At 38.7% G+C, this 57671-nt stretch carries 52 protein-coding genes, 1 pseudogene and 1 other annotated feature (1 of these 54 running past the window's edge); of the genes and pseudogenes, 11 read left to right on the forward strand and 42 right to left on the reverse strand.

Features of this window, described 5'->3' with window-relative positions:
- Positions 1-592: 592 nt before the first annotated feature.
- From V7077_RS12030 to V7077_RS12050, 5 genes are all read right to left on the reverse strand, one after another.
- Entirely contained in the window at positions 593-991 is a 399-nt protein-coding gene (locus V7077_RS12030) for a hypothetical protein (RefSeq protein WP_335501768.1), read from the reverse strand.
- A gap of 101 nt (positions 992-1092) precedes the next feature.
- Positions 1093-5730: a hypothetical protein gene (locus V7077_RS12035; RefSeq protein WP_335501770.1), complete on the reverse strand. Its 4638-nt coding sequence runs from the start codon at positions 5728-5730 to the stop codon at positions 1093-1095.
- Between the two features lie 242 nt (positions 5731-5972).
- Entirely contained in the window at positions 5973-8234 is a 2262-nt protein-coding gene (locus V7077_RS12040) for a hypothetical protein (protein ID WP_335501772.1), read from the reverse strand.
- Between the two features lie 259 nt (positions 8235-8493).
- Positions 8494-8667 carry a VOC family protein gene (locus tag V7077_RS12045; protein WP_335501773.1) on the reverse strand — a complete coding sequence of 58 codons (174 nt, stop codon included), beginning with the start codon at positions 8665-8667 and terminating at the stop codon, positions 8494-8496.
- 497 nt (positions 8668-9164) lie between these two features.
- Positions 9165-9788: a site-specific integrase gene (locus V7077_RS12050; RefSeq protein ID WP_335501775.1), complete on the reverse strand. Its 624-nt coding sequence runs from the start codon at positions 9786-9788 to the stop codon at positions 9165-9167.
- 852 nt (positions 9789-10640) lie between these two features.
- Here V7077_RS12050 and V7077_RS12055 point away from each other — a divergent pair.
- Entirely contained in the window at positions 10641-10829 is a 189-nt protein-coding gene (locus V7077_RS12055) for a hypothetical protein (RefSeq protein WP_335501777.1), read from the forward strand.
- 205 nt (positions 10830-11034) lie between these two features.
- Here V7077_RS12055 and V7077_RS12060 read toward each other — a convergent pair whose 3' ends face one another.
- The 23 genes and pseudogenes from V7077_RS12060 to V7077_RS12170 form a co-directional block, all read right to left on the reverse strand.
- Entirely contained in the window at positions 11035-12480 is a 1446-nt protein-coding gene (locus tag V7077_RS12060; protein ID WP_335501779.1) for a DEAD/DEAH box helicase, read from the reverse strand.
- A gap of 377 nt (positions 12481-12857) precedes the next feature.
- Positions 12858-14351: an amino acid permease gene (locus V7077_RS12065; RefSeq protein WP_335501781.1), complete on the reverse strand. Its 1494-nt coding sequence runs from the start codon at positions 14349-14351 to the stop codon at positions 12858-12860.
- Positions 14326-15588, reverse strand: coding sequence for an NAD(P)/FAD-dependent oxidoreductase (locus V7077_RS12070; protein WP_335501783.1), 1263 nt, complete (start codon positions 15586-15588; stop codon positions 14326-14328). The genes V7077_RS12065 and V7077_RS12070 overlap by 26 nt, the downstream gene beginning before the upstream one ends.
- Positions 15589-15607: 19 nt before the next feature.
- Positions 15608-15910 carry a (2Fe-2S)-binding protein gene (locus V7077_RS12075; protein WP_335501785.1) on the reverse strand — a complete coding sequence of 101 codons (303 nt, stop codon included), beginning with the start codon at positions 15908-15910 and terminating at the stop codon, positions 15608-15610.
- On the reverse strand, positions 15907-16185 hold the full coding sequence (locus tag V7077_RS12080) for a (2Fe-2S)-binding protein (RefSeq protein ID WP_335501788.1): 279 nt from the start codon (positions 16183-16185) through the stop codon (positions 15907-15909). The genes V7077_RS12075 and V7077_RS12080 overlap by 4 nt, the downstream gene beginning before the upstream one ends.
- Positions 16178-17449, reverse strand: coding sequence for an NAD(P)/FAD-dependent oxidoreductase (locus V7077_RS12085; protein ID WP_335501790.1), 1272 nt, complete (start codon positions 17447-17449; stop codon positions 16178-16180). Before V7077_RS12085 ends, V7077_RS12080 begins: the two co-directional genes overlap by 8 nt.
- A gap of 43 nt (positions 17450-17492) precedes the next feature.
- Positions 17493-18215, reverse strand: coding sequence for an amino acid ABC transporter ATP-binding protein (locus tag V7077_RS12090; protein ID WP_335501986.1), 723 nt, complete (start codon positions 18213-18215; stop codon positions 17493-17495).
- Between the two features lie 53 nt (positions 18216-18268).
- Complete coding sequence (locus V7077_RS12095; RefSeq protein ID WP_335501792.1) at positions 18269-18925, reverse strand: amino acid ABC transporter permease; 657 nt, start codon at positions 18923-18925, stop codon at positions 18269-18271.
- 11 nt (positions 18926-18936) lie between these two features.
- Positions 18937-19749, reverse strand: coding sequence for a transporter substrate-binding domain-containing protein (locus V7077_RS12100; protein WP_335501793.1), 813 nt, complete (start codon positions 19747-19749; stop codon positions 18937-18939).
- A 153-nt stretch (positions 19750-19902) separates the two neighbouring features.
- Complete coding sequence (locus V7077_RS12105; protein WP_335501795.1) at positions 19903-20181, reverse strand: YokU family protein; 279 nt, start codon at positions 20179-20181, stop codon at positions 19903-19905.
- Positions 20182-20183: 2 nt separating this feature from the next.
- A complete protein-coding gene (ablA, locus tag V7077_RS12110; protein ID WP_335501797.1) occupies positions 20184-21593 on the reverse strand; it encodes a lysine 2,3-aminomutase in 1410 nt (469 codons plus the stop codon).
- A 60-nt stretch (positions 21594-21653) separates the two neighbouring features.
- The gene (locus tag V7077_RS12115) at positions 21654-22133 is read right to left on the reverse strand and encodes a GNAT family N-acetyltransferase (protein ID WP_335501799.1); all 480 of its coding nucleotides are present in this window, start codon (positions 22131-22133) and stop codon (positions 21654-21656) included.
- Positions 22130-23641, reverse strand: a complete 1512-nt coding sequence (locus V7077_RS12120) for a M81 family metallopeptidase (protein WP_335501802.1) — start codon at positions 23639-23641, stop codon at positions 22130-22132. Before V7077_RS12120 ends, V7077_RS12115 begins: the two co-directional genes overlap by 4 nt.
- Positions 23642-23675: 34 nt before the next feature.
- A complete protein-coding gene (locus V7077_RS12125) occupies positions 23676-25136 on the reverse strand; it encodes an aldehyde dehydrogenase family protein (RefSeq protein WP_335501804.1) in 1461 nt (486 codons plus the stop codon).
- A 40-nt stretch (positions 25137-25176) separates the two neighbouring features.
- On the reverse strand, positions 25177-26472 hold the full coding sequence (locus V7077_RS12130; RefSeq protein WP_335501806.1) for an aspartate aminotransferase family protein: 1296 nt from the start codon (positions 26470-26472) through the stop codon (positions 25177-25179).
- On the reverse strand, positions 26456-27841 hold the full coding sequence (locus tag V7077_RS12135) for an aspartate aminotransferase family protein (RefSeq protein ID WP_335501808.1): 1386 nt from the start codon (positions 27839-27841) through the stop codon (positions 26456-26458). The genes V7077_RS12130 and V7077_RS12135 overlap by 17 nt, the downstream gene beginning before the upstream one ends.
- Complete coding sequence (locus tag V7077_RS12140; protein WP_335501810.1) at positions 27829-29019, reverse strand: thiolase family protein; 1191 nt, start codon at positions 29017-29019, stop codon at positions 27829-27831. The genes V7077_RS12135 and V7077_RS12140 overlap by 13 nt, the downstream gene beginning before the upstream one ends.
- On the reverse strand, positions 29019-29681 hold the full coding sequence (locus V7077_RS12145) for a 3-oxoacid CoA-transferase subunit B (protein WP_335501813.1): 663 nt from the start codon (positions 29679-29681) through the stop codon (positions 29019-29021). Before V7077_RS12145 ends, V7077_RS12140 begins: the two co-directional genes overlap by 1 nt.
- Position 29682: 1 nt before the next feature.
- On the reverse strand, positions 29683-30339 hold the full coding sequence (locus V7077_RS12150) for a CoA transferase subunit A (protein ID WP_335501815.1): 657 nt from the start codon (positions 30337-30339) through the stop codon (positions 29683-29685).
- A gap of 187 nt (positions 30340-30526) precedes the next feature.
- Positions 30527-30856: a DUF3870 domain-containing protein gene (locus V7077_RS12155; RefSeq protein ID WP_335501817.1), complete on the reverse strand. Its 330-nt coding sequence runs from the start codon at positions 30854-30856 to the stop codon at positions 30527-30529.
- 152 nt (positions 30857-31008) lie between these two features.
- A pseudogene (locus tag V7077_RS12160) lies at positions 31009-31171 on the reverse strand (pyridoxal 5'-phosphate synthase lyase subunit PdxS); the annotation flags it as partial.
- Between the two features lie 721 nt (positions 31172-31892).
- Positions 31893-32189 (reverse strand): putative quinol monooxygenase, encoded by a 297-nt coding sequence (locus tag V7077_RS12165; protein WP_335501819.1) that lies wholly within the window; start codon positions 32187-32189, stop codon positions 31893-31895.
- A 31-nt stretch (positions 32190-32220) separates the two neighbouring features.
- Positions 32221-32868, reverse strand: coding sequence for a nitroreductase family protein (locus V7077_RS12170; protein ID WP_335501822.1), 648 nt, complete (start codon positions 32866-32868; stop codon positions 32221-32223).
- 216 nt (positions 32869-33084) lie between these two features.
- Between V7077_RS12170 and V7077_RS12175 the strand changes: the two genes are divergently transcribed.
- The 4 genes from V7077_RS12175 to V7077_RS12190 all read left to right on the forward strand — a co-directional run bounded on the left by V7077_RS12175 (position 33085) and on the right by V7077_RS12190 (position 36084).
- On the forward strand, positions 33085-33747 hold the full coding sequence (locus V7077_RS12175) for a TetR/AcrR family transcriptional regulator (protein WP_335501824.1): 663 nt from the start codon (positions 33085-33087) through the stop codon (positions 33745-33747).
- 563 nt (positions 33748-34310) lie between these two features.
- On the forward strand, positions 34311-34475 hold the full coding sequence (locus V7077_RS12180; protein WP_335501826.1) for a hypothetical protein: 165 nt from the start codon (positions 34311-34313) through the stop codon (positions 34473-34475).
- A 112-nt stretch (positions 34476-34587) separates the two neighbouring features.
- On the forward strand, positions 34588-34953 hold the full coding sequence (locus tag V7077_RS12185) for a DoxX family protein (RefSeq protein ID WP_335501828.1): 366 nt from the start codon (positions 34588-34590) through the stop codon (positions 34951-34953).
- A gap of 54 nt (positions 34954-35007) precedes the next feature.
- Entirely contained in the window at positions 35008-36084 is a 1077-nt protein-coding gene (locus tag V7077_RS12190) for a GIY-YIG nuclease family protein (RefSeq protein WP_335501830.1), read from the forward strand.
- Between the two features lie 170 nt (positions 36085-36254).
- Here V7077_RS12190 and V7077_RS12195 read toward each other — a convergent pair whose 3' ends face one another.
- The 3 genes from V7077_RS12195 to V7077_RS12205 all read right to left on the reverse strand — a co-directional run bounded on the left by V7077_RS12195 (position 36255) and on the right by V7077_RS12205 (position 40482).
- The gene (locus tag V7077_RS12195) at positions 36255-37160 is read right to left on the reverse strand and encodes an ROK family protein (protein ID WP_335501833.1); all 906 of its coding nucleotides are present in this window, start codon (positions 37158-37160) and stop codon (positions 36255-36257) included.
- Positions 37161-37186: 26 nt separating this feature from the next.
- Entirely contained in the window at positions 37187-38980 is a 1794-nt protein-coding gene (uidA, locus tag V7077_RS12200; protein ID WP_335501835.1) for a beta-glucuronidase, read from the reverse strand.
- A gap of 128 nt (positions 38981-39108) precedes the next feature.
- On the reverse strand, positions 39109-40482 hold the full coding sequence (locus V7077_RS12205) for an MFS transporter (RefSeq protein WP_335501837.1): 1374 nt from the start codon (positions 40480-40482) through the stop codon (positions 39109-39111).
- Between the two features lie 273 nt (positions 40483-40755).
- Between V7077_RS12205 and V7077_RS12210 the strand changes: the two genes are divergently transcribed.
- Together V7077_RS12210 and V7077_RS12215 are read left to right on the forward strand one after the other, a co-directional pair.
- Positions 40756-41994 (forward strand): helix-turn-helix domain-containing protein, encoded by a 1239-nt coding sequence (locus V7077_RS12210; protein ID WP_335501839.1) that lies wholly within the window; start codon positions 40756-40758, stop codon positions 41992-41994.
- A gap of 70 nt (positions 41995-42064) precedes the next feature.
- Entirely contained in the window at positions 42065-42892 is an 828-nt protein-coding gene (locus V7077_RS12215; RefSeq protein WP_335501841.1) for a GNAT family N-acetyltransferase, read from the forward strand.
- Positions 42893-43058: 166 nt separating this feature from the next.
- Here the strand turns inward: V7077_RS12215 and V7077_RS12220 are convergent, their stop codons facing one another.
- Complete coding sequence (locus tag V7077_RS12220) at positions 43059-43814, reverse strand: IclR family transcriptional regulator (RefSeq protein ID WP_335501844.1); 756 nt, start codon at positions 43812-43814, stop codon at positions 43059-43061.
- 11 nt (positions 43815-43825) lie between these two features.
- On the reverse strand, positions 43826-44641 hold the full coding sequence (locus tag V7077_RS12225) for an IclR family transcriptional regulator (protein WP_335501846.1): 816 nt from the start codon (positions 44639-44641) through the stop codon (positions 43826-43828).
- 102 nt (positions 44642-44743) lie between these two features.
- Here V7077_RS12225 and V7077_RS12230 point away from each other — a divergent pair, with 102 nt between their 5' ends.
- Entirely contained in the window at positions 44744-45952 is a 1209-nt protein-coding gene (locus V7077_RS12230) for a 4-hydroxybenzoate 3-monooxygenase (protein ID WP_335501849.1), read from the forward strand.
- 585 nt (positions 45953-46537) lie between these two features.
- On the opposite strand, the gene V7077_RS12235 is transcribed toward V7077_RS12230, so the two are convergent.
- Positions 46538-46750: a DUF1540 domain-containing protein gene (locus V7077_RS12235; RefSeq protein WP_335501851.1), complete on the reverse strand. Its 213-nt coding sequence runs from the start codon at positions 46748-46750 to the stop codon at positions 46538-46540.
- 161 nt (positions 46751-46911) lie between these two features.
- Between V7077_RS12235 and V7077_RS12240 the strand changes: the two genes are divergently transcribed.
- Entirely contained in the window at positions 46912-47808 is an 897-nt protein-coding gene (locus tag V7077_RS12240) for a DMT family transporter (RefSeq protein ID WP_335501853.1), read from the forward strand.
- Positions 47809-47987: 179 nt separating this feature from the next.
- Here the strand turns inward: V7077_RS12240 and V7077_RS12245 are convergent, their stop codons facing one another.
- The 4 genes from V7077_RS12245 to V7077_RS12260 all read right to left on the reverse strand — a co-directional run bounded on the left by V7077_RS12245 (position 47988) and on the right by V7077_RS12260 (position 51533).
- Entirely contained in the window at positions 47988-48926 is a 939-nt protein-coding gene (locus tag V7077_RS12245; protein ID WP_335501855.1) for a ring-cleaving dioxygenase, read from the reverse strand.
- A 119-nt stretch (positions 48927-49045) separates the two neighbouring features.
- The gene (locus V7077_RS12250; RefSeq protein ID WP_335501857.1) at positions 49046-49444 is read right to left on the reverse strand and encodes a DoxX family protein; all 399 of its coding nucleotides are present in this window, start codon (positions 49442-49444) and stop codon (positions 49046-49048) included.
- Between the two features lie 54 nt (positions 49445-49498).
- Positions 49499-49921 carry a MarR family winged helix-turn-helix transcriptional regulator gene (locus V7077_RS12255; RefSeq protein WP_335501858.1) on the reverse strand — a complete coding sequence of 141 codons (423 nt, stop codon included), beginning with the start codon at positions 49919-49921 and terminating at the stop codon, positions 49499-49501.
- Between the two features lie 331 nt (positions 49922-50252).
- A complete protein-coding gene (locus V7077_RS12260; RefSeq protein WP_335501861.1) occupies positions 50253-51533 on the reverse strand; it encodes an MFS transporter in 1281 nt (426 codons plus the stop codon).
- Positions 51534-51802: 269 nt separating this feature from the next.
- Here V7077_RS12260 and V7077_RS12265 point away from each other — a divergent pair, with 269 nt between their 5' ends.
- Both V7077_RS12265 and V7077_RS12270 read left to right on the forward strand, forming a co-directional pair.
- Positions 51803-52138 (forward strand): hypothetical protein, encoded by a 336-nt coding sequence (locus V7077_RS12265; protein ID WP_335501863.1) that lies wholly within the window; start codon positions 51803-51805, stop codon positions 52136-52138.
- Between the two features lie 143 nt (positions 52139-52281).
- Positions 52282-53274 (forward strand): LLM class flavin-dependent oxidoreductase, encoded by a 993-nt coding sequence (locus V7077_RS12270; RefSeq protein ID WP_335501865.1) that lies wholly within the window; start codon positions 52282-52284, stop codon positions 53272-53274.
- Positions 53275-53297: 23 nt separating this feature from the next.
- On the opposite strand, the gene V7077_RS12275 is transcribed toward V7077_RS12270, so the two are convergent.
- The 4 genes from V7077_RS12275 to V7077_RS12290 form a co-directional block, all read right to left on the reverse strand.
- Positions 53298-54068: a TatD family hydrolase gene (locus V7077_RS12275; protein ID WP_335501866.1), complete on the reverse strand. Its 771-nt coding sequence runs from the start codon at positions 54066-54068 to the stop codon at positions 53298-53300.
- A 125-nt stretch (positions 54069-54193) separates the two neighbouring features.
- Complete coding sequence (locus V7077_RS12280; protein ID WP_335501868.1) at positions 54194-55897, reverse strand: 2-isopropylmalate synthase; 1704 nt, start codon at positions 55895-55897, stop codon at positions 54194-54196.
- A gap of 63 nt (positions 55898-55960) precedes the next feature.
- Positions 55961-56180: a binding site (T-box leader), on the reverse strand.
- Between the two features lie 89 nt (positions 56181-56269).
- Entirely contained in the window at positions 56270-56824 is a 555-nt protein-coding gene (locus V7077_RS12285; protein ID WP_335501870.1) for a YitT family protein, read from the reverse strand.
- Between the two features lie 144 nt (positions 56825-56968).
- Positions 56969-57671, reverse strand: partial view of a DUF3231 family protein gene (locus tag V7077_RS12290; RefSeq protein WP_335501872.1) — the 3' portion only. 332 nt of this gene lie beyond the right edge of the window; 703 of the gene's 1035 nt are visible here — the last part of the coding sequence; the start codon falls outside the window, past its right edge; it ends in the stop codon at positions 56969-56971.

Here is a 57671-nt window from a genome sequence, read left to right on the forward strand (position 1 = left end):
TATAAAAGAATAAAACCTTTTGTAGTGAAAATTGTAAATAGCTGTCTTATATTCATAAATTTAAAACGTAAAAATATACAAGTACTTCCAAATGAGTATGTTTATAACGAAAAAGAGTGCGATGGAATTCCCGTAGAAATCAATATTTTCATATACTAAAAATATTGCATTTAAAAAAAGACACTGGGTAATTCCAGTGTCTACAAGCTTTCCAATGCTCGACTTTATATTTATCAGTTTAAATATGGCATAATCTCTAATTTATTAGTTTTATAGTAAGTCAATCCAAATCTACTAACTATATTATCTATTACCTCCTTATCACATAACCATCTGCACAATAATGGTTGTCTAAAGTAATTTTCATGAATGGCCTCTCTACTCGGAAAAACAAAGCGCTCAAATTCTAAAATGCTTTGGTTTTCTTTATTTACCCATCTTAATGGATTTTCCCTTGAAGGAGTTATATTCAATAAATCTATAATATAGGCGAAGGATACATCATAGTATTCCCATATACAAACACACTAGTACCTACAAAGTTCATTCGTCAAACAAACTCCTGTACTTTCCAAGAATTCTTCTTCAATAATTAGTAATTCTTCATCCCCTGAAAGATATTGAGAGACAATCCCCCCATATTTAGTGATTTAGTTATTGATAAATCCTTTACCAATACGTTATTTTTAACAAACTTTGCAGTTTCCATATAAATTATTCCATCTCTACTACCAATCGGGTTCCAAATTACCCCACCTATAACATACATATCATCAGGCACATTTTTTTCTAATAATCCCTTCAAATATGGTTTACCTTTCGACAAAGAGTTTTCTCCAAGATATTTTTTTAGTTCATTCTCTATATCCCATTCTTCCTCATAAGTAACCTTTGGAATTTTTGTAATTACCCAAGCATCATCTGTATTTAATAAAGCTTGAGCTTTTATAGATAAAGGGACACTTCTCCACCGTTTTTTTCTCTTCACCATACAGAATCTTCATATCTAATTTAGTATATGACCGTGGGAAAAGCATAGAGTCTCCCGGTCTAGATGCCTCCTGAAGGCACTATTTATTTGATTATAGAGCACTAACTCTCCTCATCCTTCACCAATAATTCCCGAAGTACTCCACCATCTTCATACACAATCCAGGCTGTATCTCTTTGTGGGAAAAATTTATCGTGCTTGTCTCTAGCTTTCATAGATGGCTCTCTTAAAATACGTACTCCCCAAATCATCTTGTAACCATGTTTATCAAGTGCCTGCTCTAACAAATCCAGATTAACATACAACAAGGACTGACTGTTTCGATAAGCCTCCCCTGCAAGGGAGTGAAATGCTACCAATTGTTTGTCCTTATTATAGTAACGCCAACCGTCACCTTCCGTTATATATAAGAGTTCGCGTAATAACTTAGACGGTAATTGAAACGTGTACTCTACATCAGCATTCCTCATACGATGTGTCGTCTCAGCAACTGTTTTATATAGAGGATAATCCACTAGCTTGTTATTCTCAACCGAATGAATCTGGAAAACCTGATAATCTTCCTTCATCCAAGTCATCCAAGCAAGCGAGGATGGATCCATATACGTATCGGACCTGGGTGATGAAAAGAACTCTACATCCATTTGCTTAAAATGAGACAACAAGCTTGGATTTCCTTCCCTACAGTCGAATAGAAATTGGTCATAGTCATCTTTCTTTACGACACAACTCTTGATCCACATGATGGAATCAGAAAGTGTCTGCGGTTCCGCAAGAACGGAAAAGTTATATAAGCTCACCCAGTTTCCTTTCGCGCTAACCTTTTCTAACACAGGCTTCAGTTTTGCTTCATCTGCTTTGATCCATTCACTTAAATCCGGGAATGGTGCCGTTCGGAGCCATTGTGTAATATCCCGCTTTTTGTGCGATTTTAAGTGTGGAACGGTAGGTGAAAGATCATTCGGAACGAACCAAGCCATCTGGTCTCGTCGTTCATCAAGTGACACATCTGACAACTCCTGTAATGGATTTGGAATGTCTAATAACAATGAATAGTCGTCAATCATTTCCTCTTCTCGCCCATGATCGCCATACACATATAGTGGAATTCGATCAGCAAAATAACCAAGCATGTCATGCACCGCGCACCATGTATATTTTTCGGCAAATTGCATGACGGTACTCTGGCTTCCATGAGTTGCTGGATGATATTCTCTCATGATCGCAACATCCACACCGATAACTTCTCCCGGTTGATCTCCATTAGGTTGACCGCGGAAAACTTTATCTTTCCATCCCATTCGATAGATAAATGATATCACAAATCCTAACGCCAATTGATGAGGGTTCAGACTATCTAGACCATTCTCTAGAGCATGCCCTACCAATAAACCATGTGCATCGTCTTCATATCTCGCTGGGGTGAAAGTCGACTTACGCCATTCTTCTAGCGATTCTTCATTGATATCCATCTCATTGATCGACTCTAGATCATCCTCATATTCATCTGTTTCAACACCAACCATGAGGTGATCCTTCCACGATCCAACGATTGATTGATACTGCTCTCGTCTTTCACTCATTTCCTTTTCACGTTGCTGCACAAACGTTTCTATCGAATCCTTCTCTTGTCCTTCCTCGATCTTCTCAGCTACCCAATCTAACTCCTCATTGGTTAACGCTGCCCACAGATTTGCCTCAATCGGTTCATCATCAGGACGTTTGGATTGTTTGGTAACAAAAAAATCAGTATAACCTCTTTTGATGACATACCAGCCTAAATCCATCGAAATAGGGCCAAAAATATCTGAATCTGCTAGAGCAGCTTTTACATCGATTGGCAAATATGCGGAAGAAGCAGGAAATGGTGGACGTACATTTTCAACGTCTTGCTTTCCTACAAACCCATACAGATAGGCACGTTCAACAATCGCTCTCCCCGCATATCGTATGACAGCATTATAAAGCTTCTTAATTTTCGGTTCAGCAAATACTTCGGCCAAAGCCCAGTCTGCTAAAGCTTTAAGTTCCGGTTGATTCGTCCATGTACTTGCAACAGCAAAGGCACAACACATTACGTCTTCTTTCATTTGTGGATCATTTGTTGAATAGGTTAGGGTGATTAATTGTATAAACTCCGTCGGGTTTTCTTTCCCCCATTTTGTCAGTTCCTTCCGACACGTTTGACGAACTCGGTTATCTACATTAGTTAACTGCCAAGCATATAAAAGAGGTAAACCATCATGTGTGTCGGAAGCAAGCAAGCCATTGTTTGCATTGTTCACAAAAATCGTGCCACTACCTTCCCAAACGTCATTGTTCTTTATAGGTACATATTCTGGGACCGACCAGAATAAATCACGCTCTGCCACAGTTTCGATTTCATCCAATGTTTCGTGTAGTAGAAGCGGGCCCAGTGGGTGATTCTTGATACGTGCTACTTTCACCATTAGCTGATTTACTAATTTACGACTTGCTGGCATAGAATGTGTAATGATTTTTTTCACTGCATCCGCATAGGGCTCCGTGCGGTCAGGTGTTACGTTAGCTAGTGTAAACAACTGTAGATCGAATCGGTTCATATATGTCGAATTGTTCCATAACCCGTCCTTACCAACCAGCCGTTTATGATCTTGGAGGAGGATAATGGCAGCCATTTGAATCGTACCTTGACGATAACTAAGTTCCTTTGGCAGGTCATTATCGTTTTCTTTTATTACTTTATCGACCAATTGAATTGCTAGTAAATAATCCATGATTGGCTGTAAGGCAATTTCATATTTCCTAGCAGGTGGAATTAAAGGGTTCTGCTCACTCGTTACAAATTCAGACAGTAAACCATAACCGACCATATAATCCACCAGCCGTAAAGCAACGCGTTCATCAATCATGGCTACAGACTGTGCATCCATGATCATGTTACATAATTCAGGACGATCAAATGTCCTTTGTGACACTGCACGATTAGCGATGGTAATTAATGCACGCAGAACTACATGATCTTTTGGACCCCACAAGTCTCCTAGTCTTGTCGTTATTTCCTTATCAACAGCATCAATCTTATCTCTTAGCAAGTGGGCAATTGTAAAGGATATTTCTTCCATATTTGATAACTCTTTTCCTTTATGTTGCTCACAAAACAATCGTAAAGCGAAGGGAGTCTTGATACTCCAACGTAGCCAGTTAACGTCACCTTGGTTTGTGAAAGTAATGTTGTAGGACTCTATATAAGCCGGAAATAACTGATCTACGGACGTATCCCCTTCCGTTGGTAGCCTTAATGTTTTAGGTGGTGAATCTCCGATAAAAACATACGGTCTACTAGTAACCGCAAACTTTAGTCGACGATAGTTTCGTTGTATAGCCTCTAATTCTCCAATCCTTTCCTTCCACCTGTCCCAAGGTATCGATTCATCAAGGCCATCGACACAAACGAGCACTTGGGTTAAGCCTGAAGCTACCTTACCGTCTTGATCATCGTCTTCTGCATCACGGATGTCGCATCTAGCTGCACATGCTTCTAAACCGCGCCAAATTTCATCTTCACTCCAATTAGATGATATGCCGAGAGCGTCAATCAATATATCACGCCATGATTTTTCGGATCCATACCGCTTCGCTTGGATCATCAATGCCGGTTTCTGCTCCACGTCCAAATACTGTTGAACGCCATTCGCCAGCCCATGTGTTTTTCCCGTACCAGGTTCACCTAATATTAAAACCTGATCGTTTGAAAAATTATCGTGTATTTGATCAATCTCATACTCTATGCCCATTTGATTAATAGTTTGAAGCGATTGTTTTAAGTCGGATTGATTAATGGAATAAACAGATTGAATTGGTTGATCCTTTACATAGGTGAGACACTTGTTTATATCAGGATAATCATAAGATAATAGATCAATGGATTCTCCGTTGTATTGAATCATAATCCGGAGGCAGTACAAATTGGTTTTCATTTGAAGTAGAAAGCTTTCCACCTTTTTCAATTCGTCATTAAGATTTTTATATTTATAAATGGTTTGACCAAACTGAATCTCACTAATCATTCTGTCCAGCTTTCGATCACACTGCTGCAAGACTTCCATCGCTTCTACCCTCTTGCCCTTTGCTCCTACTAGTTGATGGAGAGCAGATTGCATAACACCTTGTCCATGTAAGGAAGGGATATACCTTTGATTAAGCCAACCTGACCTCGCTTTTGCAAATTGTTGCTTCAACGTCTCAAGCGAGATCTCCTCTTTTTCAAACCAATACCGATAGATGTTGCCTGTTTGGTCCTTTTGCACTTCGTCTCTTAGTCTTGATTCATTCCATAGTTCAATGGTTAATTCCGGAAAAGTTGTATTCATCTCCAACTTAAGTTTATACCAGCGGTCTTGCTCCGTTGTTTGTGCTTTACCTTTTTTGGATGCTAAGTCCCGAGGAATACAAACGATATAGTGTTTCATGTTTGGTCTAATTTTCATCGCTGTTTTAATCGAATTTCTGATTTGATTTATTTCGCCAGCACCAATGGCATGTAAAAACCACTTTGATTGCATGCCAACGAAGGTATCATTCAAAAGCTTAGCATAAGCCTCGACACCTCCATCACCACCAGCTCCGTTCACTACAGTGAAATAGGAGATGCTGTCTCTATAGGTTCTTCTACACCACAATTCAAACAACTGATTCGCAAAAGCTTCAAATGCCTTCGTAGGTGCCTCCCCACGCTTATGAAACATTGTCCAGTCCATGATGATCAGCTCCTTATGGAGAATTTATGTCCTAGCAACCATATAGTCGACTATAGGTTGACTATTAACTTAATCTACATTATACTCTTCCTTAATTTTACCTATTTCCTGCCAAAGAGATCATATTGATGAAAGCTATTTTTAATTAACAATTTTTAATACAAAAAAGCTTCAAAAACAAGAATGGTTATTAATTAACCACCCTTGTTAAATTTACTAAAAATTCTAATNNATTTTTTTATTTAAGTTCTTACAATTTCTCTATCTTGTATACTTTTGCATATTTCATATAAATCTATAAGTGAATCGATAGATGTATCAATTAAAGGCTCAAACATGAACGAATTTAAATGCAGATGTTCAGGTGTGATGATCATAACCCTTTCAAACATTTCTTTTTCTTCATCGGATAATAAATATCCACTCTCTTTTACATCTCTATATAGTTCGTATGTTTGGCTTCCTTTTTTATCTCCATAAGGTAAACCTAATATTTTCAATGCTCTTTGTTCTGATTTTAATCTTAGTGCCATAGCTAATACTACTTTATTTTCAAGGTTAGATTGTGAACTCGAAGAATCTTTAACTGCTTTGTCAGCACATTCAAATATAGAGTCTATCACCACTTTGTTACCAAAAGATTCAATACGTGCTTCATTTGGTAATTCTGGTACAAGATCCTTTACTATTGGGAAAATATCATTCCAAGTAATTTGGTTTGTTTTTTCTTTAATGTGAAGCAGCGAGGTAAGTAAATTGTATTGTGTTTTATCTTTAGTATATCTATATTCAAGTAGATTTCTAAAAAAAGTAATAGAAGCAGTCATAATCATTTCATTCTTATGACTAGAAAATGCTTTTATCCACAACTGAAAAATGTTCCCTAAGTAAAGCGTTTCAGTGCCTTTATCTTGATTGTTAAAAGTAACCGTGTTATCTTTATTTATTCGAGCTATGAATGCATTCTCTCTATTTATAGGTATACGGCTATAGAGTGTTCTATAAAAATCATAATTATGGGTAAGAATTAAAACATCAAAATTCGGTTCATTTGAGATTTCTTTTATGTACTGGATAATTGCGTATTTGTTCTTATAATCAAAAGAATCTGCAATATCATCAAAGATTAACAATTTCTGACCACTTTCTTTTTTTAGAGATTCAATTTTAAATATAATATTTAAAAAGTATAGTGCTCTTTTTTCACCATTACTTAATACATTTTGTAAACTATCGTAATTTTTTATTGTTTCTTCTCCAGTTATATTATCTATATACTTAAAAACTACTATTGGAAGATCTAAGTTTAATATAACATCATCTTTATTACTAATGACGAGTTCAAAAGGGACATGGAAACGATTATTATATTCTTCAACAACTTTTTGCCATTCAGTTGCGCCGCTTAGCGCTTCTTTTCTTATTTCATTGAGTGCTTCATCATTTTCTAAAATGACTTTATTTATAACAGATATTTCTTCATGTAAATCGCTTAATTTATACAACCAAAAATCTCTTTCAAGAGTATCCCTACTCACTAGTAAGGGTATATATTCAGGGTTTACTTTTATAATATCCCTAAATTTTCTAGTATTAGCGTTAGAAAGCATTTTCTCAATAACGTTAAACTTATCAATTAATGATTCCTCACTCAAGATTTTCCTTTTTTCTTCAGTTAGTATTTTTTTTAATTCCTTTTCATTTTGAATAATTATATTTTCATCATTATTTAAAATAACTTTATGCTTTGCTTTAAAGAAGTTTGTTTTCCTTAATTGTACTAATATATTATCCGCATTTTGAGGGTCAAATCCATTTTCAGAAAAAACTTTTGATTCACTAAGTAACTTTTTATATAAAGTCGTATATTCATTTACATTGTTAAGGAAATCAACATTGTTAAATAATTTATCAGTATGATCATTGAATAAATCTTTATATATCCACTTCTCGTAATTGTTTAAATGTTTTTTTTCAATAAAGCTATGTAGTACTCTTACCATTGACTCATCATTCTTTGTTTCGGCAATATCTCTATCGATAAAAGCCTTTAATTGCATCCAACAATCATTTCCAAGTCTTTTCTTTAATGTAGCTTTAAAAGTATTAATTACTTCGTAAATCTGTTCGTGAATAGTAATAAATTTATTTCTTGCTTTTTCGTTAACTAATAAACTTGATGAAGCTTTTGCAAAGTCATTAGTATTGTCTAGTGAATGGATTACAATTACATTTTCTAAACTACCTATATTTGACAAATTCACATCATCAATTACGTTTGAATATGAAACAATGAAATTTGTTTGCTTGTTGAATACTTCATCTTTTGGTGATTCTCCCTTAGATAAATTGTCTAAAGTTTTTGATAAAGATGTTTTCATGACACCATTAGAAGCATAGATCATACTACTGTTATTTCCGTTTCCAAATTCTATTGTTTCCTGCATTTTTTTAATACCATAACAATTGATTAAATTTAAAGATAAAATCCTTTTATCACTCATATTATTCCCCTTTGCTAAATAGCTCCTAATAATTAATAAGCACAATATTAATATCTTTTAATTTACTGCTGCTAATATTAACTGGTGATATTTAATACTAGTTCAATTATACTAACCTACTTATTCTACCATTTTCTTCTTATAATGTAATTAACTATCATTAAGAACTATCGGTAAAATCCACAAGATCCTTTTACAATGTACATAGCATCTAAAACTAATTACAATTTATACTCACCTATAGGATCAATATCTCGAATCATCCTATTAAATATTGTAGTAATTCACCATTAGGTCCATAAAATAAAATCATAAGACCGCCTTCATGTGTTGATTTAGAATATCCTCGAAGGCGAACCTTAAATCCAAACATATCTGAGTAGTATTGAATAGCATGGTCCATATTGGTAACAATGATGGCTTTATGTTCCATTTTTATAATCATTTAGATTCCTACTTTCATCATAAATAACAAATTTAAATAGAAGTTTCCACACCCACACTAGGCTTCTCTTATTCCTGAAAAATATGAAATATGAAGCATTCATTAACTTGGACACTGGTTTCTTCATTCCTTTTAACTCTTTCACTCCACTCTTGAAATTTCGGTGCCTTTCTCTCCTTGACACACATTCCTTGTCATCTTCCAACTTAAGCCATCAACCGAGGAGACTTGGACCAATTTCGTACAAATACAAAAAACCTCCAAATTTATAATTTGAAGGCTCTTAACACACAGATTTAGCTTCTCGGTCATAGGACAGTGTCGTTCAAAATGGAAAAAAGACTGTGTAAGTAACACCCAACTTACGCCTCCCTGAATCTTTCTGACAATTTATATAGATCGAAATTAGATAAGTAGTTAGTTGTAGGTCAAAGGAAAGATAATTTAGTTTATATTCGAATCCTCAACACATTATAAATTGTAAATCATAAATTCTTTAAAATGCTACTTGCATTATTCTTATAACGTAAGCCTGCCTGAACGTAACGATCGACCATTTCCCTTGTTTTATGACCTGTTTGTTTCATAATAGCAATTTCTGTAATTCCCATCATGGCAGCACTTGAGGAAAGTCCGCTTCTTAAACTATGTGCTGCAAAGTCGTTTGCATCCATCCCAAGTTCCCCGATATATTTCTTTATAATGAGTGCTACTGATTTATCACTCAACCGTTCCTTGATATTTCCATGCCGGTCAATTGACCGAAACAACGCTCCAGTAGTAATTTTACTTATTTTAATCCATTCTTTAGTTGCCTTAACTGGACAAAATTCATTGTACGTATATACAACACCTTTTATAAGATCATTTTTAGTTTCGCGAACCCTTACGCCCATCCCAAAGTCGTTTATTTCTAAATCTTCTATATTAATAGATACCAATTCTGAACGACGGTTTGCCAGTGCAAATCCTAATAAAAGGATGGTTTTATCTCGCACACCAATAAGAGTCAAGGTGTCAATCTTACCCATTAGGGCCGGAAGGACCTGCAGCATCAACGCCTTTTTCCTTTCTTGCCGTGTACCGATTTCACTTTTTATTCCTTCCAATAAGGCTTGAACCTCAACTTCCTTTGAAGGAGGAAGATGAGGTTTGAATTTATGAGCCATATAATAGAAGAAATTCGTCTTTGTATAGTCGAATATTTATGTGTCGTTGCTAATTCCGATAAATAAAGGCAGAGCGTGCTTGCAGATGCCGGAAGAGGTTCCCTTCCATTCAACTCACACCACTATGTAAAATGCTTCCAATCCGACGCGTAACTTAACTGGGTATTTTTACTTTTGGAATTTTGTATGTAGAATTTTATTTTTTTCCAGTTTCTCATGATTATTCTGAAGAAATTTTTCTCTTTCAGTTAACATAATATCGAACCCCTTAACGGCTGGTTTTTCGATACTAAGTTCCGATAGCTATCTATTATCGGAACTTTGAATTCTCGTACCCTAGCTGTATTTGGCAATTAAAAATGCTGTTTATGGAAATGTTCTATAAATATAAAAAGCCCAAAAATATGCAAGTAGTGTATAAAAACCTGCATATTTATAGGATGTTTAATTTTATTCATTATTATGGTAAAGCCAACGATAGCTCAACAAAACAGCATTGAACTTCTTTAGTTTTTATAATAATAATAAACTACTTGAAATATATTGATTGCACATAATTCGCAACAAAATAGATGATTAAAAAGATAACTAACATAGCCAAAGGTGAGGTAGGACCTACTTTTTATATTTTTTGAGAATATGCTAAGAAGGAAACTACAAAACTAAACAGCTCATTTACCCTGTTCAATATATACAAACATTAATAGATAGAACCGCTCCTTCTTAGCGATGGTATAAAATATGTTGCAAAGTGGTTTGCTACAATAGAAGGAAGATTAGAAGAAGTGGTCAATGAATATCGAATTGGCAAACTGGCGCAGCTTTTTTCACTACCCCTTGATTTCTTTTAATCTTGTAAATATTCCAGAAGATTTTATCAAGCGAACTCCGCAGTTAAAATCAACTTCATACAATTACACTGAAGGAATTCGTCATGGATGTGAGTTTATAGATAGCATCACGGTATTGGGGATCTTATAGAAAATCCTCCTAATAAGAAGGAGGATAAGAACAGCAATATGCTTGCTGGCAGAATAGTATTCAACCATTGGGTCAACAACTCTATTCGTGGTAAATGGACTTTCTTTTCCTTGTCCGTACCTTGAACCCTGCAACATGGAAAGTTTGGTACATTCCTGAATAACTTAAAGGACGATATGTGGCATATCGTCCTTGCTCGAGTACATTATTTAAGTGCTTTACTAACTTTTAACTTCTTTCCTTTTATAGTTGTATTCTCCATCGCTTGTAAAACGAGCGAGCCTTTCCCATTTAGAATATCAACATAGGACATTTGATCTTGGATTGTAATAATCCCAATATCATCTGCAGATACTCCAGGAATTTTCGCTATCGTTCCAACAAAATCCACCGCTCGAAGCTTCTTCTTTTTTCCACCGTTAAAATATAGTTTCATGATATCTTGGTTAATTCTTGCGGTTTTATTATTTCTTACGACTCTCCGGCCGCTTATTTTTTCTTCGAAAGCAGCCTTATTTCTAGCAACTTCCTGTGGCTTTGGTGCAACCATTATAGGAAGTTCAAAGCCAATATACCTTTCAATATCTTTAACGAATTTTCCTTCATACGGTGTCGCAAACGTAATTGCCTTTCCTTCATTACCTGCGCGACCGGTTCGACCTGTACGGTGGACATAACTCTCTTTTTCCATTGGAACATCATAGTTGATCACAAGTGTCACATTATCAATATCAATTCCTCGTGCAGCTACATCGGTGGCAACTAAATAACGAAAATTACCCATTTTGAAACCATCCATTACAGCAAAGCGATCTTGTTGTTCTAATCCGCCATGGAGTCTTTCACAGGAATAATTGGCTTCTTCCAATTCGGCATAGACCGTCTCGACGTGTTCTTTCGTGCGGCAAAAAATAAGGCAGCTATCTGGACTTTCAACGACAGTAACGTCTTTCAAGAGTGGAATTTTTTCTTCTTCCTTCACTTCGATTAGACGATGTTCTATCGTATTCGTCGTGATCCCACTAGCCTCAATCTCGACATTGATAGGATTTTTCATGTACTTATGGCAGAGATTTTCAACATCTTTCGGTAATGTTGCCGAAAATACCATTGTTACTCTGTTTAAAGGGAGTTCATTAATAATGGCTTCCACTTCATCGATAAACCCCATATTAAGCATTTCATCTGCTTCATCTATAATGAGATATTTAATTTTATCTAAAACCAAGGTTTCTCTGTCAATATGATCGATAACACGTCCTGGTGTTCCAACAACGACATGAGTTTTTTGTTTCAATTCTTCTTTTTGTTTCGTAAACGGTTCTTTACCGTATACGGCCATTGCTTTGATCCGTTTAAATCTTCCAATATTCGTCATGTCTTCACGGACTTGAACAGCAAGCTCCCTGGTTGGTGTCAGGATTAAGGCCTGTGGCAATTTTTCTTCCCATTCCATCATTTCGCATATAGGAATTCCGAAGGACGCAGTTTTACCGCTGCCTGTTTGCGATTTTACGACAAGATCATGATTTGCCAATGCTAAGGGAATGACTTTACGCTGAACCTCTGTTGGAGTTTCGTATTTTAATAATGCTAAAGACCTTTTTAGTTCATCGCTTAAATTATAATCCTCAAATTTTGTTTCACTCATGTATTTACCTCGTTTTTTTTTATTATCCGGCTTATCGATAGGATTTCTCTCTAAGAAATATCATATGCATAATCTGAATATGGTTCATTATACTTGAAACATTCGAGCATATAAACGTTTCAGACGTTTTTTTAACTTTATCCCCTTTTTTTGAACTTATCCTCTTCTTCAAGGAATATCCAGGATGGTACTGGTTTTCCGCTTGTCCTTATATTTCGCTATCATGAAAATTGCCTCTATTGCATTATTGGTTTCCCAATATAGCAAAAGAGGCTCTACAGTCTGTTTGATAGTACCCTTCTTCTTAGGAAGGCCTAAAATAATTCCAGGCTATAATTAGTTGCAGAGTGGAAGGAGTATTGTATGGTCTATTACTACTATTTCTCTTCAAAAGAACATTCCTTTAGTGGAACGACCTTCGTTTTATGAACGAGTTTATACCCGAGCCATAATGCCAAAAAGATCGGTAAACCAATATAAGACACGGCCACTCCATACCAATCAATCTCACTAGTTAAAAAAGCTTGATAATTTTGGCCGAAAATGACAATGACACACATCGCCAAAGCGAGAATTGGACCAAACGGGAACCATTTCGCTTTAAATTTCAAATCGTTCAAGTCCCTGCCCTGGGCCATATATGCTTTTCTAAAACGGTAGTGGCTGACTGCAATTCCGATCCATGCAATAAATCCAGTTAAGCCTGACGCATTTAATAACCATGTATACACTTGATCTCCAAAAATAGACGTTAAAAAGGCCAAGCCTCCGATAATCGTTGTCATGACAAGGGCATTCATCGGAATCCCGCGATCATTTATATATTGTAGGAACTTAGGTGCCTGTCCGTCCTTTGCCATGGACCATAGCATGCGGGTGGATGCATATAATCCGGAACTTCCTGCCGATAATACCGATGTCAAAATAACCGCATTCATCACAGATGCCGCAAATGCAATGCCCACTTTATTAAATACAAGGGTAAAAGGGCTGACAGCGATGCTGTCGACATCCCTGCCTAACAGGTTTGGACTTGTATAAGGAATGATAAGGCCAATGACAGCAATGGCAACGATGTAGAATAGAAGAATTCGCCAAAATACTTGTCGAATCGCCTTTGGTACGTTTTTCTCCGGCTCTTCACTTTCTCCTGCAGCGATCCCTACGAGTTCCGTTCCTTGAAAGGAAAAACCTGCAATGAAAAAAATACTTAAAACAGACATAAGGCCGCCATGAACCGGAGCATCTCCTAAAGTAAAGTTTTTAAACCCGATAAACTGTCCACCCAGAATACCGAAAATAGTGAGCAAACCGACTCCAATGAAAACAATGACGGTCACTACTTTTATTAAGGAAAACCAATACTCGGATTCTCCGTAACTTTTAACCGATAATGCATTCAATAAAAAGATCAGTCCTAAAAACAGTGCACTCCACACGATGCTCGGTACATCCGGCAACCAGAACTTCATAATAATAGCTGATGCAGCGATTTCAACCGCCAATGTAACCGCCCAGTTGAACCAATAATTCCAACCAAGTGCAAACCCAAAGGCCGAATCGACAAAACGGCTGCCATAGGTTGAAAACGATCCCGAAATTGGCATTAAGGTAGCCATTTCTCCGAGACTTGTCATCAAAAAGTAGACCATGATGCCGATAGCTCCATAAGCGATTAACGCTCCACCAGGTCCAGCTGTTTGAATGGACGCCCCTGTCGCTAAAAATAACCCTGTCCCGATTGACCCGCCAATAGCAATCATCGTCATGTGACGTGCCTTTAGTTTGCGTTGAATATGACCTTTACTTTCTCCGTTATTCTGATATTTCTGATTATTTTGGTCCTTAGTATAGCTTTTGATTGCTCCCATTCTTGTCCTCCCGACTCACGTCATTAATTAATGTTTTCCATAGATCATCCAGGTGCTCTCTTGCTTCTGAAACTTTGGGATGGAACTGAATATCGGATAATTTTCTACTATGTTCCACAAAAGAAAGCGCTTTTTCCATATCTGCCATTTTAAGATTGCCAATCCTCAATTTATTACAAATAGATTTACCTGCTAACGTTCCCTGTGCCATGGCTACTTTTGCCCCTTCTATTCCGGTAATATTGCCAGCAACAAAGAGATTAGGAACTGTTGTTTCGAGCTCATTATTATGTAGTGGCACCGTTCCTGATAATCCTTCCAAAGTAACAAACTTACACCCTGCCGTAGCAGCCAGCTCATATAAAGGGCTAAGTCCTCCTGAAATACAGACTGTATCTGCTTGGATAACCTTTTGTTCTCCAATTGGGTTACCATTAACGTCAATCTTAGTAATGGTCGCACTATCGACCTCATGTTTCCCATTGATCGAAAGGATGGTGCGTCTTAAGTGAATCGGAATGCCCCACATCTTTATTCCCATAGGCGGGTAAAATTGGGCAGCAATCTTCCGTCCTGTTTTAGATTTTAATAACTTGCCTGTAAATCTTATCAATTTAGAAGGAGCAAAATCTGTCATCTCGTTTAACGTTTCTAGATGTAAAAGCGGGGAAGCGTAATCGGAGAATGGGCTATGTGGAAGCATGTAAATTCCTTCTACATCCGCTCCTGCTAGCTTCATAGAACGTGCAATCGAGAGTGACAAAATATCAATCCCAGCGACGATTACTTTTTTTCCAGGCAATACCTGATATACATTTGTCATAACTTGGGCTGCACCAATGGATAGCACACCTGGCAATGTCCAACCAGGGATAGGTATTGGCTTTTCGACAGCACCCGTAGCTAGTAATACACAATCTGCTTGAATTTCCATTCCTGATTCATTCTGAACCAGATCAGAAATATGAACCTTCCATCCTGGTTCCAATCCCCAAACTTGTCTCTCGGAAAGAATGTGAACGTTGGCAGCTAGGGCCTTTTGTTTTAATTCTTGCGCAAATTCAAATCCTTTCCACCATTTAGAATGATTCCCTTCTTGATGCAGCTGTCCTAGTAATTTTCCTCCAGGTGTTGGATGATCATCGATAACCACGACATTACCACCTCTTGAACCAATTTCAATGGCTGCAGATAAACCAGCAGGACCACCACCTACAACTACCACATCTACTTTCATTTCCTCCCCCCTTCCTTGCTTAGTCCATTTCATTAAACGGTTCTTTAGAAAAATAGTGATCCCCGTCTGTAACGCGCGTCGTACAGGCTTTGAGTAGCCCTATTTCCGGATGATAGATTCTACATTCATAGCACTGGCCGATTCCACAATACATGCCTCTAGGTTCATGATTCTTTTCACTATTTCTTAACGTCTTCACTCCATTGGCCCATAGAGCAATAGCTATTGTATCTCCCTCTCTTGCTTGAAACATTTGATGATTAAAAGTAAACGAGATGGTTTTTGTCGAGCGTGAGGGAAGGATAGGATGCTGAATTCTCATATCGAATTCTCCTTTTTCACTATTTTGGCTAAGGAGACAGGACGAACTGGCTGATGAAAGGTTAGTTGACTTGGGCTATGAACACTCTCCTTATGATTGTCTGGCAGCAATGCATTCAATAATGGTCTGCATAACCTGCCCTGGCACATTCCCATTCCCGCACGGGTGGACATTTTCATTTCCTGACTATTCGAGGCTCCGGCAGCGATGGCATCTTGAATATCTTCTATTGAAACTTCTTCACAACGACAGATGATGAAAGAATGGTTACACATTAAGTTTTCCTGCCTTCTTTTTCGACCGGGCTACTGAAAAACGAGAAAGAATGGGGGCGTAAATTGGATTTACTCTTCCATTAAATTGATACGCTAAGCTATATGCCATGAGGTTGCCCATGACGGCTGACATACCATATCCATGACCGTTATAACCTCCAGAGATAAAGGCATTGTCCAATGTTTTTAATATCCCAAAATACGGTAGATGATCCTCCGTCAGTTCGACTGTCCCAGCAAACGCCCGAAGCAATTGTTTATGGCTGTAGGTAGGGAAAAGTTCTAGTAATCTACTTGAAAGAAACTCCAATGCATAGTTCGTATTCGAAACATCGAATCCATTCGTTTCCCAAGAGCCTCCCCCGCCAAATAAAATATTGCCAGCGTGAGTTTGCCGTAAATATAAAGAATTCCCTGTAACAAATGGGTGAATCCTCCTTTTATTAACAATCTCGGAGACAAGAATTTGAGAACGTCTTGGAATGACGACGACTTGTTCGTTTAACTTTTTACATACTTCTGTTGTCCATGGTCCACAACAAAGCAGAAAGGCATCCGATTGAAACTTTCCTTTTTCCGTAATGACATACTCAATAGTGCGATTACTAGTCTTAAAGTCAAGGACCTCACAATGATTGACTACAGTAGCTCCATGTTCTTTTAAATACTTTAGTAAACTAGTCATGGTTGTAAAAGGATAGCTTTGCCCATCGGATTTGCTAAACAAAGCCATTTTTGTTTCGGATGTTAGATCCGGAACCATGCATTTCAGCTCATCTGGAGTAAGAACCTTAACTTTTAACCCCGCTGTAGTGTATATTTCATGTGCCGCAATGAGTTTTTCTTGTTCTACTTCATTTCTCGCGACCATTACATGACCAGATGAAACATATTTCGTGTCAATCTTTTTTTGTTGGAGCGAGCTCCAAATCTCAGTGGCCAACCTGGCGAAAGGGATTTCGGATAACTCCCTGCCTAAAGACAGCACTCCGCCTCCATTCCTTCCAGAAGCTGCTGCACCAAATGACTTTTTTTCCAAAATAGTGATCGTAAATCCACTTTTTTGCAAAAAAAAGGCGGACATTAGACCAACAATTCCACCTCCAATAATGGTGATATGCCTATTTTTCTGTTTTAAATGTGGATGATCGGAAAGAAATTCTTTTAATTGATCATAGGTGTCCTTAGCTTGAATAGCTAATTTACTAGTCTCATTGTCTATGTGAAGATTTAATAAACTAAGACGATCCATTTCTTCCTTCATATTGGTTTACTTCCTTTGAGATATTTTTTGGAGACTTCAATTTTTACCTGACTAATCGTAAAAATGAAATGAGTCTCTCACTCTTCGGCTGGATCAAAACTTCCTTGGGGTCACCTTGTTCCTCGATCACTCCGTCGGCCATAAAGATGACCCTGTCGGCCACCTCTTTTGCAAAGCCCATTTCATGAGTGACGACGACCATGGTCATGCCTTCAAAAGCTAATTGCTTCATTACTTGCAAGACTTCCCCAACCAATTCCGGGTCTAATGCGGATGTAGGCTCATCAAAAAGCATAATCTTCGGATTCATCGCTAGTGCTCTTGCAATGGCTACACGTTGCTGCTGCCCTCCTGATAGCTTTTTTGGATATACATCCTTTTTATCCTTCAAGCCTACTTTTTCCAAAAGCTTGATCGCTTCCATCTCTGCTTCAGCTTTACCCTTATTCAATACTTGAATGGGACTAACCGTTACGTTTTCTAATACGGTCATATGTGGAAATAAATTAAATTGCTGAAACACCATCCCCACTTCCTGACGAACTTTACTAATGTTTTTTATAGAATTGTCCAATTTGATATTGTCAACGATGACATTTCCGCAAGTTACCGTTTCGAGTCGATTGATACACCGGAGTAAAGTGCTTTTCCCAGAACCGCTTGCACCAATTAATGCAACGACCTCACCTTTATAGATTTGAAGGTCAATCCCTTTTAATACCTCTAATTGATCAAAGCTCTTATGGAGATTTTCAATATGAATAATGGGGGATAATGGGCTCGCCATTTCTATTTTCCTAGCTTCCACTTCATTTCCTCCTAGCGTTCACTTATAGACATTCGTTGTTCAATCTTGTTCAAAATAAACGTAAAAATGGTTGTCATCACTAGATAGAAACCCGCCGCGACAATATAAAATTCAATAAACGCATAATTCGTAGCCGCAAATCGCTGCGACACCATCATTAATTCGGATACTGTTACAAGTGAAGCCAACGATGAATCCTTCAGCATCATGACAGCTTGGTTTCCAAGGGAAGGTACGCTGACTCGAAGAGCCTGTGGCAGGATGATTTTTTTCATGATGACAGGGTATCTCATCCCTAAAGATTCTGCAGCCTCCATTTGTCCAATTGGAACGGACATAATGCCGCCACGGTATATTTCAGCAATGTAGGCAGCCGCATTCAACCCTAATGCAATGACAGAAGAAATAAATGGGGTTAGCTCAATTCCTATTTGCGGTAATCCGAAATATACAAGAAATAATTGAACGAGCATGGGTGTCCCACGAATGATCCAAATATAGAATTGAGCAATATAGGACAAGATTTTTATTTTAGAAATCCTCATTAATGCAATGAGAAGACCAAAAACCATGCCTATGATTATGGATACTAACGACAGTTGAATCGTAACAAATGCCGCCTTTACCAAGAACGGTATAAACTCGCCAACTAAACTAAAATTAAGCATCCTATCTCTCCTTAGCGAATATCTTCACCGAACCATTTCTTACTAATTTCTTCGTATGTTCCATCTTCCATCATATCCTTAAGATGTTTATTGATTTCAGCTTTTAATGCTTCTTCATGCTTGTTTAATGTGATTCCAGCGGCATCCCTGTACAGCATGTCTCCAACAGCCTTAACCTTAAATCCTTTTTCTTTAATCATTCTAGAACCAACAGCTTTATCTGTAATGACCCCTACCACACGTTTATTCGCCAAGTCTTGGAAGGTTAAAAGATCGCTTTTATAATTCACAATCGTGGCCCCTAGCTCAGTGGCTTTCTTTTCAAATGTCGTACCAATGGCTACACCGACTTTTTTACCGTTAAGATCTTTTTTGGGATCTTTAATTTCTGAATAATCCTCATTTACAAATAGCTGGGCACCGGTATGATAGTAGGGATCCGAGAAGTCTACTTTTTGTTTCCGTTCTTCTGTGATTGCCATACTCGAAATAATAATGTCATATTTCTTTGATTGTAATCCCCCGATAATCGTGTCCCAAGGAGTCGCTACATAATTAGGCTTCACTCCCATTCTTTTTGTCAATTCATTCGCAATATCAACATCAAATCCTATTAACTTATTACTCTTATCAAAATAGTTAAATGGAGGATACGCACCCTCGATTCCAATTTCAATCACGCCATTTTTCTTAATAGCCGCCAGGCTGTCTGAATCTTCGTTCGCATCCTTTCCTCCAGTACTTGTGCTTTTCTCACTACTTCCACATGCAGCTAGCATAAAAGTTAAACATAAGGTCATTACGAGTAAAATAGGGTTCTTCACATTAGCCCCTCCTAAAGTTATAACGGAATAGTAATTCTATTTCTAAAACTACAAAACTATCATATTCCCTCGAATTCCAGCTTGTAATCCCTTGTCCTTAAGATAAAATTCATCTCCCGTTTACGATAGAAAAACGGGAGATGGCTTTGCCAATTATTTCGAAAAATCAAAGTAGTTTCGCTTCAATAAGCGTGGAGCTGCCATAAGTGTTCCATAGGTCATACTTTTTTCAAGTTTTGCGCAATCTATTAAAAATAGCTGATCCTCAATTTCTTTCACCGTATCATCGGTTTGATAGGTCATTCCGCATTCCAAGCAATGAGTGGTCGGTGTGTCCTGAATCTCGATTGCTTTTGTTCCATCTGGAAGTTCCCAATACACTGTGTTGCTCGTTTCACGTGCTGTGTCAGATTCGCACCATTGACAAATCAAAATTATTCCTCCTTTGCTCCCACTGTTTCATATTTCTTCATTTGTGATTGGAACTTTTTCTCTTTTAGCTCGTCACGTTTTTCACGTTTATCTTTTAATGAACTATGCTCATTACTTTCATTATAAGTCTTGCGGCGATCTAACCGTTTTAATCCTTCAGGTGTAAGGTTAAATTTCGTATCATCAATAATCGATAGGACGCCATTACTTTCAAACTTTTCGAACACTTCAGGATATACCTTTTTGTAGTAATCCTCTGCACTGCCTGACTGATAATTTGTTGGTTCCGGATAAGAGGTAATGACACCTTCAAAGTTACGTAATACGACTTTATTCGCACTTTGAGAAATGATATAGTTCGGCTGCAATGGAATTTTGCCTCCTCCACCCGGGGCATCAACAATAAATGTCGGAACAGCATAACCCGATGTATGGCCGCGAAGTCCTTCCATAATTTCCAATCCTTTGCTGATTGGTGCACGGAAATGGCCGATCCCTTCTGATAAATCACATTGGTAAATATAATATGGGCGAACGCGAATTTTAACAAGGTCATGCATCAGCTGTTTCATGATCGGTACACTGTCGTTAATGCCTGCTAAAATAACCGCCTGGTTCCCAACAGGTACACCAACATTTGCAAGCATTTCACATGCACGCTTCGATTCTTCCGTAATTTCAATAGATGTATTGAAATGCGTATTCAACCAAACTGGATGATACTTTTTCAAGATATTACAAAGATTTTCAGTAATACGCTGCGGGAACACAACAGGTGCTCTTGTACCGATACGAATAATTTCTACATGTGGAATCTCACGTAAACTTTTTAAAATATATTCTAAAATATTGTCATTAATAAGGAGCCCGTCTCCTCCGGAAATTAACACATCTCGGATCTGTGGGTTCGATGCGATATAATTAATGGCTGTGTCTAACTGTTTCTTTGGTACGCCCATGCCGATTTGTCCGGAGAAGCGTCTTCTTGTACAGTAACGGCAGTACATGGAGCACTGGTTTGTAACTAAGAACAACACACGATCCGGATACCGATGGGTTAACCCAGGTACTGGTGAATCTTCATCTTCGTGAAGGGGATCTTCTAAGTCATATCTTGTTTTATGCAATTCCGCAGAAATCGGAACAGACTGCATCCGAACCGGACATCTTGAATCATCTGGATCCATAAGCGATGCATAATATGGCGTGATGTTTAATGGGATTGTTTTTGTTGAGATTAAAACCCCTTCCTCTTCTTCTGGTGTTAAGTTAACTACTTTCTTTAAGTCTTCTAAATTTTTGATCGTATTCGTAAGCTGCCAAACCCAATCGTTCCATTGCTCATCCGTTACATCCTTCCAAAGCTCGATTTCTTTCCAATGTCTTTTCGGTTTGAATAAAGTGTTTCTCATGATTAAGCTCCCCCTAAATTGGTTGATTTTTTATGACCACTTGAATGAATACTCTGTTTATTAAGAAATGGCATATTCCATATAATAGCGATTTTCCCCTTCACCAAATTCATCGAATCTCGTCTCTTTAATGACAAACCCTAATTTTTCATATAACTTGACGGCTGGCTTGTTTTGAGTACTGACCGTTAAGCAAACCTTATGAAATCCATCTTGTTTTAAAATCGGATAAATATCCTGAAAGAATAATTTTCCGATTCCTTTCCCTTGCTGGTCAGAGCGTACATAAAACCCAAAAATGTAGGCTTTATGAATATCATTGTAAGCTCTCATCACTTCACAAATCGCAATCGGCCTTGGATCGTTTTGCTGCCGGTATTGAATGAGTTTCCCGTAGCGTGTAAGCGGGACAAGGGCTTGTTCATCTACTGCTCCTAATCCTGGAAACGCATCTCGCTCAAGCTCCATCATCATATTTAGCTGTTCTGGATTCAATGAAGATGGTACTTCGACATAATAAGTTTTGTTTAATGTGTTCATTTTTCTGCCCCCCTCCGTTCTCCTTCATATTGAATATCATTGAGCGGCCAAATTGGCTTAGGAATGTAACGATACGTAAAAGTTGTTAAACGATTGGATGCAACACCCGGTGCATCCACATAAATGATACGGCCAACAATCGGCTCAAACGCTGCCCGGAAATGATTTTTAGCCTTTAGCCCAAGAATTCTTTTTGTGGATGGCTCAAGACCAATATGACGAAACATTTCCGGATCATTCGCTGACATCGGTCTTCCAATAAGGAGGATATCCATCTGGCCAACGCGAATGTGTGCCGCCCCCTTTAAATCGACTCTTAAATGCTGGTTGAACGGTCCAGAATTGTGAAATACACCGTTTGATAAAGCCACTACCGTTGCTTCGACCTGTATGGACTCCCCAAATTCAGGCGATACTTTCCCTCCTAGGGACAGCATTACCTTATTTCCGGCTCCCTTCTTGCGGCAAACCTCAATGGATTCTGGATCGTAAAGTCCTCCAAACAGCGTGTCGGGAATGTTCATTTCCACCATCTCCCGCAACAGCTCTGTTGTATCCCCGCTTCCGCAGCTTAGAGGATTATCAGAGATGTCCGCCAGCACGACCGGTTTGTCGTCTTCAATCGACATGGCCAAAGCGAGCCCTTCTTTTACACCGGGCAAATCCATGATAAATTCTTCTCTTACGCTCCAGAACAAGGAAGCCATCTTTTGGGCAGTCTCTTTTCCTTTTTGCGGATCGAGCGAAACAACAAGTACACTTGCACCGACCATGGGAATATCCGAGTAAGGAAAGCCGCCAAATACGGACACATGATAAATACCTGCTTCCTCTTCGGCTTGTTTCGCCCACTCTATCATTTTGTGCATCGGCCCTTCTGCCGTTCTCATATTGATAGAGGGAGGCATCATCGGCAACTTTTCAAAAGAAGCGTAGTAAGTCACACCTTCCTTTAATTGATTTAACAAAGCGATTGCCGCATGAACACCTTGTTCGTACATATCAATATGCGGATATGTTTTAAATCCAAAATGAAGTGGTGTGTAATCAATCATTTTTCCACTTAAATTGGCGTGCATATCCAGTGTTGTCGCAATCGGGACATTCGGTCCGATAAGCCCCCGAATTTTTCCTAATAAATGCTCTTCCGGATCAAAGAGGTGCTCGACGACCATCGCTCCATGCAGTGCAAGCAATAATCCGTCCAGCCTTCCCGCCTGCTGAATGGACTCTAGCATTTGATTTTCGATGATGGAGTACGCTTCTGTTGATACTACGCCCGATGGGACCGCTGCCGCACAAAGCAGCGGTACGATTTCTACATCCTCGTCCTGTTTTAATACATCCAGAAACCCGCCCACTTCTGTCTTCGTACCTGTATAGGCATCATAAATTTCATCGCCGATAAAGTAGCCTTCATTTCGAAACTGTTCAATTTCAGTTTTCATCGGGCTGAAACTGTGGGATTCATGGTAAAAGAATGCAATACCAATACGATTTTTTCTCATGTTCTCCCACCTTATAATAGATATGGTCTGTTCATTAATAGTTCGTATAAATGGACTTCCACTCAGTCATGACATCAAATGCATGATGGGAAACTTCACGGTGACCGTTTCCGGACATCTTCATCCCCCCAAACGCCACTCCCATCTCGGCATTGGACGTTCCGTTATTAATATAGACAAGTCCGCTAACCGCTTCCTTTGCAGCACGGTTTGCATAATGAAGGCTCTCTGTATAAATAGAAGTCGACAGCCCATAAATGGTCCCGTTATTTACCTCCATAGCTTCCTCATATGAATCTACTTCAATGATGGCAAGAACTGGACCAAATATTTCTTCCTGTGCAATGGTATCATTCGGTTTTACATTCTCAATGATGGTCGGTTCATAATAATAGCCGCCCAATTCTTTGACACGCTGGCCACCTGACACAATCTTTCCACCTTCTTCAATCGCTGTTTTTACATATTTTTCGACTGTATGAAGCTGGTCTTCATTTACGAGAGGGCCCACTTGTTTCCCTTCTTCAAGTCCATTTCCTATTTTCATAGACTTTGTTAAATCTACTACTTTTTGTACGAGCCGTTCCTTTACTGTACGCTCGACGATTACTCGGCTTGCCGCTGTACAGCGTTGACCAGTTGTTGTAAACGCTGATTTTACGATTCCGTCTGCCGCCTTGTCCAAGTCTGCATCCTTCAAGACGATCACGGCATTCTTCCCGCCCAATTCCAATGAAATACGTTTTAACGTTTTACTGCTCATTTCACTCAGCAGTTTTCCAACTTCAGTTGAACCCGTAAACGAAATGACTTTCACATCCGGATGCTCTGCAAGTCTTTGTCCCACAATCCTTCCCGAACCAGTAATTAAGTTAACAACTCCCCCAGGAAATCCAGCTTCATCCAAAACCTCCAAGAAAATTTTTGCCGATAAAGCAACCTCTGAAGCAGGCTTCCATACGACGGTATTCCCAGCAATCAAAGCTGAAAAGATTTTGTAGGAAGCAAGCGCAACCGGGAAATTCCAAGGCGTAATGCACGCGACAACTCCAAGAGGTTCACGAACCATTCTTACGTTACGGTCCGGGAAACCTGCCGGGACTATTTCTCCAAATAGGCGTCGTCCCTCACCGGCCATGTATTGAGCCGTTGAGATGACGACTCCTACTTCGCCTAATGACTCCGACAGGACTTTACCCATCTCCATTGTCATGACACGAGCAAGTTCGTCTTTTCTCTTTTCAAACAACTGAGCTGCTTTCATTAAATATGCTGCTCGTTCTGGAATGGGGGTGTTCTTCCATTTCAAATAGGCTTCATTTGCTATTTCGACAGCATCATCCACTTGTTCTGGTGTAGCAGCCGCATATATACCAACAAGTTCACCTGTTGCAGGATTTAAACTATTAAAATACGATTGATCGGGCGCAGTTACCCATTCTCCATTTATATAAAGATCTCCCTGAAGAATATCTGTTTTGATTTGGCTAGACATAAGCTTGACCTCCTTTTGTTGTATTCCGTAGAAATGATAATTAGTTTCCTGAAATGCTTTCAGTAATCACATCTTCTAAAATCGTTAAACCTATGTTCAGCACATCTTCTTCAATATTAAGCGGCAGCATTAGTCGAATGGTTTGCCCGCTTACACCGCAGTTCATTATAAGCAAACCATTTTCCAGTGCTTTTGATTTAATTTTAGGAACATAGTAAGGAGCAGATTGCAAATCGAATTCAATACCGATCATCATACCGACTCCACGGACTTCAACAATACCTGGTAAATGACCGATCGAGCTTTGAAGCCTGTGCACAATTTTCGCACCTAGTTTTGCACTGCGTTCGACTAACTTTTCTTCCTCAATAACCTCAATGTTTGCCAATGCCGCTGCACAAGAAACCGGATTTCCACCAAATGTCGAACCGTGACCTGCCGTCGGCCATTTTTCATGCAGCTCGCGGTTTGCCACAATGGCACCAAGAGGCATTCCGCCAGAAAGGGCTTTTGCAAGTACCAAGATATCCGGAGTGACATTCGCATGCTCTGCCGCGAACATTTTACCGGTCCTGCCGAATCCTGTTTGTACTTCATCAAAGATAAGCAAAATGCCGTGTTCATCTGTCATCTTTCTTAAAGCCTGCAAAAAGCTTGGCGGTGCCGGATAATATCCGCCTTCACCCATTACTGGTTCAATGATGATAGCCGCTACACGTGAAGGATCCACGCGTAAATCGAACAATTTTTGAAGCTGATTCAAGCAGTACTCTTCCGCATCTTCTTCTCTAATGTTTTTCAGCTGGCTGGGATACGGATAGGGAACATGGTACACCTCGCCTAAAATCGGTTCATAATAACGACGGTATTTAGAGCTTGATGCCGTAATAGCAGTTGCCCCTAATGTACGGCCATGAAACGATCCTTCAAAAGCAATGATGGCGGGTCTTCCTGTGGCCGCCTTTGCTAGTTTAAGAGCACCGTCAATGGCCTCAGCTCCTGAATTGGAGAAAAAGACCGTGTCTAGGTTTCCAGGTGTGATATGAGCAAGCTTTTCCGCCAAATTCGCTGCCGTTTCATAATAACCATAGTTTAATCCAAGATGAATCAAGGCTTCAGCTTGCTTTTTAATGGCTTCCACCATTTTTCCATTCGTATGCCCGACTGCGTTGACAGCTACGCCTGAAACGAAATCGATATATTCCTTTCCGTCTGTCGTCCAAAATTTCGCGCCATGCGCTTTTTCAATGACAAGCTCCGTTACCCTGGTCATAACCGGTGATAAATGTTTTTTTGCTTTTTCTTGGATTTCTGCTGTTTTATTTTGTAATTTCATAGAGTTCATCCTTTCTTAATTGAAGCTTGAATATGGTGAATGATTCATCTAGTATTCTTACAATCTCATCCATTTCTGTTTTGGTAACATTTAAAGGAGGGCTAATGATAAGGTGTTCCCCCTTTGTACCGTCAATCGAACCGGAACCGGGGTAAAAAACGGCACCGAGATCCATAGCAATTCCATTCAATCTTTCAGCCGCTTTTTCAGCAGGATCGAACAATAGATCCTGTTCACGATTCTTCACAAGCTCGATCCCCATTAAAAGCCCTCTACCGCGCACATCAGAGATAAAAGCGTGTTTTTGCTTCAACTCCAAAAGCCGGTTGAAAAGGTAAGGACCTTGTTTTTTGACGTTTTCCAGCACCGATTCCTGCTTATATATGTCCAATGCAGCTTGGCCGGCTGCCACCGCTACAGGATGCCCGCTATAGGTGTAACCGTGAATGAATTTCCCGTCGCTGTTTTCAATGAGCCCATCGATTACCCGATCATGAACAATCATCCCAGCAAGCGGGGCATATCCGGCTGATACCCCTTTACCAAAAGTAATCATATCCGGAACGATCCCTATCTGTTCTGTCGCAAAATTTGTGCCGGTACGACCGAATCCAGTCATCACTTCATCAATAATTAACAGAATTTGATAACGGTCACACAGCTCCCGAACTTTCTTAAAGTACCCGAGCGGCGGCGGAACAGCACCTTGCTGGCTTCCGACAATCGGTTCGGCTATAAACGCCGACACGTTCTCTGGCCCAAGCTCTAAAATCGTTCTTTCTATATCCGTAACGCACGTCCAGTTTTGGTTCGAAAGACAATCATCCTTTTGACGATCATACGGACATCGATGGCAGTACGGAGAATAGACATGGGCATAGTTTAAAAGATTAGGAGTGTAGGCATGCCTCCGTTTGACGTCCCCTCCTGCTGATAAAGAACCAATCGTGTTACCGTGGTATGACTGCCATCTCCCTATGACAATATGTTTTTGATGTCTGCCAGCATCCCGATGATATTGTCTTGCCAGCTTCAAAGCACTTTCATTTGCTTCTGAGCCTCCGGTTGTAAAATACACTTTATTTAAATCGTCCGGTGCCATTTGGCCGATTGTTTCAGCTAGCTGATGGAGCGCTTTTGTCTCGAAGCGCATGGTATGGACGAAAGCTGCTTTTTTTGCTTGTTCTGCCATGGCCTCCCCTATAGAAGTAATCCCATGGCCTAAGTTAGCTGCAACCGCACCAGAGCAAGCATCCAAATATTTTTTCCCGTTCTCATCGATGAGATAGACACCTTCACCGTGGGTAATAATCGGATACTCCTTTTTTAAATCCCGATGAAACACGTAGTCTTTTTTTATTCCATCCATCTTTCCACCACCATTGCCAATCCTAATCCCCCCGCCACACAAATCGTCGCAAGGCCATATTGCCGTTTTTGTTTTTCAAGCTCATGACATAATGTAGTGACGATCCTTGCACCGGAACATCCAAGTGGATGCCCTAAGGCAATCGCCCCACCATTAACATTGACATTATCTCCTTTTATGCCCCATTCTCGTAAACAGGCAAGACTTTGCGCAGCGAATGCTTCATTTAATTCAATCAAATCGATATCCTCCAAATGGAGCCCCGCCTTTTTCAATGCCATTTGGGATGCCGGAACAGGACCGATTCCCATTTCCTTTGGCGATACACCCACTGCAGCAAAGGAACGTATCCTTGCCATCGGGACAACTCCTAGTTGTTTCGCCTTTTCTTCCGACATCAACAACAGCATCGAGCCACCATCATTTCTTCCGGATGAGTTACCGGCTGTTACCGTACCATCCATTTGAAACACAGGCCTTAATTTTCCAAGTGTTTCAATTTCCGTTAATCTGGGGTGCTCATCTGTCGCAAAATTTCTGATCCCTGTTTTTCCTTCCTTCACCGGAACAGGAATAATTTCTTCTTCAAAACGACCCCTTTCAATGGCGCGTTTCGCTTTCTGCTGGCTTATATAAGCAAATTCGTCTTGTTCCTGGCGGCTAATGTTATATTTTTCAGCTAACCATTCTGCTGTTTGCCCCATCGTGAAACGGCCGTATATCTCCTCCGGCTGGGATTTTGGCTGACTCTCCGTATTCGAATCGTATAATGTGATATCTCCAATCTTTGGTCCAAATCGACTGCCAGCCAAATAATGGGGAGCTTGTGACATGCTTTCAACTCCCCCCGCTAACACAACGCTCGCCTGGCCGGCCAAAATCGACATAGCTCCGTTTATGACCGCCTGCATTCCCGAGCCGCACTGCCGATGGACCGTATAAGCAGGAAGCGATTCTGGAAAATGGGCCAATAGTGCAGCGACCCTGGCTATATTTGGAGCATGGGCACTCTGCTTTGTTTGCCCGACGATGACTTCATCGACCATATTGGCACCGTAACCGGAAGCGGAAAGGTTGTTTTTCATAATCAGGGAAACCAGCTCTTCTGGGCGAGTATTTACCAGTGACCCGCCAAAGCTTCCGATAGCAGTACGAAAGGCATTTACAATGACAACCACTACACGGTCACCTCTTTGCTTTTTTTGAATGACTCAGGAATGTGGAAAGGTGCATCCGTTTTCTGCTCCACTTCCCTGAGGGAAACCCCAGGGGACAGCTCAATCAAATGAAGTCCATCTGCCTTTACAGTAAATACCGCCAAATCAGTAATTATTAAATCCACTATTCGTTCGGATGTTATTGGATAGGTTAATTCCTTGACGATTTTTGGCCCCCCATCGGTATTTGTATGCTTTGTGGTGACAATCACAGTCTTGGAGCCCTCCAATAAATCCATTGCCCCGCCAACACCAAGAACACTTTTTCCTGGTACGGCCCAATTAGCAATCCGACCATTGGCATCGATTTGCAGTGCCCCAAGAATGGAGACACTTACATGCCCTCCGCGAATCATCGCAAAAGAGGAAGCGCTATCAAAAAACGATGCTCCTTCTAATACCGAAACGGGTAGTTTCCCGGCATTGACCAGATTTGGGTCCGTATGCTCCAGATCTGGAGAAGGACCTACTCCAAGAATACCGTTTTCCGAATGTAAAAACACTTTGACATCTGATGGAATATAATCAGCCACCAGCGTTGGAATCCCAATCCCTAAATTGACGATATCGCCAGGCTTTAATTCCTTCGCAGCTCTTGCAGCAATGTATTGTTTTGGATTCATGCTAGTTCCCTTCCTTTACAACGATATAATCCACGTATAAATGAGGGGTTACAATCTCTTCAGGAGAAATTTCCCCTGCCTCCACTATCTCGTCAACCTCTGCAATCACAACATTTGCAGCTGTTGCCATCATTGGATTAAAGTTTCTTGCTGATTGGTTGTAAATGAGATTTCCTAATTTATCCGCTTTTTTCGCTTTAATGAAGGCAAAATCGGCTTTAATTGGTTCCTGAAACACATATTTTTTACCGTTAAGGGCTCTCACTTCTTTGGATTCGGCGATTTTCGTTCCAACACCGACCGGTGTATAAAACCCCCCTATTCCAGCACCTCCCGCCCGGATTGCCTCAGACATCGTTCCCTGCGGGATAAGCTCTACTTCTAATTCTTGATCCTGATAGGCTTTCACGACTTCAGGATTAGAGGTAAAGTAGGAACCGATCGCCTTTTTCACTTGTTTTTGCCGTACTAAGACTCCAAGACCTCTCCCCGGCTCTCCAAGGTTATTACTAATAATCTCTAAGTCTTTCACGTTTCTTTGAGCCAAAGCGTCGATTAAACTGAGCGGACATCCGACAAGTCCAAATCCTCCTACCATAATCCGTGAGCTGCTTTTAACCATTTTTACAGCTTCAGTGCATGTAATTAGCTTGCTCATCCTTTTCCCTACCTCCTCTTTGCTTTTTTTGTGTTTTAACGGTTTGGAAAAATAAAAAACCGGACAAAACATAAATCCTCCATAAAGAATGTGTTCTAAAGAACATTCTTTACAAAGTGTTCATGTTTGCCCGGTTTTAATAAGACCATGGGAAGAGGTCATCTTCCCACTTTATTATAACCAAACGTTATGTATTCTTTTGCTTTATGTTATCCCAGTAACGTTGAACTGCCGCCTGAAGGGCCACAATGATCGCTTGCTGGGATGGAGCAAAATAAAAGCTTTGAATTCGTTCTATCAGCGGCTCAACACCGTCTCGAAGACAGTAACCAATCAGTAGTTTTTGAAAATAGTTTTTCGTTAGTTCTGTTACGAATGTAAATTCGGCGCCGATAATTTTATGCTCTTTCAGCTCCACTTCGAGTACAATTCCCGCATGCTTATACATTTCATACATGGAAGTTCCCTGTGGAGCCTTTGCATATCCTGTAACAATCACTGTATCCAGTGTTTGCATGCCCCTAATCCTCCTTTCAAAAACCAACTGATCATATTTCTAACACGAGTATACGGGTCAGAAAAAACTATGTCAATAAAAATATTCTAAATTTTCAAATATATAAGAGCGCTTTCAAAAAAACGGCTTTAGAATATTTTTTCTTGCTACGCACCAGCTGCACGGATATCAGAAGGTACGCGCCCCAATGCCATTACAGCTACGATCCTGCTGGTTCTGATATTTTTGCTTGTTCAGCATTCACACATCCATTATGACGCCGCCCTTTTGCATTTCAGCTACGGCTCTTTTTACACGATCCGTTCCGGTTTTCATAAGTAATCTACCTTGCTGATTGTGAATCTTTTTAATTCATTTGTTTTGTTTTTTTATAAAAGCATTGAGTTTCTCCTGTCACCCCAATCTTGGACACTTAGCCAAAATATTTTTTTCAATTTAAAATATGCAATTACTGTGCCAATATTAAAAACACCTATTTATAAACAGTCTTTTTAAAAAATATGCAAAATATATTGGCAGTACACTTCTTATTTTTGCGCAAAACCGCAAAAAATTTATCACCAATAAATAAACGTAAGTTGAATTCAAAAAATGTTATCTTTCGAAAAAAACGAGCATGTAGAATTATAATGGAAACGGGAACTTCTAGTTTTTTTTATGAGGATTTTAGGTACAAACTTTATTCCATCTAACACGCCCATGTAAGCAGCCGTAGCTCTCTCCGTCCCAACCTCTGAGCTAAATTTCCCCTTCCTACATTCCTTTTTCAATGAAAGGGAAAAGGATCTCCTCTATATGGTTTTAGCGTCTCATAAATAAGTTTCATGACCTCTTTATAAAGATGATTGGGTGGAATAAATGAGATTCGCAGCCAGAACTTTGTGGCTTCGTCCCTCTCATACCGCTCTTTATACCTTAAAATAAATGGATATAATAATTCTTCTAGTTTGTCAATGGAAGGTACACAAAAAAGAGGATGCCCTAAAAGTTATACTTTTAGGACACCCTCTCTATTTCTCATTATCTTTGTTAGCATCTATAATTTTAATGGCTGCCCCTCAAATGCTTTAACCTCTAATGGTGCAGCCAAGAAATCTTTTGCTTTAGCTACGAACTTGGTGAAGTGATCGCTAGAATTGTGACTGGCAACAGCTTGCATATCCTGCCAAACCTCCACCATCATATATACATGTTCATTTTCTACATCTTTTTGAAGGCGATAAGAAATATTCCCGTTCTCCTCTCTTGAAGCGGAAATAAGCGGCTGGATTTCCTCTAGAAACATGTTCTCCTTCGCTGGGTTTATTTGGAATGTAGCATGAATGATAATCATTAAACCTCAATCCCCTCTTGTTAATATTTCATTACTTCCATTGTGCGACTTGGTCAATTGGGAGACGTACAGATGGGTGCCCATTATCAGCTGCTTTACCAATAGAGATCAACATAACCGGAATATAACGATCCTTTTCCAATCCAAAAGCCTCAGCAATTTGGTCTTTTTCATATCCGCCAATTGGATTTGTATCATACCCATAAGCACGGGCAGCAAGCATAAACTGCATTGATACAAGACCGCCATCTACCAAAACAACCTCTTTCATCTCTTCGCGTGAAATGGTTTCAAAGTAGCTGGAAAAGGATGCCTGAATTCGCTCCTTTACCTCTAATGGCATAAATCCCTTATCTACAGCTGCGCCGTAGATATCTTCGAACTTCACAAAATTATTCAAATCACCAAAAACCGCAATAACAGCTGATGATGTTTCAACCTGAGTCTGATTGAACCGAGCTAGAGGGGCAAGTTTTGCTTTTGCCTCAGAGCTTTCGATCACAAGAAAACGCCATGGCTGCATATTTACGGAAGAAGGAGCACGTGTTGCTAAGGTAAGAATTTCTACCATCTCTTCGCGGCTAATTTTTACGGATGGATCGTAATTTTTTATGGAACGACGTTCTGTTACAATTTTATTAAAATCATTCATTACTTGTGCTGTTGTCATGTTGGTCATTCTTATATTCTCCTCTTTTCCCATTGAGCATTTATTCTAATATTAGTAAAAATATTATCCACTTTAGACAAAAATGATATAAATTGTCTAAAATGATATCTACGTATAAACATACTCCACTTTCTGTTAGTTGTAAACTAGGAAGAATTGGAATATCAAAATCTTCATTCACTTTATTGGATTATGATATAATTTCGGGATAAAGGAAGTGGTACTTTGAGAAAAATCGCACCTGATGAAAGACAGTTGATGAGAAAAATCCATGTAAAAAAATTGATTCCCCTCGTTCGAACGCAAGGTTTTCTTTCCCTTACCATTCAAGATATCGCCGACACGATTAATTTGAGCCGGGCTTCCTTATACAACTATTTTTCTTCAAAGGAAGATATCATCATGGAGCTGACGAATCTCTGTATTGATTATATAAATGAAGCGGGTCAAACTATTTCGAACGAAGATTTATCGTATCCACTTCGTCTTCAAAACGTGTTTGAACAGGCTGTTTTTTCGGCTGTATATGCTTCAGATATTTATTTACATGACCTAAAAAAAAGCTGCCTACATCTTTATAAAAAAAAGAGGCAGTCAAGAAAAGAACAATTGTCCAGTATTCATACTTTTTATCAAAATGGCATGAAAGCAGGGGTGTTTAACGAATTAAATGCCTCAATCCTCATAATTCAGGATGAAACGGTACTAGGGAAATTAGTGAATACCTCCTTCTTAATGGAAGAGGATTTGTCCTTGAAACAGGCGCTAATCGATTACTATGTGGCGAAGAAAACCCAGGTCCTAACGCCTGCATACCTGCAAAACACGGAAGCTGAGGATGTCCATGCCATGGTAGAGTCCATCCTGAAAAAACTAGCAGCCATCTAACTACAAAAAAAAGCTGTCATTTGTATGACAGCTTTTTTCAGTGCTATATGATTTAAGTAATTGATGTAATTATTTTATATGAAGATATTACAAGTAAGCAGGGAATTCGGACCATGCCCCTGCTTACTCCATACTATTTTTGTTGCCCCTGCCAAGGACTCTCATTTTAACACATTACATATTAACTTACCATGGCAATACTAAGTAAATATTCTTTAAAACTTCATCAGAAACTAAATCATAATATTAGGTAGTCCCTTAATCTATTGCTCCACTTTAACACAGCGCCTAGAATCCTTTTAAGAAAACTCGGGGCTCCCTCAGCATAGATCAGTATGGCGAAGTCAGAATAGGTGGAGCTGAAGTTCACCCAAAGCGACAAGTTTATGTCTTTGTCACTGTTTATCAACAAAAAAATAAAAAGATAGCTATAATTGTTGCTGAAACAGGAGAACATATCTAGAAAATAGGAAGAATAAAATCAACCCAAAAATGAGTTGTTATTATTCTCCCTATTGGTTCTATTAATAGGATAGTAAAACAATAAATTGAGGAGGGCATGTATGGAACAGGGTCAACAGGCTAAAGAGAATTTGGGCTCCGGTTCGATTATGAATCCAGAATTTGCTGGAACTGATGCACAAAAAGTAAAACAAGAAATAAAAAATGATGTAAGCCAAGGACAAGGGGCAATCACTTCCCGAGAGGCAGGAGCATTACGCGATTAAAAAACCACGCCAAGTGGTTTTTTTATTTTCCTGCCTTACACTCATTATTTGGTCTTCTTTTGTAATGGTCTGTCCCCCATCCTTCATAAAGATGTACAAAGGGGGATTTTTCATGAATATATATTTATCAGCCAATAACTTAATTAGATATGCGGTGGCCTATGTTTTTATCACTTCTTCACTAATGAAAATAATGAGTCCCGATGTAGCCAATCATTTTCTTGGATTAGGACTGCCCTATCCTCACCTAATGTTAAAGCTTGTCATTTTCCTCGAAATAGGTTGCGGAATTTTACTAGTAGTCAATAAATCTGTAAAATATGCAGCCGTACCACTAATTGGAATCATGATCATTGCTCTTTTAGTAACGAAGGTTCCCTTATTACACACTGGTTTCCTTCCATTTGCCTTTCAAGCTCGTTTAGATATTGTGATGTTGCTTTTACTTGTTTATCTATACAAGCAATATTCTAGGTAATCCTTTCGTGTGTTAGAATAATAATATCTATTATTATTGGTGAGTGAACACATTATGAACCTAAAAGAAAAAGTAAAGTCGCTGCCGCTAACTCCTGGGGTGTATTTGATGAAAGACGCCCCTGGTCATATTATTTATGTTGGAAAAGCCAAAAGCCTAAAGAAGCGCGTCCAGTCTTATTTTCAACATTCCAAAGCCCATACTCAAAAAGTTAAAAAGATGGTTTCTAACATTATTGACTTTGACTATGTGCTTACTGATACTGAATTTGAAGCCTTTTTGCTTGAATGCAAACTCATCAAGGAATTAAAGCCACCTTTTAATAAAAAAATGAAAAATCCTCATTCCTACATCTATCTGATGATAAAAATGGAGGAGGGCAAGCGGATTCTGAAAATGTCCAATTCCCTTGTGGAGAATGACGGGAATCTATATTTCGGTCCTTTTCTTAACAAGTACACTGTTGAACGAGCCATTACCGGAATAAAAGACGCTTTTAAAATAAACTGCAGCAACCCGTCCATGAAACATGGACCGTGTTTAAATTATTCTTTAGGATTGTGTATCGGAGTGTGTCTTGGAGGTTCCGCTTTAGAACAATATAACCGAATATTGGACAAAATCATTGGATTTTTGAACGGGACGGACACCGAAATACTGAAGGAAATCGAGCAAAAGATGTTAACTGCATCCGAACAATTTCAGTTTGAAGTTGCGGCAAAGTATCGGAACATCCTTGAAACAATCAATGCCCTCCTTTATAAGGAGAAGGTCATTGAGTTTACAGAGGCAAATCAAAATATTGTGATCGTTGAATCCTTAACTGAGTCTACCTTTAAACTTTTTCTTATTAAGGGTAACAAGCTTTTATATAGAGAAATACTAAATAATGAACAACCGTTCGAGACTATAAGGATGAACCTATCAACTTATTTAACACAAAGTCCGCTCAACACTCGCATTGTAGTCAGTAAAGAGGAACTTGATGAGGCGCAAATTATCTATAATTATTTAAAAAGCGGCCATTGCCGTTATCGAATTATCCCTAATGATTGGCTTGAGGCAGGGAATGATTTGCTTATTGAAAATGTACTTGAAGAATTACTAAATGAAATGCGGAATACAGATTAGAAGAAAGCAATAGCATGTGAGTAATCATTTTACTACGATAGGAAATAGGGACGGGCTCCTTGTCAACCAGTTTAATTGTCTACCCAGTCCCTATGTTACATGACTTACCTATCTAGTGTTTAAGTGTAGTCTCCTAGGAAAAAGTTATTCTGGTAATTTGCTGCGAATAATTATGAGGAAAATGCGTATTCTTTACTGACAAAAAATTGATAGAGCGCCCCATAAAGGTTGGCATCATTTTGAAACTTACAAGCAACAACAATAGGATTTGCTGTATGCAACGGGTTGGCCTTTTTGATTTCATCTAAAGCCCATTGAATTCTTTCAATTAAAATGGGTTGAGCACTAATTCCTCCACCAATCGCAAAAATTTCCGGGTCTAAAATATAGCTAAGGTTTAAGATTTGCGCTGCTAAGTAAAGGCAATATTCGTTAAATATGGCATTGGCTTCGACATCGTTGTCCTTAATATACTTAAAAACTTGTATTCCATCTGTTGTATCTTGCATTTTCTTTGTTTCGGCAATCTTTCTTACCATTTCAACAGCTGAACAAACCAAACCAAAATATTCGACTTCTTTTGTTTGTGGATTCATTACATTGTTGATATAACTTAGCTCTCCAGCAGAAAGATGGACTCCACGATGAAGTTTTCCATCAATAATAATTCCTCCCCCTACTGCACTTCCAAGTACGAGGACCACTGAATTCTTAGCATCCTTTACACTTCCAAGCCACAATTCCGCTAAAGCTGCACACTTTGCATCATTTTCTATAATCACATCGATATCGTATTTCTTTTCAATCTTATTTTTAAGATTGACTTCATGCAAAAATGGGAATGAACCGCCATTATAAATCATCCCTGTACCTACATCAATGGTACCTGGACAACTGATCGCAATCCCCTTTATATCTTTTAATAAATGCTCATCAATAATTGAATAAATCACACTTTCAAAATCAGTTAGTTTTGTTCTTGGAATTGGCTGCTTACCTTTGCTTATAATATTTGCAGCTGAATCCATTATGGCATACTTAACAAAAGTGCCCCCTATATCAATAACTAAATACATCCTAATCACCCCTCTACCGAAAAACTTTAGAATGATCCCTTATAATTGAAGTCTGGAATTGCCGTCCAGCGTCTGCGGAGTTCATGGGCAACATACTTTGGTTTACGTTCACGAGTAAAGATCCCTTTTTTATTTCCCTGAACACGGATAATCCCTTGACTTGTTGCAAAATCTGCGAAGTTCCATACCTGTTCGCCAACAAACTGGGTAAATTCATCAAACACTTCATGATTGGCACGATAGAATTCTACTTGATATTCTTCTGTAAACATGACTGGCTCTACATCGTGCAATCCTGCAACGGTATCGGCACCATACTCAGTCATCATAAACGGTTTGTTTGGGCATCGTTTAAGCCAGCCATTAAATTCTGCACGAAGTTTTTCTTTTGCTGAAGCGAAATTGCCACCATCAACATACCAGCCGTAATATCGATTAAAAGTAAGGATATCCAAAAGTTCCGCAACTTGGTCTTTTTCTGGTGAAGATTCAATTTGAGTGACAAGAGTAATAGGTCGTTTTTGCGGGTCAAGTTCTCTTGCCAGTTCTACTAGCGGCTTAAAGTATTCATATGCTCCCTCTTCCTCTGAAGCAGGTTCATTTGCTATATTCCACATAACCACCGACGGATGGTTTTTATCACGTTCAATTAATTCCTTGATAACTTGTTGATGATGCTCGAATGTCTTGAGCTCCTTCCAAGTATTTCGAAGATTCCCTCCGTTATACATGACCATCATATTCAAGTGCAAACCGACGGCTGGTACTTCATCAATGACGACAAAGCCTTCACGGTCAGCAAGACGCATGATTTCTTCCGAATATGGGTAATGGGCCGTACGGAAGGAATTAGCTCCGATCCATTTCATTAGGTTGAAGTCCAAAACATTTGCGGCTTCATCAAATCCTCTTCCATGGATAGGTGAATCTTCATGTTTACCAAAGCCTTTAAAATAAAATGGTTTATTATTAATCAGGAACTTCCCTTCTTTTATCTCTACCGTCCTGACACCAAATGGCTGTTCGTACACATCAACGGTTTTCCTGCCCATTTCTAACTCTACCCGTAGTGTGTACAAGTAGGCATTTAATGGCTCCCACAGTCTAACATTGGGAATGCTGATTTCCCCTTTAGCTCCATTTGCCTCACCCACGACATCACCAGATTGATTGATCACCTTCACTTTTACTTGTGTGGAACCAGTTATATCCACACAATAGTGAAGCAGTCCATCTTTTTCCGTTACAATGGTGATATCCTTCACGTAAGTTGTCGGTGTTGTATAAATTTTAACTGGCCTGTGTAAACCAGCATAATTAAAAAAGTCAAAGTTTGGCTGGTTACGGATTACTTTGCCTAGACCGGGAATCTCCTTTTCCGTTACAAAGCCAACCGGCAAGGTGGTCTCATCCACAATATTATTGACAGCAACCGTTAATCGATTTTTCCCCTTTTTTAGAAAATTATTGATTTCCGCCTCAAACGGTAAGAAACCACCTTTATGCTCGGCTGCCAGTTCCCCATTAACATATACTTTTGCAATATGAGTGGCTGAACCAAATCGTAAAACTACCCGTTCAGCGGTAAGAATATTCGGGATGGTCATTTCTCGCTCATACCAAACCCAGCCAACATGGTCACGTATATTTGCGTGCACCCCAATATCATTAAACGATGAGGGAACAGCCATGCTTCTTGTATCGGACAAATTGGCATTATGCCAATTTTCTTGAAATCCAATTCCTGGATCAAGCTTAAATTTCCAAATCCCATTTAAATCTATGATACTACGTGTTTCAGTAACAATTGGAAATAACATTTCAAAATCTCTCCTTTTACTCTACTAGAGTCGTATCTTGATTGTATCGCAAAGAAACCAAGGTTTCTGATTATATCAGGTTAATGAAAGGGAGATAGCTAAAGGTGATCCTAACTATCTCCTCTCTTTCATGCGGATTTACCAGAATTCATTTCATTTCTTTTTACTTCTATATCATTAACAAGTTGGGCCGTACGTTTTTTGTTTAAAGGATATACGAATCCAAGAAATATAAAAACCAAGAATAGACCAATTGCGGGTATTAAAGTAGCTAGTGTATGGATTCCATGAAGTGTACTTTGAGTTTGTGACTGTAGGGCTGGATTATAGCCAACCGCTGCAACAGCTGCACCACCTATACCGCCGGCAACAGCCTGTCCTACTTTACGCGCAAAAGAGTATAGGGAATAAATGGTTCCGTCCTCCCGTAAACCGGTTACATATTCATGGTAATCTACTAGGTCCGTAATGAACGCCCAACTAACTAAGTTAAATAGGGCATAACCAAACATGCCGATTGATAAAATGGCAATATATTGGATAGCTGATAAATTTGGCAAAAGGTATAAAATGAAATAGACCATTGTTGCAAGCAAAAATCCTGCCGAAGCCACTTCTTTTTTCCCGAATTTTGAAACCAATGGTTTAATAAGAGGCATCCCTATAAATATCGTTGCTGATTGAACAAGGCTAAGTACACTTAATATTTTTGCATTTCCGAAGTAATCCTTAAACAAATAAGTATTCACAGTTCCAATTAACATTAAACTAATTAAGAATATAAGAGATCCAATAAGAAAAACGATTAATGGCTTATTCTTGGAAATACCTTTCAGGGTTTTGGCCAAATTAACATTTGGTTTCGCGCTTTCATTTATGACTACTCGTTCAACACTTAATTTATAGCAAGCCATATAACTTGAGATTGATAGAATTCCGAAAATGATTGCGGCCATTAGAAAGTGATTTGCATCCGCTTTATTATTTACAAACATGAGCAATGGTCCGACAACTCCGACAATTAATTGGGCCAAAGTCGCTCCAAGAGATCTCCAAGTTGATAATGTGGTCCGTTCTACTGGATCGCCTGTAATTACAGAAGCCATTGAGCCGTATGGGATATTTACCGTACTATACAAGGTTCCCCATAGAATGTAGGTTACATAAGCATACGCTGTATAAAATCCATTTGACATCCCTGGAATATGAATAAACATTAAAACCCCGGAAAATACAAGTGGGAATGACATTCTATAAATCCAAGGTTTAAATTTCCCGTTTTTCCCTGCTTTCCTTGTATCAATAAAGCGTCCCCATGAAATGTCTGCAACAGCATCCCACAAACGGGCTAACAGGAATAACCCTCCTACACCAGCAGGATTGAGATGAAAAACGTCAGTATAATAGACCATCAAGAAGGATCCGACAAGTCCAAAAAAGAAATCATTACCAAAATCACCAAATAAATATCCAACCTTATCTTTGAAACCAAAAGGACGCATATTAGTCACCTCGAAATATTTTTTCTATCGAATATTGCTAAAAATAAATGCGGCTTAATCATGTATGCGATTACATTTTAATTAAATTCTATTATTGGGCAATTTACTAGACTAATATTTCTATCCATCTCCTCTATGTTCAGAATATTGAAATCGATTTCTTAAACAGATTATAGTTTTTATTATTAATAAATTATGGTATGTTTTACAGATAAAAAGGATGAACTACAGATTAATTTTCTTCCTTTTTTAAACATGATTGGGGGATTTAATGTGCATATTTTGAAACAAGAGGAGATCAATTATATTTGTACATTAGCTTTTAACATGTATAAAATACCAGTTTACTTTTACAATCATCGTGGTGAGTTAGTCTTTGATGCCGCCCCTAATTCTCTATATAATCCCTTGTATCCTTCTAATTCAGCTATAATCGCTGAGCTTTTTTCTGGAACGGCACTTCATAATTTCCCAGTATTAAAGGAAACAAAATACCTGGAGAAATTTTTTTCAATTAGCGTCCATTCTAACCATCAATTTAGCGGAAATATAATTGTTGGTCCTGTTCTTAATTTTAGGATGACCGATGAAACCATCAATGGAACGCTAAGAGACCTGCAAATCAAGGTAAATAAAGAGGAAATGATTCATTATTATACTGAACTTCCTGTGATAAGTAATTTTAATTTTATTAATATGAGCATGGTTATTTATTACATGGTTTATCAACAACCATTGTCATTGGCAGATATCTTGCAGAATAATGATGGAGTAGAAAAGGAACGGATTGAGGTAGAGCCTCCAGATTCCCGAATAACCGAAGGACGCCAAACGAAAATGGTTCATACTGACATATCGATTGAAAAGAAATTCTTAAATTATATAAAGCTGGGGAAAAAAGATAAATTATTAGAAAGTTTCCACGCAGTTCAAAAACAAGGAAAAAAAGGGGTACTTTCGAAGACAAGTTATTTGCGGAGTCAAAAAAATCTAGCTATTTCAATCATTACACTTGCGACAAGGGCAGCAGTGGAAGGTGGTCTTTTTCAGGAGATAGCCTACAACCTCAGTGATTTGTATATACAGAAGCTTGAAGAACTAACTGAAAGTAAAGCAGTCGATCAATTAGTAGAAACTGCCCTTTTAGAATACGCAGAACGTGTGGAAAATAGTAAAAAACATCAATATTCCAAACCCATAAACATGTGCCAAAATTATATTTTTAACCATCTTTACGAGAATATAACACTTTCCCAACTAGCTGAATTAACTTCCTTGAATCCCAATTATCTATCCAATCTTTTTAAGAAGGAAGTAGGAATTTCATTTCTTCAATTTATCCAACAGACTAGGATAGAGGAAGCAAAAACCTTATTGTCTTATTCGAGTTATACTTTAGCGGAAATTTCCACTCTTCTTAACTTTCATGATCAAAGTCATTTTGCAAAGATTTTTAAAAAATTTGCTGGTGTAACACCAAAACAATTTATAAATGGAAATATGGAAGGATAATTAATCATTTTGAAGGAAAAAAGTAGTAAAGAAAAGAAATAAATAAAGGATAACGAACAGAGGTGATAACTTGTTAACAAAAGAAGAATTAGCTTCCATTAAAGAACTTCAAAATATTTGCGAGCAAGCTGACGGTTTCCAACTGAAGCTTAATTTTGACATGCTTGAAAATAGAGAAGGAAAAGAGAAAGAAGACTTCTTTCATTATGAAGACGGTAAGCTTGTCGGTTTTCTCGGCAGCTATGGCTTTGGAAACAAAGTGGAGCTTTGTGGGATGGTCCACCCAGATTACCGCCGTAGAGGTATTTTTACTAAATTGCTAGCTTTGGGACTGGAGGATTCAAAAAGACGGAGATTTCAAACGATTCTATTAAATGCTCCAACAGACTCTCAATCGGCAAAGGAATTTCTAAAAAATATCCCATGTACTTTTTCGGTTGCCGAATATCAAATGAAATGGAAAAAAACAGATTTAATCGAAGACCCTGCTGTTACCTTAAGGCTTTCTACCACAGCGGAGGATTTTGAAACAGAAGTACAGCTTGAAGTCTTGGCCTTTGGATTTGAGGAGGAAGAATCTCGGAAGTTTAATCTAAAGCTCAGAGAAAGCCACTCTGATGAACATTTCATTATTGAAGCAGATGGGAAAGCCGCCGGCAAAATGCGCGTCGCTGAATCTGATGGTGAAGCTTGGATTTATGGGTTTGCCGTATTTCCCAAACTACAAGGAAAAGGAATTGGCAGAAAAGCTCTTTCCAAGATTGTCAAGCTGGAAGATCAAAAAGGCTTGTCTGTTTTCCTTGAGGTAGAAGCGAAAAATGCGCACGCCCTTAAGCTCTATGAATCATGTGGATTTAGAAGCTACCATTCTCAGGATTATTATTTTTATCAAAAATAGTTTAAAGAGCTTTTCTATGATACCCATGGAAAGGCTCTTTCTCTTTGATATTCATAGATATAAAGCACTATTTGCGGATAGCTTCCGCAACTTGCTCATGGCTTCTCCAACTTTACATCCTTTAGATTAATCTTCAAAATAGTGGATTAACCAACTTTCGGGAAAATCAACTTTGTAACTTCGTTGTCACTTCAGCAGCCGCTTGTTGTACTTGTTTGATTAATTTAGGGATAGTTCGCTCGTTTATTCTAGTTATAGGTCCGGCGATACTAACAGCGGCTATTGGTTTGCTATTACTATTCCTGACAGGAGCGGCGATTGACACAACCCCTTCATGGAGTTCTTCCCTACTTACCGCATATCCTTGGGCTCGGATTGTATCCAATAAATTCTTTAACTTTACCGAGTCTGTGATGGTCTTTGATGTAAAGGATATTAGTCCCTTCTCCATTACATGATCGATAGTGGAACTCTCTTGGTGCGCTAACAATACTTGTCCAGTACTCGTGCAATGAAGCGGATTTTTCTTCCCAGCATGTGATAATAAATGGACTGGATGAGCACTATCAATTTTTAGGAGATACAAAAGCTGAAAATCTTTTAAAATACCAATATGGGCCGTTTCACCAGTCCTCATTGCTAGTTTTTCAATACTATCAATCGATAAATGGTATAGATTTTCCTTTTTAATGAGTGTATTTCCTAAAGCTAGTACAGATGCCGCAAGACGGTACGATTTTGCGGAGGGATCCCTGACAATAAAACCTTCCATTATTAATGTATGAGCCAAGCGGTATGCTGTGCTTTCCCCAATTTCTAACCGATCAGCAATTTCCTCTAATTGTAACTCCGGTTCTTCCACGGAAAATAGGTGGAGGAGACGAAGAGCATTTCTTAAAGACGAATAATGATAACTATTCATAGCAGGGTATCTCAATGTCTTGTCCATACCTTGTCTGGAATATATCCTAATCTCATTGATAGTTCATTAGCTGCTTCAATAATTCTTTCTGTAAACCATATCATTCTATGATTTTGAATTCGATCCCGTGTTCCTATAACACTGACGGCTGCTACTACCTCTTCAGTATAGTCCCTTACTGGAGCAGCGATACTCACGGCATTCTCATGCATTTCATCAATACAAATGGAAAATCCCTGTTTTTTAATCTTGGTTAATTGTTCGGTTAATTGTTCGGGGTCTGTCTGACTGTTTGGTCCCATCTGTGGAAGTCCCTCCTGCAATATCCGTTCGATAGAACTCTTTTTCTGATAAGCTAATAAAACTTTGCCGGAACTTGTACAAGTGACCGGGTTTCTTTTTCCTATTGAAGATTGAAGCTTGACTGGGTTGTTGCATTCTACTTTATGGACGTATGTTATTTCATTTCCTTCCAAAATAGCAAGGTGAGCTGTCTCCCCTAATTCGGCAACTAAACTTTTTAATACGTCTTTCGATTCTCGATGGATTTCTAAATGGGATGTAATGACACCGCTAATAGAAAGTAACGAAAATCCAAGACTGTATTTTTTGCCCTCTTTTTGTAAAAATCCCTCCTCTACCAAATCTATAATTAACCTACTAACGGAACTTTTACTAATTTGCAGAGCATGGGCCATTTCAGTTACTCCCCAAACTGGTTTTTCCAACGTAAAAAGGTGTAATATTTGCAGTCCATTCTGGACCGATTGTAAAACGGACGTTTTTTTATTAGTCGAAATGATACAAATCACCTCAAAAGATTTCATTTGTTCCGTATATAAGAAGTTAACACTACTATTCAGAATATTTTAATTATATTATATCTTTATCAAAATATAAAACGCTTTCAATTAAAGGAGCTGAAAATATTGAAAACACAGGTTGGAATTATCGGGGCCGGGCCAGCTGGTCTTATTCTTGCACAATTACTTCATCTACAAGGTATTGATTCTGTTATTTTAGAGCGTAAATCCCGAAACAATATCGAGGGGACCGTAAAGGCAGGTATTTTAGAACAAACAACTATTGATATTTTAAGAGATATAGGTGTCGGTGACCGGATGGATCGGGAAGGTCATTTTCATAATGGCAACTACTTTCAATTTAATGGGCAAAGACGCCATATTGATTTAAAAAAATATTCTGGCGGCAAGCAGGTGGTTGTTTATCCGCAGCATGAAGTGATAATCGATCTGGTCAATGCTCGCTACGAAAATGGCAAAGACATTATCTTTGACGTGGAAAATGTCACTCTACATGATATTGATACAAACCAACCAAAAATAAGGTACCGTAAAAATGGGTTGGATGAAGAACTTGTCTGTGATTTTATCGCAGGCTGTGACGGCTATCATGGACCAAGCCGCCTTGCGATTCCTGATCATATTAGAAAAGAGCATGTACATTTTTATCAGTATGGCTGGTTAGGCATCCTCTCCGATTCCGCACCCGCAGCTGATGAATTAATTTATGCCTATCATAACCAAGGATTTGCTTTACTGAGCACGCGTACACCTATTCTCCAACGACACTATCTTCAAGTGGATCCGTTCGATGATATTGCCAATTGGTCGGATGATCGTATTTGGTCGGAATTAACGGCACGAACAAAAACAAATGATGGCTGGCAGGTGCCAGATGGACCGATTAATTCAAAAGGAATCTTTCAAATGCGGAGTTTCGTTTGTGAGACGATGCAATTTGGCCGCCTCTTTATTGCCGGGGATGCTGCTCATACGGTCCCGCCAACAGGTGCCAAGGGACTAAACCTTGCCGCTACGGATGTTAAAGTCATGTCCCGCGGAATTACCGAGTTTTATCAGAGTGGCAGTAAGGATATACTGAATCGATATTCAGAAATTTGTCTTCGTCGTGTTTGGAAGGCAGAACGTTTCTCTTATTTTATGACCAGACTTCTTCATACCAACCCTAAATTTGATTCCTTTGAACGGGGAGTTCAGTTGGCAGAGTTAGATTACTATACTTCTTCTGTAGCTGGATTAAGCACGATCGCCGAAAATTATGTTGGCTTGCCGATTCAGTGGGAGAAAGAAAAGGATTTAACGACTTTAATCTAAAAAAAACTTTTGGATATAGTTGGAAATTGGGCCAAAATTGTAAAAAAATGAGCCCATCACTGGAGAAAACAGCCAATGTAGGCCAAGATAAAGCCAAACTAACCACAAAATGAGCCAAAACCTATAGAAAATCAGCCAATCAAATATTCAGGCATTAAAAAAGGGGTTTGACTGTGATCAAACCCCTTTTTTTCTTTCATTATTATTCTTTTTGCAGCTTTAATAAGTGCCTCTGAACGGTCAGACTCTTTTTAACTTCAATAATTCTTTAATCAAAATGTATAAAGCCATATCTGTTTCCGAAGCCCCTTTTATTATTTTTGTAGGACAACAATAATTTGTGGCTGAATCAGACTGGTCTTCTGACACGCCTTTAGCTTTTTTGATGTTTTAATCCGAATCCCTGGATAATGATAAAGTAAGAAAAAACACACGATCTTGCAGCCGTGTGTTTCTCCAAAAGCTAATATCGTTTACACTATTTACTTACACAATGTACAGATAAGGAATGAAACCAGTTTTCGATTAAGAATCCTTGGAATCTTCCCTATCTTAGCAAAAGCTATAAATTACTTAGAACTAAAATTAGCTTTGCTTTGGCTTAAACGTTTTACAACAAGTCTCCGCTGAATGACCAGCAGTATCTTGATGATTCTTTTCACCTAACTCAGCAGACATTTCGGTATCATATCTTGCATGCTTATCTAGTTCAACCATAATCTTATCAGCAGTACAAACATTTCCATTTCCATAAAAAGTACAGTTCGAAATCGCACAAGAAACTTCTACTTTGGGCATTTTAGTACCTCCCTTTTGTTTTCCTGTTGCTATATTATCTTCTGCGTAAAGCCAGTTTTTCATTCCCTATTGTTTCTTTATATAAATATTTTTAATTTACTGAAAAATGATATAATAAGAAGACCATTAATATAAGAGTTTGTATGATAAAGGGGATTTTTATGAATAAAAAAGCTTTTGTTATGGCAATGATAACGGTAATTATCTGGGGATCAGCATTTGCTGCCATCCGTGCCAGTTTGCAAGGTGGTTATTCATCTGGCCATTTGGTATTATTTCGCTATTTAATTGCCTCTTTCTCATTTGTCCTATATGCACTCATTCCCGGAGTAAAATTTCGTTTTCCAGCCAAGCGAGACTGGATCCGGCTTTTACTCTTGGGTTGGATTGGCATTAGCACCTATCATATTGGGGTAACCTTTGGTTCGCAAACTGTTTCTGCCGGAACCGCTGCGATGCTTATAGCATCTTCACCCATTTTTACCACCATCATTGCGATATTTGTACTAAAAGAACGGCTTGAGGGAATGGGTTGGGTTGGACTGTTTATTGGTTTCGCAGGTATTGCGATTATTACCATCGGTTCAAATGATACATGGACGTTTTCTCCAGGTATCATTTTTGTGTTAGTAGCTGCGTTGGCGACATCTGTTTTCTTTGTTTTACAAAAACCACTTTTTAATCGCTACAAACCGATCGAATTAACCGCTTATTTTACATGGGCCGGAACCCTTCCATTTTTATTTTTCTCACCAGGTTTAATTGAGGGAATACAACATGCAACGTTAGAAGCCAATTTGTCAGCGATCTATGTAGGAATTTTCCCAGCCGGAATAGCTTATGTTACCTGGGCAATTGCTTTATCTATGGGAAATGCAAGTTCGGTTTCAACTCTTCTTTACATTGAGCCTGTTTTTGCGATTATAGTGGCTTGGATTTGGCTGCAAGAATTTCCAAGTACTCTCTCTATTGTTGGAGGAATTATTACTGTTTTGGGTGTACTTTTGGTAAACTTGTTAGGCAAAAAGAAATCAGTTGGTATGACAATTGATTATTAATAAAGCAACACGCCTAAAATGGTGAACTTGATTGACAAAAAGAGAAAATCAAAACGGGACATATTTTTTAAATAGAGTCCCGTTTTGATTTTTAATGCTTCTTTATTGATTCATGCAATTTGGGTAGTCTGGGGGTATTGACGACTGTCATTGAATTATTTTTCAAGTTTAGGTCCTCTTTAATCTAGGTCTCTTACTTTAAACTGCAGCAAGCCTCTCTCTATCTGGCCTCTATATGGTTCATACTGTTCAGGCAGCATTAATTTTTTACCCATGGTTTCAAATGATTCATCATGCGCGAATCCTGGAGGATCTGTTGCAATTTCAAATAGTATTTCACCATGTTCCCTAAAATAAATCGCATTAAAATAATTTCTGTCTTTGACTGGAGTGACGCCATAACCATTTGCTGAAACATGTTGCTTCCAATCCAATTGGTCTTGGTCATCCACCGCCCGCCAGGCAATGTGGTGTACGGTCCCCACCCCCATTTGTCCACGGCCAATCGGCGTTAATTTAAGATCAATTACATTGCCAATATCGGCGGTTGAACGGAACCGAGTGAAATCTCCCTCAATCCCGATTACTTCAAGACCTAATACCTTTTCTAACAATTCAGCAGTTTTGATCGGCTGGGTTGATAACAGGGTCGCTCCTCCAAAGCCTTTGATAGCAACCTCTGGTGTTACTTCTCCAAAACTCCAGGAATTAATCTCCCCTTCTTCTCTTTCCACTAATTCCAAGTGAAGTCCATGAGGGTCATCAAATTCCAGATATTGCTCCCCAAAACGTTCCATTTTCGTAAAAGGAATATGGAACGTTTCGAGTCTTTGTTCCCAAAACTCAAATGACCCTTTTGGAACAACATAGGATGTAACTCCTACCTGACCGTCACCAATGATTCCTTGACGAGCCCCCGCCCATGGAAAGAAGGTAATAATGGTTCCTGGTTTTCCACCTTCATTCCCGAAGTAAAGGTGATAAGTCTCTGGATCATCGAAATTGACCGTTTGTTTTACTAAGCGCAACCCCAAAACCCCAGCGTAGAAATCCACATTCTCTTGAGGATGACCGACAATCGCTGTGATATGGTGAATCCCCATTGTTTTTTTATTCATTGTGGACAACTCCTATATCAATATAGGTTCTTAACCGAACCAATAGTTTATTTTGTTCCTAGTTCAGACTTAAAACTCTATATTTTTATTTTAACTTAAGAATCTTCATATTGAGATATTTAAAATAATAATGCATCTAGAGCATACTTACCAGGACCTATTAGCGCTACACCAATCGTAACCGCAAGCAAGGTTAAGTTATATTCATAGCCATTGGATGTTGCCCATAATCCATTTGCGCCATGTACCTTCACAATTGCCATTACCATAGTTCCTGCAATTATGATGCCAGCTAGGGGAGTCAAAAGACCAAGAGCAAATAAAATCCCGCCAATAAGTTCGGCTAATCCAGCGAAAAGTGCCATGGGTACGCCTGGCTTCATCCCAATCGACTCAAACCATCCACCTGTTCCTTTTAAACCATACCCACCGAACCAGCCAAACAATTTTTGCACACCGTGACCCACAAAAAGTAGCCCAATTACTAAACGAATAATTAATAACCCAATATTTATCATTTTAAAATCCTCCTAAATGTTTTTATCTCGAATTCGAGATTTATAGTAAAAAAATTAAACTTTATTCCTTACCTTTTTTAACAAGTGAACCAATGTCTCTGCTTCTCCGGAATTTAACGAATCAAACATATTATCCACTATCTGATGATAGTTAGGCATAATTTTATCCATAAAATCATTTCCTTCATCAGTTAATGTCACATGGATAGCTCTTCGGTCATTAGGGCAGTCACTTCGATTCAGTAAACCTTTTTGTTCTAACTTATCTATTACATAGGTCATGGAACCACTTGAGATTAAGATGCAATTCCCAATCTGTTGAATGGTTTGTTTCCCTTTTTGATAAAGTACTTCTAAAACTGAGAACTCCGTAATATTTAACTTGTTTTTTGACATTTCTTCCTTTATTCGATCATGAACTGCTTTTGATGTTTGCATTAATAGCAAAAAGGGTAAATTCGCGCATTTCTTTTCCATTTAACTCACCTCCCATAAATCTCGAATTAATATATCTTGAATATGAGATAATTTTAAAACGAAAAAAGTTATTTGTCAACAACCATTTTGTGTCGTGTGTTTTGCTTTTTGAAAATTTGTAAGAGGGTTCTACTATTAAAAGATGCCCCAATCGCAGATGAATCGGGGCAAATTATTCCTCCACGGCTGATTAATCAGCTATATCTGTTAACTTAAACTTCCCTTTTTTCTCATTTGAGTGATGAAGCTATCCTTTAATATTAACACTTGATTTTTTGTTTTCTAAACCAACTAGATGAAAAATTATCAGCATGTAAAAAAGATATACTGATTAAATTAATTCATTTTTCTTTTTTAAAATTATATAAAGGATGAGGCTGCACACCGAACATAAAAGAGCTAGAGCAGCGATAAACCCGTATCCTGCTTGTAATCCCACTACCTCGTTCACAGCTCCATTAACCCCTTTGAACATCTTACTTACTAAATCAATAATAAAACCTATGATTAGGTTCCCTATTACACTAGCAATCCCCATGAGAGTAACCGTAAAGGTAATCGCTGAACCTGTACCTTTTGGATAACGCTTAGCTAAAAGCGCCATCACCGTTGGATAAATTAAGGCAATGCCCACTCCTGAAATGGCAAATAAGATGGCTCCTTTTTCGCCTGTCAAAATGGCGGCTAAACTACAAATACCTGAAAAAGCGGAAGCAATGATAATTGATAAAGTAAAACCAATTTTATCCGTAACTGCTCCTAAGAAAAGCCTAGCCAGCATAAAGAAAAGGAAAAACATAGACAACATCCTCGAGGCATCTTGGATGTTCCAGCGATAGGCTTTCACTAAAAATTGGACCAGCCAGCTTCCCACCGCAAGCTCTGAGACCACACCAAAAGATAATACAGCTACAATAAGCCACGCAACAGGGTCACGAATAAGCGAACGATAGGAAGTAGTTTTTTCTATTTCATGCGTTTCTTCTGGGAATTTCCCTGCCACTGAAGGAATAATCGGCAGAAGTGAAAATAATAAAACAAACAAGTACATCCCTTTCCATCCAATTTCTTCGCCAAAGACATGCCAGCCCATTATCGATGCCGCTATCGTCGGAGCCACGGTTGAACTTAGCCCGTAAAAGAAGTGCGAAAGGTTCATCATCGTTCCCGTATTTTTCTTAAAAATGCGAGCAGCCATGATTCCTAGACCAATCTCTAAAACGCCGTTGCCAATGTAGAGTAAAAAGAACGAAGCAGACAGCGTAGCATAGTTCACTGAGAGATAAATCAAAACACCTGCTAAGGCCATGGATAAAAAGGCAATGATCCCCGTCCATCTGATGCCTATTTTGTTGCTTAAAGCCGATGTAAAGGAACAGGCAAGCAGATAGCCTAAGGAATTTAAGGCTAATAGAATTCCAATTTGGGACTGACTTAACTGAAGTTGATTTTGAAGGACTGGAATCGCTGGACCCTTAATGTTTTCTGATAAACCAAAAATAAAAAATCCACCAAATACAATACTGATTAACAGATAATAATTGTATTTTGAATGTACCTTTAAGTATGTGCTGCCCTTTTCAGTTCTTAGTGAGTGCTGTTGAGTTTCCATGATTGGTCCTTTCTTTTTGCATACAATTGTAAGCAATCTTGTATTCTTTTTAGTTACTCTATTTAATAATTAATCTTATATTGTATTCGATGAACAAGAATTTATTAAGCTAATGAAGGACTTTATATTGTCCAATATATATCATCTAATTCGTCTTTTCATTTAACTAAGTGCATATAGTTTGATAAAGATTGATACAAATCAGAAAGAACGTCTCTGCTTTTCCAAATAGACAAACAGTTAACATTCTGTAAAGGATGTGGGACCTTATGGATTTAAATACCTTTATCAGATTATATCAAGCATTTTTAAAAGAATGTGGACAAAAAGGCTGGATGATTGAAATTCTTATTGAAGAGTTTGGAAATTATCTTGCTGCTATCACCAATATGGATGGTATTGAAGTACAATTCTATATTGAGTTGGACTTAGAAAATTCTGTTCAGCTTAACGGTGCTGTTAATCAAAGCAGATTGGATTACGGCGTAATAAGGGATGTTGGAGAAGCCGATCTATTCGCTAAAGAAGTACTGGAGGAATTCCACCAGTATTGGGTCAATCATATACCTAAACGGTATTCCAGTTTTATACTCTATAAACAATAAACTTTAATTTTTTTTAAAAGATATAATTGGTATTATATCTTTTTTTATTTGTTGACTGGATTTGCTGTAATAAATGGCAAGACTAGACAACAAGAGGTATTCTTCAAACCATGCCGTACGCATGTAAGCTGGAGGTTTATTAATTGAAATTAAGTGTTCTTGATCAATCAGTCATATGTAAGGGTGAAACAGCTAGTACTGCTTTACAAAAAACCGTTAAACTAGCGCAAATAACGGAGGAGCTGGGGTATACTCGATTTTGGGTTGCCGAACATCATAATACCAATGGAATGGCTGGTTCGTCTCCAGAAGTTCTGCTATCTCATATAGCTTCCAATACTAAAAGAATTCATGTTGGTTCGGGCGGTGTATTGCTCCCTCAATATGCGCCTTATAAAATTGCTGAAAACTTCAAGCTGTTAGAAGCCTTGTTTCCAAACCGAATCGATGTTGGAATTGGGCGTTCTCCTGGCGGTTCTGCGGCAACACGGCTGGCGTTGACAGATGGATTACGAAAAAGCCTGAATGAATTTCCTCGTCAGGTGAAGGACCTCCAAGGTTTTTTACACAATCAATTACCAACTGATCACCCTTTCCAAGATGTACAAGCATTCCCTGTGACAGACCGTATACCGGAGCTGTGGCTTTTGGGAATTACTCACCGGGGAGCAAGGCTCGCCGCAGAGAATGGAACAGCATTTACTTATTGGCATTTTATCACTCCCGTGAATGGAGCGAGGGCAATGGACTATTATTATCACCATTTCCAGCCCTCTTCTGCCTTGACAGAGCCCACAGCGAATGTTTGTGTATTTGTCGTTTGTGCCTCAACCCAGGAAAGGGCCGAAGAATTGGCTTTAAGCCAGGATCTATGGCTATTGGCAGTTGAAAAAGGGATTGACACTAGAATACCGTCTGTCCAAGAAGCAAAGGCCACTTCAGTTACACAGGATCAACGTATGAAAATAGAGGAAAATCGAAAACGGATGATTATTGGTACACCACAAAAAGTCAAAAGCGAAATTTTTCGATTGAGCGAAAAATATCGTGCTGAAGAATTCATGATTATTTCTAACATCTATAACTTCGAGGACAAACTGGAAATCTATAGGTTATTGGCTGAATCCATCATGTAACAAACGAAATGCTAAAGACTTTATTATATTCCATAAAATTCCTTAGTATTTCCAACTAATCTTTCAGAGACTTCTGTTTCTGAGAGTTTTTTTATTTCAGCCATCTTGAAGATGGTTTCTTTCATCATATCAGGATGGGTCATTTTCCCCATAAAGGGACCCTCAAACGGCCATGGACCGTCTGTTTCAATCATCATTAGCATTAATGGGTAGCCTCGAACCAGCCTTTGTATTTTCTCCTTATAGACAATCTCGGGTGTAACAGAAATAAAGTATCCGTTCTGAATCATTCTCGCAACTGTCTTTTCCTCCCCTTTAAACCAATGGAAATGGGCCTTTTCCACTGAATGCTTTTCTAAAAGATCACAGACCTCTGGAGCATCATCATAGACAGCATGAAGTACAATCGGCTTATCCCATTTCTTTGCCAACCTTATGAACAACTCAAGGAGTTCCTTATATTGACCAAACTGAGAGTTAGATACTTTTTGATCCATTCTTAGATAGTATGGCAATCCTACCTCTCCAACCGCCTTCATGTCATTCTGATGTTCCCCCATCCATTGCACCAGCCTCCCCAACTCATGTTCAGCAGGCAGACTTTGCTCAGGATGGAACCCAAAAGCGGGCTTTATCTTTTGATATTTTCTTGATAATTCAAGATTTCTCTTACAAGACTCAAGGTCAAATGAGACCGACAATAAAGCCTCAAGGGAGTCTGAACTTTTCAATATCGACTCTATCTCTTGATCTTTATATTGGTCAACATGAATATGGGCATCGATCATTTTCATATGTATTTACACTTCCAGAACCAATTTATTATTCTTCTAATATGATAAAAGGGCAGCCGCATGAACTGATTACAACAGACCATGCAGCTGCCGATATTGATACTATTCAAAATAAATCTGAAAATTTATCTTTTTGAAAGCGAAAATCTTTCCCCTATTGCTGCTTCAACACTAGATACCATCTTATTCACAGCACTAAATAATGCTTTAATTGAAGAGGTCATAATATCAGCATCAATCCCACAGCCCCAATAAGTAGCGCCGTCTAGAGCCGTGAACCCTACGTATGATACGGCATTAGATTCAGAACCTCTTTCTAGTGCATGTTCCTTGTACACTAAATCTTTAAAATCGAGACCTAATGTGGTTCGAAGACTATTGCTGATGGCGTCAAGTTTCCCATTCCCGATACCAGTCAATTCGTGAACCTCACTGTTGATCTTAACAGATACAGTCGTTTCATATTTTTCACTTTGAGTAAATCTGTAATTGATAAACTCAACAGGGGTTTGAATATTGACATATTCCTTTATGAAAATATCATAGATCTCATTTGGCATTAGCTCTTTGTGCATGTGATCCGAAACATTTTTCACACTATAGCCAAAGCTTTCACGCATCTCCGCCGGCAGATCAAGCCCAAAATTCTGCATCAAGACATATCCGATACCACCTTTACCAGATTGGCTATTAATCCGGATAATATCTCCTTCATACTGTCTGCCGATATCCTTTGGATCAATCAACAGATAAGGGACTGTCCAATATTCATTTTCTCTTTCCTCACGCCACTTCATTCCCTTTGCAATGGCATCCTGATGGGATCCTGAGAAGGCCGTAAAAACAAGTTCCCCACCGTACGGATGTCTTTCATGAACTTTCATTCTTGTTAATTTTTCGTACTTAGCAAGGATATGATAGATATTTTCAAAATGAAGCTTAGGATTTACTCCGTGCGAATACATGTTTAAAGCCAGTGTGACGATATCTACATTTCCTGTTCTTTCGCCATTTCCAAACAGTGTGCCTTCTACCCTTTGAGCGCCGGCAAGCATACCCAGCTCCGCATCGGCAACCCCGGTTCCCCTGTCATTGTGCGGATGAAGTGAAAGGATTACATTGTCCCGGTAGTTTAGATGATCACTCATGTATTCGATCTGACTGGCATAAACGTGTGGCATTGACATGGAAACTGTAGCTGGGAGATTGATAATCACCTTGTTACCGTCAGTAGGCTGCCACACATCAAGAACCCGGTTGCAGATTTCAAGTGCAAACTCCATTTCTGTGCCTGTGAAGCTTTCTGGTGAATATTGAAACTGGAAATTACCTTCCGTTTCGGCTGCGTATTTCTTTACCATTTTTGCTCCGGTTACGGCGATGCCGATAATTTCTTCTTCCGTTTTTTGGAATACCTGCTCACGCTGAGGCACGGATGTTGAATTGTAAAGGTGGACGACCGCCTTATTCACTCCTTGAAGAGATTCAAACGTTTTTTTGATAATATGTTCTCTTGACTGTGTTAATACTTGAATGGTTACATCATCTGGAATTAATTCCTGTTCGATCAAGGTACGTAAAAACGTATATTCTGTTTCAGATGCAGCAGGAAAGCCCACTTCAATTTCCTTGAAACCTACCTCCAACAGTAATTGAAAATATTCCAGCTTCTCCTCTAGACTCATCGGCACAACTAGCGCTTGGTTGCCATCTCGCAAATCCACACTGCACCATGTTGGAGCTTCCTCAATATACTCCTTTTCCGTCCATTTCAAGCTTTTTACTGGAGGCATAAAATAACCTCTGGAATACTTTTCAATATTTTTCATTCTGTTGCCCACCTTTTTATCAATTTAATTAATGATTTAAAAATAAAAAAAGCCCATCATCTCATAAGAGACGACAGGCTTTGCCTACGTGGTACCACTCTTTTTGATTCGTTAAAAACGCATACGAATCCACTTCATGATTTATTACGGTAATCAACCGTTAAGGCCTACCTTTCAGCCTTACCACTCCTGGGTGAGTTGGGGGAGTTATTGACTGTCTCTCACCAACCGACAGCTCTCTAAACAATACATATCCCTTAATACTCCCAATCATTGCGTTTGATTTTTTTGAATTTTCCCTATTTTATTATTTTTTTTTACATTCGTCAACCCTTAAAACCTAATTTTAATTCCTCTTTTTCGTTTTCTAGCCTACAAAGAGGAATTTCCTTTAATGAAAGAAGTGGTTAAACCAACAATGGTAATAGCCACGCATGAATATAGGAAGGTGTCTAATGCCAGTACAGTAAAACCTGCTAAAACAATCAGGCCATCAATGAATATGATCACAAGTGCTATATTTAGGGTGAAATTTTCTGCTATTATTTTAGCGAGCAGGTCCGTGCCTCCCGTACTAGTCTTATATCTGAGCATTAGACCAACGCCCGACCCAATAATGACACCTCCTATTAATGCACTGGCAAGGTGCGAAACAAAAAATTGATTACGAAGGGGAGTAAGCAATTCAATAAACAATGAAGAAAACATCAGCCCTTGTAAATTGCTAAAAAAATACTCTCTTTCATTTATCGATGAAATTAAACAAATCGGGAGGCTCAAAGCCACCATTATAGCACCAGTCTGAAAATGAAAGAAGTAATGAAGTATTAAGGCAATACCAAGAACACCGCCGTCAATTAAATGATTGGGTACAAGGAAAGCGTTGACTCCAATTCCTAATAGCAAGCTTCCAATGATTGTAGCCATAAATTTCTGGAAAATTCATATCACCTTGTCCTGTCTTTTTACTCTATACATATGTCTATATCTCTAGATTATTAATATTGGACAAGTGAAAAATGGACGGGGTAAGCTATTAGAATGGTACATTTCTTTTAGTTCAACTCACTTCTAATTTGCTGCTAAATTTTTTCTATCCACTGCTTTTGGTGGTTGTTCCATCCATCCCTTTTCGATCATCAATTTTGCGGCTTCTTCCACAAAAAGGGAGATTTTCATTAATGATTTTGAATAGATTATCCCTACATCATGCCTTCCATTTACGGCAACTGAATTTCCAAACGCTCTTATTTTCATTGAAAACATATCCATCTTATGAAATAACATTAGCTTATCTGAAAAAGGAGAAAATGTAGATGCTGTTACTAAATGGTCAAGAAAGGGTGGAGACGGCAAATTTTCATCCGAAAGCTTCTGCATATACGCTTCAACATTTTTAGCTGTAAGTTCCCTGCCTTTTTCAAATAACTTCCTAACTTTTTCATCCTTTGCCACTTGTGCAAATGCCATAATAAGAGCTTTACTCGTTACATTATTTTCAATATTATCGTAAAAATGAGCAATTTCTAAAGCATGCAAAGGCCGAACATGTCCGAAAAAACCATTTAAAAAATCCTGATGAACAAATTCTGCTTTATCAGGGACAGGAATAATTGGTGGTTTGATGATAAATCCTTTGTTCATCAGGATCTCTTTGATTTGTTCCATCAAATCCATGGTGGAATGCATACAGTATGTAAAAAACTCTGTTACATCCTTCCGATAAACTAGTGGTAATCCTACGTTATAAATACTCATACCGGCTTTAGCTGCA

It is taken from the genome of Neobacillus vireti, from assembly GCF_036962465.1.
Lineage (GTDB): Bacteria > Bacillota > Bacilli > Bacillales > Cytobacillaceae > Neobacillus > Neobacillus vireti_B.

Coding starts and splice junctions, on each gene's coding strand:
- V7077_RS12030 (WP_335501768.1), bottom strand. CDS start 991: ATGGTGAAGAGAAAAAAACGGTGGAGAAGTGTCCCTTTATCTATAAAA.
- V7077_RS12035 (WP_335501770.1), bottom strand. CDS start 5,730: ATGGACTGGACAATGTTTCATAAGCGTGGGGAGGCACCTACGAAGGCA.
- V7077_RS12040 (WP_335501772.1), bottom strand. CDS start 8,234: ATGAGTGATAAAAGGATTTTATCTTTAAATTTAATCAATTGTTATGGT.
- V7077_RS12045 (WP_335501773.1), bottom strand. CDS start 8,667: ATGGAACATAAAGCCATCATTGTTACCAATATGGACCATGCTATTCAA.
- V7077_RS12055 (WP_335501777.1), top strand. CDS start 10,641: ATGAATATCGAATTGGCAAACTGGCGCAGCTTTTTTCACTACCCCTTG.
- V7077_RS12060 (WP_335501779.1), bottom strand. CDS start 12,480: ATGAGTGAAACAAAATTTGAGGATTATAATTTAAGCGATGAACTAAAA.
- V7077_RS12065 (WP_335501781.1), bottom strand. CDS start 14,351: ATGGGAGCAATCAAAAGCTATACTAAGGACCAAAATAATCAGAAATAT.
- V7077_RS12070 (WP_335501783.1), bottom strand. CDS start 15,588: ATGAAAGTAGATGTGGTAGTTGTAGGTGGTGGTCCTGCTGGTTTATCT.
- V7077_RS12075 (WP_335501785.1), bottom strand. CDS start 15,910: ATGAGAATTCAGCATCCTATCCTTCCCTCACGCTCGACAAAAACCATC.
- V7077_RS12080 (WP_335501788.1), bottom strand. CDS start 16,185: ATGTGTAACCATTCTTTCATCATCTGTCGTTGTGAAGAAGTTTCAATA.
- V7077_RS12085 (WP_335501790.1), bottom strand. CDS start 17,449: ATGAAGGAAGAAATGGATCGTCTTAGTTTATTAAATCTTCACATAGAC.
- V7077_RS12095 (WP_335501792.1), bottom strand. CDS start 18,925: ATGCTTAATTTTAGTTTAGTTGGCGAGTTTATACCGTTCTTGGTAAAG.
- ablA (WP_335501797.1), bottom strand. CDS start 21,593: ATGAGAAACACTTTATTCAAACCGAAAAGACATTGGAAAGAAATCGAG.
- V7077_RS12115 (WP_335501799.1), bottom strand. CDS start 22,133: ATGAACACATTAAACAAAACTTATTATGTCGAAGTACCATCTTCATTG.
- V7077_RS12120 (WP_335501802.1), bottom strand. CDS start 23,641: ATGAGAAAAAATCGTATTGGTATTGCATTCTTTTACCATGAATCCCAC.
- V7077_RS12125 (WP_335501804.1), bottom strand. CDS start 25,136: ATGTCTAGCCAAATCAAAACAGATATTCTTCAGGGAGATCTTTATATA.
- V7077_RS12130 (WP_335501806.1), bottom strand. CDS start 26,472: ATGAAATTACAAAATAAAACAGCAGAAATCCAAGAAAAAGCAAAAAAA.
- V7077_RS12135 (WP_335501808.1), bottom strand. CDS start 27,841: ATGGATGGAATAAAAAAAGACTACGTGTTTCATCGGGATTTAAAAAAG.
- V7077_RS12145 (WP_335501813.1), bottom strand. CDS start 29,681: ATGAATCCAAAACAATACATTGCTGCAAGAGCTGCGAAGGAATTAAAG.
- V7077_RS12150 (WP_335501815.1), bottom strand. CDS start 30,339: ATGAGCAAGCTAATTACATGCACTGAAGCTGTAAAAATGGTTAAAAGC.
- V7077_RS12155 (WP_335501817.1), bottom strand. CDS start 30,856: ATGCAAACACTGGATACAGTGATTGTTACAGGATATGCAAAGGCTCCA.
- V7077_RS12165 (WP_335501819.1), bottom strand. CDS start 32,189: ATGATTATCATTCATGCTACATTCCAAATAAACCCAGCGAAGGAGAAC.
- V7077_RS12170 (WP_335501822.1), bottom strand. CDS start 32,868: ATGACCAACATGACAACAGCACAAGTAATGAATGATTTTAATAAAATT.
- V7077_RS12180 (WP_335501826.1), top strand. CDS start 34,311: ATGGAACAGGGTCAACAGGCTAAAGAGAATTTGGGCTCCGGTTCGATT.
- V7077_RS12185 (WP_335501828.1), top strand. CDS start 34,588: ATGAATATATATTTATCAGCCAATAACTTAATTAGATATGCGGTGGCC.
- V7077_RS12190 (WP_335501830.1), top strand. CDS start 35,008: ATGAACCTAAAAGAAAAAGTAAAGTCGCTGCCGCTAACTCCTGGGGTG.
- V7077_RS12195 (WP_335501833.1), bottom strand. CDS start 37,160: ATGTATTTAGTTATTGATATAGGGGGCACTTTTGTTAAGTATGCCATA.
- uidA (WP_335501835.1), bottom strand. CDS start 38,980: ATGTTATTTCCAATTGTTACTGAAACACGTAGTATCATAGATTTAAAT.
- V7077_RS12205 (WP_335501837.1), bottom strand. CDS start 40,482: ATGCGTCCTTTTGGTTTCAAAGATAAGGTTGGATATTTATTTGGTGAT.
- V7077_RS12220 (WP_335501844.1), bottom strand. CDS start 43,814: ATGAATAGTTATCATTATTCGTCTTTAAGAAATGCTCTTCGTCTCCTC.
- V7077_RS12225 (WP_335501846.1), bottom strand. CDS start 44,641: ATGAAATCTTTTGAGGTGATTTGTATCATTTCGACTAATAAAAAAACG.
- V7077_RS12235 (WP_335501851.1), bottom strand. CDS start 46,750: ATGCCCAAAGTAGAAGTTTCTTGTGCGATTTCGAACTGTACTTTTTAT.
- V7077_RS12240 (WP_335501853.1), top strand. CDS start 46,912: ATGAATAAAAAAGCTTTTGTTATGGCAATGATAACGGTAATTATCTGG.
- V7077_RS12245 (WP_335501855.1), bottom strand. CDS start 48,926: ATGAATAAAAAAACAATGGGGATTCACCATATCACAGCGATTGTCGGT.
- V7077_RS12250 (WP_335501857.1), bottom strand. CDS start 49,444: ATGATAAATATTGGGTTATTAATTATTCGTTTAGTAATTGGGCTACTT.
- V7077_RS12255 (WP_335501858.1), bottom strand. CDS start 49,921: ATGGAAAAGAAATGCGCGAATTTACCCTTTTTGCTATTAATGCAAACA.
- V7077_RS12260 (WP_335501861.1), bottom strand. CDS start 51,533: ATGGAAACTCAACAGCACTCACTAAGAACTGAAAAGGGCAGCACATAC.
- V7077_RS12265 (WP_335501863.1), top strand. CDS start 51,803: ATGGATTTAAATACCTTTATCAGATTATATCAAGCATTTTTAAAAGAA.
- V7077_RS12275 (WP_335501866.1), bottom strand. CDS start 54,068: ATGAAAATGATCGATGCCCATATTCATGTTGACCAATATAAAGATCAA.
- V7077_RS12280 (WP_335501868.1), bottom strand. CDS start 55,897: ATGAAAAATATTGAAAAGTATTCCAGAGGTTATTTTATGCCTCCAGTA.
- V7077_RS12285 (WP_335501870.1), bottom strand. CDS start 56,824: ATGGCTACAATCATTGGAAGCTTGCTATTAGGAATTGGAGTCAACGCT.